Below are 55,668 nucleotides of genomic sequence, written 5' to 3'. Positions count from 1 at the left end.
CAAAACCGCTGAATTCACCGAGCTCGCGACGATCCAACTATTTCAGCTGCGAACTCCTGCGGCGCCATCATGCGTGAGAGGGACTGTGAGCCGGCTTCGAGCGAGATTTTTCTCTTTTCCATCTTGAAAATTAGTGCTTACAGGCTGAACTCGCAAGGGAGGCGTCGATGGGGGCATTCGAGGGCGACCTGCGGGGCGCCCGCATTCTCGTCACCGGACATTCCGGCTTCACCGGAGGGTGGGCGAGCCTCTGGCTGTCGCAGATCGGCGCCGAGGTCCACGGCCTGTCCCTCCCTCCCGAGACCGCCCCGAACCTGTTCGCCGCCGCCGGCGTCGAGGCCGCATGTGTCTCCAGCACGTTCGCGGACATCCGCGACGCCGACGCCGTGCGCGCGGTGTTCGAGCGCGTGCGACCGGACCTGGTGCTGCACCTCGCCGCGCAGCCGCTGGTGCGCCGTTCCTATCGGCTGCCGATCGAGACCTACGCCACCAACCTGATGGGCACGGTGCACGTGCTGGAAGCCGCCCGCCAGCAGGCGCAGGTGAAGGGCGCGGTGTGCATCACCACCGACAAGGTCTACGCCAACCGCGAGACCGACCACGCTTATGGCGAGGGCGACCGGCTCGGCGGGCATGATCCCTACAGCGCCTCCAAGACCTGCGCCGAGATCGCCATCGAGAGCTATCGCAGCTCCCTGCCCTCCTGGGGCCAGGACATGCTCATCGCCAGCGCGCGCGGCGGCAACATCATCGGCGGTGGCGACTGGTCGGAAGACCGGCTGGTGCCCGATTTCGCCCGTGCGGCGGTGCAGAACGAGGCGCTGGTGATCCGCAACCCCAAGGCCGTGCGGCCGTGGCAGCACGTGCTGTGCCTCTGCCATGGCTACCTGACCCTGCTGGCGCAGATCACCCGCGGCAACCGCGCCGTCTCCGACGCCTGGAACTTCGGTCCCGACCGTGCCGACTGCGTCAGTGTCGAGGAGATGCTGAAGCGCATGGCCCAGCACTGGTCATCGCTCAGGGTGGATGTCGTGCCCGCGATCCAGCACGAGGCCAAGCTGCTGATGCTCGACAGCGCCAAGGCCCGCGCCGCGCTCGGCTGGCTGCCGGCCTGGACGCTTGGCGAGACCCTCGCCGCGACCGCCGGATGGTATCGCGGCTACCATGACGATCCCTCCGCGGCCCGTGCCATCACCCTCGGCCAGATCAGCGCCTATCGCGAGCGCATCGGCTCCCCGGCCCTCGGCGCCGGTGCGTCGCATGCCTGAGAGCGTCCTGATCGCGGGCGCGTCCGGCCAGCTCGGACCGGCGGTGGCGCGCGCCTTCGCGGATGCCGGCTGGCGGGTGCTCGCGCTCCAGCGCCGCGCCGGCGCGGCGGTGGGGGCGCAGGCGATCGTGCTGCCGGAAGACTGGAGCAGAGAAGCGCTCGCGGCGGCCACCTCCGGCCTTAAGGTCGATGCGGTGGTCAGTCTCGTGGGCGCCGGCGTCGACCCCGGCACGCGCCAGCCCGAGCGGCTCGATGCGGTGAACATCGGTCTCACCGCACGCCTCGGCGCGCTCGCCAGCCATCTCGGCGCGCACGCCTTCGTCAATCTCGGCAGCGGCTCCGAATACCGGCCCTGCGAGGCGCAGGCCGTCGACGAGAGCGCAGCCGAGAACACGGACGAGCCCTATGCGGTGACCAAGGCGGAAGGCGGGCGCCGCGCGCTCGCCGCCTGCGCGGACGCCGGCGTCGCCGCCGCCCATGTGCGGCTGTTCGGCATGTACGGAGAGAATGAGCGCGGCCACCGCCTGCTGCCGACCATCGTGCACGCGCACGCGGAAGGCCGCCGCGCAAAGCTCTCCGCCGGTTTTCAGGTGCGCGACTGGCTCTACGAGCGGGATATCGGCGAAGCCGTGGCGCGCCTTGCCGGGGCGCTCGCGGCGGGACGCGCGCCCTCCGGGGTGTACAATCTCGGCTCCGGCGTCGGCAACACCGTTCGCGGCTTCGCCCTGCTCGCGGCGGAGCTGCTCGGCGGCGGCCCAGATCTTCTGGAATTCGGCGCGGTGGGGCTCCGGGACGGGGAAGGCAACCGCCTCGTCGCGGACGTCTCCAAGCTGCGCGCGGCCACGGGCTGGACGCCGCGCGACGACCTGCGCTCGGGCCTCGCCCGCGCGATCGCCAAGATGCGCCCCTAACCCTGCGGGACCGGATCCATGACCACGCGCAAGCTGATTACGTTCTGTATCCCCGTCTACAACGAATCCGGGAACATCGAGCGCCTGGTCGACCGCCTTCAGGGCACCGCCGCCGCGCTCGCGGACCGCTACGACTTCGAGTTCCTGTTCACGGACAACAGCTCCGAGGACGACACGGTCGAGAAGCTGAAGACGGCGGCGGCGAGCGAGCCGCGCATCCGCATCATCCGCTTGTCGCGCAATTTCGGCTTCCAGAAATCAATCCTGACCAATTACCTGAACGCCCGCGGCGATGCGCTGATCCAGCTCGACGCCGACCTCCAGGACCCGCCGGAGATGGCGGCCGACTTCATCGCCCTGTGGGAACGCGGCTACAAGGTGGTCTACGGCATCCGGCGCAAGCGCCACGAGAGCCACCTGATGCAGCGCATCCGCAAGGCGGGCTACGCATTCATCAGCAACCTGTCCGACGAGCCCATCCCGCTCGATGCTGGCGATTTCCGGCTCATCGACCGCGTCATCGTCGATGCGCTGCAGGAATACAACGACTATGCCCCCTACCTGCGGGGCGCCATCGCCACGCTCGGCTATCCCCAGGTGGGCATCGAGTACGACCGCGCCCAGCGCGAGGCGGGCAAGAGCAATTTCGGCATCCGCGAGGTCATCAAGCTCGGCATGGACGGGCTGTTCAGCACCTCCATGGTGCCGCTCCGGCTCGCCACCTGGGTCGGCATCATCGCGCTGGTGGTCAGCGTGCTGGCGATCCCGGTCTACGTCATCGCGCGCTACACCAACCCCGCGTTCCCGACCGGCCTCGCCAGCATCTACGTCTTCATCCTTATTTCCATAGGAGTGAACGCGCTGCTGCTCGGCGTGTTCGGCGAGTACATAGGGCGCATCTTCCGCAACACGCGCGGCGGTCCGATCACCATCATCCAGGAGCGCTTCGAGGGCGGCTCCGCCGAGGTCCCTCGGCGCCCGGAGCGGGACCAGGCGCTTACGTCTCAGGAACGGGGGGAACGATGAAGGCAGTCATCCTGGCGGGCGGCTTTGGCACGCGCCTCGCCGAGGAAACCCAGCTGAAGCCCAAGCCGATGATCGAGATCGGCGGCCGTCCGTTGCTGTGGCACATCATGAAGCTCTACAGCTTCCACGGCGTGACCGACTTCGTCATCTGCCTCGGCTACAAGGCGGAGGTCATCAAGGAATACTTCTGCAATTACTACATGCACTCCTCGGATCTCTCCGTCGACCTGTCCGACGGCTCCGTGAAGGTGCTGGAGACAGTGGCCGAGCCCTGGAAGGTCACGCTCGTGGACACGGGCCTGAACTCCATGACCGGCGGGCGCATCCGCCGCGTGAGGAAGCATATCGGCGAGGAGGCCTTCTGCCTGACCTATGGCGACGGGGTCGCCGACGTGGACATCGCCGCCCTCATCGCCCACCACAAGGCCTCGGGCCTCAAGGCGACAGTAACGGCGGTGCAGCCGCCCGGCCGCTTCGGCGTTCTGCAGTTCGACCGCTCCGGCGACAGGATCACCGCCTTCACCGAGAAGCCGCGCGACGAGATAGGCTGGATCAATGGCGGCTTCTTCGTGCTGGAGCCCTCCGTGATCGACCTGATCGACGGCGACGCCAGCGTGTGGGAGCAGGCGCCCATGCAGACCCTCGCCCATACCGGCGAGCTCTCCGCCTTCAAGCATGCCGGCTTCTGGCAGGCCTGCGACACGCTGCGCGACAAGCAGCAGCTGGAATCCCTGTGGGCCGGCGGCGCCGCGCCCTGGTGCGTCTGGAACCGATAGCGCGTTCCGGCGTGGCGCCCAGAGCCGGCCGCGCCATTGGTGCCGCGGGCCCACCTCGCCACGGGGCCGGCTGATCCCATATATGCAAGGCTGGCCCCCGGTCCCGGTTCGAGCTAGCGTTCGTCAAACGGAACCGATCCTTGCCCAAGCGCCCCACCCAGCATCCCGCGAAGACCTCTGCCCGCTCCGATACACCTCGTGCCGGCCGTACCCGCGCCGCGCGAAAGGAGGCGGCCGCTGCCCATGCGCGGGCGGAGGCGCTTGTGGTCGCGCCCCGCGCCACCGGCGAGATGCCCTCGAAGAAGGAGGTGCTGGCCTTCGTCGCCTCCCAGGGCGGCCACGTGGGCAAGCGCGAGATCGCCCGCGCCTTCGGGCTGAACGCCGCCCAGAAGGTGGAGCTGAAGACCCTGCTGCGCGACCTCGCCGACGAGGGCACCGTGGAGCGCCAGCGGCGCCGCCTGCACGTGCCCGGCGCCCTGCCCGGCGTGGTGCTGGCCGACATCGTCGCCCGCGACGCGGATGGCGAGCTGGTCGCCGTGCCGGTCGAATGGGATGCGGAGGCCCATGGCGAGGCGCCGCGCATCATCGTCCAGCCCCAGCGGCACGGCGGCTTCCGCGGCGGCCGGCCCGGCGGCGCGCAGCGAAGCGCCGCCGCCGGCCTCTCGGACCGGGTGCTGCTGCGCATCGCCGATCCCGGCGACGCAGAGACGCCGGCCACCGGCCGCGTCATCAAGGTGCTGGAGAAGGCGCACAAGCAGCATCTCGGCATCTTCCGCGCCGCGCCCCATGGCGGCGGGCGCATCATCCCCATCGACAAGAAGGCGCTCGGCCGTGAGCTGCAGGTGCCGCCCGGCGCCGAGCAGGAAGCGCAGGACGGCGACCTCGTGGCGGTGGAGTTGACGCGCAATCGCGTGTTCGGCCTGCCCACCGCGCGGGTGAAGGAGAAGCTCGGCTCGCTCAACACCGAGAAGGCGGTGAGCCTGATCGCCATCCATGCCCACGGCATCCCCAACGCCTTTCCCGAGGCGGTGCTGAAGGAGGCGGAGGCGGCGCCCAAGGCGAGCCTGCGCGGGCGCGAGGACTGGCGCGACCTGCCCCTCGTCACCATCGACCCGCCCGATGCCAAGGACCATGACGACGCGGTCCATGCCGTGCCGGACGACGATGTGGACAATGAGGGCGGCTTCCTCGTCACCGTGGCCATCGCCGACGTCGCCGCCTATGTGCGCCCCGGGGCGCCGCTCGACCGCGAGGCGCTGCTGCGCGGCAACTCGGTCTATTTCCCCGACCGCGTCGTGCCCATGCTGCCGGAGCGCATCTCCAACGATCTGTGCTCCCTGCGGGTGGGCGAGGACCGGCCCGCGCTCGCCGTGCGCATGGCGATCGGCCGGGACGGGCGCAAGCGCGGCCACACCTTCCACCGCATCATGATGCGCTCGGCGGCCAAGCTCGCTTACGCCCAGGCGCAGGACGCCATCGAGGGGAGGACCGACGAGGTCACGGACCCGCTCCTCGCCGGCGTGCTGCGCCCGCTCTATGCGGCCTATGCCTGCGTGAAGGCGGCGCGCGACGCCCGCCAGCCGCTCGACCTCGATCTGCCGGAACGCAAGATCCTGCTGAAGCCCGACGGCACGGTGGACAAGGTGGTGGTGCCGCAGCGGCTCGATGCGCACCGGCTGATCGAGGAGTTCATGATCCTCGCCAACGTCGCCGCCGCCGAGACGCTGGAGGAGAAGCGCACGCCGCTGATCTACCGCGTCCACGACGCGCCCTCGCTGGAGAAGGTTTCGGCGCTGCGCGACTTCCTGAAGACCATCGACATCGCTTTGCCGAAGACCGAGCAGGTGCGTCCGGTCCAGTTCAACCGCATCCTGGCCCAGGTGGAGGGCTCGGAGGTGGCGCCGCTGGTGAACCAGGTGATCCTGCGAAGCCAGTCGCAGGCGGAATATGCCTCTGAGAATTATGGGCATTTCGGCCTCAACCTGCGCCGCTACGCGCATTTCACCTCGCCGATCCGCCGCTATGCCGACCTGATCGTCCACCGCGCGCTGGTGCGCGCGCTCGGCCTCGGGCGCGACGGGCTGCCGGACGAGGCCACGGCCGAGAGCCTCGGTGAGGTGGCGGCGGCCATCTCGGTCACCGAGCGGCGTGCCATGGCGGCGGAGCGCGAGACCGTGGACCGGCTCATCGCCCATCATCTCGCCGACCAGATCGGCGCCACCTTCACCGGGCGCGTGACGGGTGCCACCCGGGCGGGGCTTTTCGTCGCGCTCGACGACACCGGCGCCGACGGCTTCATTCCGGCGGCGACGCTGGGCGCCGACTATTACCGCTTCGACGAGGCGCGCCAGGCTTTGGTTGGCGAGCGCACCGGCGAGATGCACCGCATCGGCGACCGGGTGGAGGTGAAGCTGGTGGAGGCGGCGCCGGTGGCCGGGGCGCTGCGATTTGAGCTTCTGAGCGAAGGGACCTATGTAGGGCGCTCGAAGAGCCGCGCGCGGGGTCTCAGGTCCCTGCCGGCCAAAGGCGCGTCGCGCGCGGGCTTCGAAGGCGGGACAGGACGTGCGAAGTCGGACGAATTCCCGGGCAAATCCCGCGGCAAGTCCAGGACCAAGTCCCGCGGCAAGGCGCCCGGCAAGGCGCCTGGGAAGAGGGGCAGATGAAAGGATCGCCGCGTCCATGAACATGACCGTCACGAGCCGCCTCGCCGCCCCTGCCTCGTCCAGCGACGCTCCGGGCAAGACCGCGACGCCGCCCGCCCCGCGCTCGGTGCCGCAGGCGCTCCTGCGCGGCGCCATGGGATGCTGCCCGGCCTGCGGGGCGCGCGGCATGTTTCCGCGCTACCTCAAGGTGACGCCGGCCTGCGCCCAATGCGGCGAGGAGCTTTACCACCACCGGGCGGACGACGCCCCGCCTTATGCCACCATCCTGGTGGTGGGCCATGTGGTGGTGCCGCTGATGGTTCTGGTGGAGGAGCTGTTCTCCCCGCCGCTCGGCGTCCACATGGCGCTCTGGCTGCCGCTGACCCTGGTGCTGTGCCTCGCGCTCCTGCCGCTCCTGAAGGGCATGCTGGTGAACCTGCAGTGGGCGCTGCGCATGCACGGCTTCGATCCCGCCAGCGTAGAATATGAGCCGATGGCCGCCGCCGAGTCGGCCCCCCAGAAGGCCGCGGCCCGTCCATGAGCGCAGGCACGAAGACGGCCGGAACGGCCAAGAGCCCAGGAGCGGCCAAGAGCCCAGGAACGGCCAAGAGCCCAGGCGAGCCCGAACCCGACATCCTGGTGAAGCTCAACGCCGCCGAGCGGCGCATGGACTGGCCCAACTGCCGGCCGAAGGACGCGGCGACCATCATCCTGCTCGACCGCAAGGGCAAGGTGCCGCGCATGCTCATGGGCCGGCGCCATGCCGGCCACCGCTTCCTGCCCAACCTCTACGTCTTTCCCGGCGGCCGCCTCGAAGCGGCCGATGCCCGCATGCCGGTGCACGGCGTGGTGGACGCGGAGAGCGAGCGCCGCCTGATGGAGCGGGTGCAGCGCCCGACTTTGTCGCGTTCGCGCGGGCTCGCCGCCGCCGCCATCCGCGAGCTGTTCGAGGAGACCGGCCTCCTGCTCGGCACCCGCGACCTCGGCGCCCCCAAGGCGCCGGCCAAGGATTGGGGCATGTTCGAGAGCGAGGGCGTGTTCCCAAACCTGGAGGCGCTGACCTACGTGGCCCGCGCCATCACCCCGCCGCGCCGGCCGAAGCGCTTCGACACCCGCTTCTTCTGCGCCGACGCGGATGCGGTGTGCGGCCAGGTGGCGGGCGTCGTCGGGCCGGACGCGGAGCTGACCGAGCTGCGCTGGCTCTCCTTCCGCGAGACCGAGGCGATCGAATTGCCCGCCATCACCCGGGCGATCCTGTCCGAGATCGAGGCCCGCATCGAGGCCGGCTTCGCGCCGCGCCTGCCGGTTCCGTTCTTCTTCTGGCGCGGCGGCCGCTTCCAGCGCGAATACCTGCCATAGTTCACCGCCTCAGCTTCCCGCACTGATTCCCGCCTCCCGATGCATGCGCCCGCCGGGCCACAGGCCCCCATGAGCCAGAAGAGCCGCACGGCCTCCATCACCGCCGCCATCTCCGCCATCGCCGTGGTGGGGGTTGGCATCAGCCTGTCCATCCCGCTCCTGGCGCTGGAGCTGGAGTCGCGCGGCATCTCCCGGACCCTCATCGGCATGAACACGGCGGTGGCGGGTATCGCCACCATCTTCACCGCCCCGTTCGTGCCGCTGCTGGTGCGCAAGCTCGGCGTGCGGGTGCTGCTGACGCTCGCCATCGCTGTCACCGCCGCGAGCCTCCTTGCCTTCAAGGCGGTGGGATCGTTCGCGCTCTGGTTCCCGCTGCGCTTCGCCTTCGGCGCGGCGCTGTGCGTGCTGTTCGCGGTCAGCGAGTTCTGGATCAATGCGGTGGCGCCGCCGCACCGGCGCGGGCTCATCATGGGCATCTACGCCACGGCGCTCTCGGTGGGGGCGGCGCTCGGGCCGGCGATCCTGAGCGTGCTCGGCGCGGCGGGGTGGGAACCCTATGTGGCGGGCGCCGCGGTGCTGCTCGCCGGCGCCATCCCGATCCTGCTCGCCAACGGCATGACGCCGCGAATCCATGACGACGACCATCACGGCGTCCTCGCCTTCCTGCGGCGCTCGCCGACCGCGCTGCTGGCCGCTTTGGTGTTCGGGGCCATCGAGACCGCGGTCATGAGCTTCCTGCCGCTCTACGGCCTCAGGCTTGGCCTCGGCGAGGGCCAGGCCTCGCTGCTGCTCACCGTGGCGGTGCTGGGCAACGTCGCGTTCCAGATCCCGCTCGGGCTCGTCAGCGACCGGGTGGACAGGCGCCTGCTGCTGCTCGGCTGCTCGCTGGCGGGCACGGTGGGGGCGCTGCTGCTGCCGCTGATGCAGGTGGACGGCCCCTATTTCCTCGCCACCGTGTTCCTCGCCACCGGCGTCGTCGGCTCGCTCTACACGGTGGGCCTCGCCCATCTGGGCGCGCGCTTCCACGGCGCGAATCTCGCGGCGGCGAACGCCGCCTTCGTCATGCTCTATTCGGTGGGGCTGATCGCGGGGCCGCCGGCGGTGGGGCTCGGGATGGACTTGGCGGACCCCTACGGCTTCGCCTATGTCATCGCCGGCACGCTGGGGGCCTATGCGCTGATGGTGGCAAGCCGTCTCGCGCTGCGCCGGACACCCGCCGGGCCTTGACATTGCCGGCTTCCTGAGCGAGGTTCCGCGCCCACGAGCCGCCTGCCCGGCAGCGCGATCGTCGATTTTTTTCTCGTTCGCGGCATTTTTCGTTCGCGGACAATCGCGCGCTGAAAGCGGCACCCAGGGATCAAGACATGGCCAAGGCTGCAACCATCAAGATCAAGCTCCTGTCCAGCGCGGACACGGGCACCTTCTACGTGACCAAGAAGAACTCGCGCACCAAGACCGACAAGCTCGTGCTCAAGAAGTACGATCCGGCGGTGCGCAAGCACGTGGAATTCCGCGAGACCAAGATCAAGTGATCCGGCCGGCGGCGCGCCTGCGCCGCCGCAGCGTGATCCTTCGCGAGAGATGGGGCGCCGCGCGGCGCCCTTTTCTGTTTGCGGGGCTGGAGAGCTGGCCGGCGCTCTTTTGCATGGCATCCTTTGTGTAATTGGCTCCCGGGTGAACCATCCCATCAGTCGAGGGGGTGGCGGGCCGATGGAACGCCCCCAATCCCAGCAACCGCCGTCATGCTCCGGCTTGACCGGAGCATCCATCCGCTGGCGGCTGGGCACGCCGCCAGCGTCCATGGGCCCTCCGGTCAAGCCGGAGGGCGACGGAGCGAGGGAGACGGCCGCGGAGCGATGGGCAGGGCCATGGAGCGACGGGACGGGCCGTGGAGCGATGGAAGCAGAGCGGCGGATGTGGATGGCCGGCGGGGAGCGCACGGGGAGGCCTCCCGAACACGCTCACCCGCCGGCCAAACCCCACGGACCCAGGAGATGCGGCGGACCTGAGCACTCCGCAGGGTTGTCTCGATCGGGCGCGGAGATGGCGAACGCGACCGCTGCGCAAGGATGCAGTCTTTGCGCGCGCCACTCCGCCCCGGACCTTCAAGATATCTTAACAGTAGCTCAATACGGCCCGCAGGAAAAGCAGGCGATTCGCCCTGTCCCCGGCCGCCGTCGCAGGCCGCCCTAGCCGCCCGCATACTGCCGCACGGTGGAGAGGAACTGCATCACCGAGATCGGCTTCGACAGGTAGGCCTCGCAGCCGCCGGCGCGGATGCGCTCCTCGTCGCCCTTCATGGCGAAGGCGGTCACGGCCACCACCGGGATCGACCGCAATTCAGGGTCCGCCTTCAGCTTGCGGGTCACGTCGAGGCCGGAAATCTCCGGCAGCTGGATGTCCATGATGATGAGGTCCGGCCGGTGGGCACGGGCGAGCTCCACCGCCTCCACTCCCGAGCGGGTCTCCACCGTGCGGTAGCCATGGGCCTCAAGAAGGTCGTGGAAGAGCTTCATGTTGAGCTCGTTGTCCTCGACGATCATCACCGTCTTCGCCATGGCGCCTCGCCCGCTCGTCCCCTGCCCCCGCTTCGCAGCACCGCGCGGACGTGGTGGAATGGCGACAGCTAGACCCCATTCCTTGCGGAAGAGCAAATGGCACTGAAGGACAACCAGACCCCCCAGCCGAAGGGCCTGATCGCCCAGCGCGCCGCCGCCGAGCAGGTGGCCGTCGCCGCCCTCGCCTTCATCGCCGCCGATGGCGAGCGCCTAGTGCGGTTCCTGGGCGAGACCGGGCTCACGCCGGCGAGCCTGCGGCAGGCGGCAGGCCGGCGCGACTTCGGCGCCGGCGTGCTCGCCTTCCTGATCGCCGACGAGGGCCTGCTGCTGGCGTTCGCAGAAGAGCAGAAGCTCGACCCACGCCATGTGGTGGGCGCGCACGACATCCTGGCGCCGCCCTTCGATCCCGATTCGACCGTCCGGCGCTCCTGAGACGGCCGTGAGCGCGGCCCCCGGCTTCTGCCGCGACTGCCTCGCCGAGGCCGGGGCAGGCCCGCGCTGCGTCGCCTGCGGCAGCCCGCGCCTCGTTCGGCACGCCGAGATCCACCGCCTGACGGTGGCGCACGTGGACTGTGACGCCTTCTTCGCCGCGGTGGAGAAGCGGGACGATCCCTCCCTCGCGCACGTGCCGCTCATCATCGGCGGCGGCAAGCGCGGCGTGGTGTCCACCTGCTGCTACATCGCCCGCATCAGCGGCGTGCGCTCGGCCATGCCCATGTTCAAGGCCAGGGCGCTGTGCCCCGAGGCGGTGATCCTGAAGCCGAACATGGAGAAGTACCGCATCGCCGGCCGGCAGGTGCGCGCGCTGATGCAGGCGCTGACCCCGCTGGTGGAGCCGCTCTCCATCGACGAGGCCTTCCTCGACCTCGGCGGCACCCAGGCGCTGCACGGCGCGAGCCCGGCGCTCATCCTCGCCCGCTTCGCGCTGGAGGTGGAGCGGCAGGTGGGCATCACCGTGTCGGTGGGGCTCGCGCCCAACAAGTTCCTGGCCAAGATCGCCTCCGACCTCGACAAGCCGCGCGGCTTCTCGGTGCTGGGGTCGCAGGAGGCGGCGGCGTTCCTGGCGCCGCGCCCGGTCACCTTCATCTGGGGCGTGGGGGCGGCGTTCGGGGCGAAGCTCGCCAAGGACGGTTTTTCCACCATCGCCGACCTGCAGCGCGCCGCGCCCGCCGACCTCGCGCGCCGCTACGGCGCCGAGGGCCTGCGCCTGTCGCGGCTCGCCTTCGGCCAGGACACCCGCAAGGTCGATCCCGGCCGCGAGGCCAGGAGCGTCTCCGCCGAGACCACCTTTGATGCCGATATCGCCGCCCTGCGCCCTCTGGAGCAGGCGCTCTACGGCCTCGCCGAGGAGGTGAGCGCGCGGCTGAAGAAATCGGCGCTTTCGGGTCGCACCGTGACGCTGAAGCTGAAGACCGCCGATTTCCGCATCCGCACCCGCGCGCGCACCCTGGAGAGCCACACCGCGCTCGCCGGCCGCATCTATGCCGCCGCGCACGATCTGCTGGCGAAGGAGGCCGACGGCACGCGCTTCCGCCTCATCGGCGTCGGCGTCTCCGATCTCGGCACGGCGGAGGCGGCCGACCCCTCCGATCTCGTGGACACCGGCGCCAGCCGCATGAAGGCGGCCGAGGGCGCCATGGACCGCCTGAAGGAGAAGTTCGGCCGCGACGCCGTCACCCGCGGCATCCTGCTCGACGCCGACATCCGCGGGCGGCGCAAGGGGCGGTGAACCCCCTGCTTTGTTCGGCGTTTCGCCTCAGGTGGGCGCGGCCTCCCACACCGGGAACGGGTCCGGCAGGTGCTTCAGCTTCTCGGCATCGAAGCGCAGCGGATCGGCGGGGCCGACGAGGCACGCATCGAGCGCGGCGCGCATGGCGCCCTCGTCCAGCCCCATGCCGATGAACACCAGTTCCTGCCGCCGGTCGCCATAGCCGGGCACCCAGTGGGCGCGCAGCCAGGAGCGCCAGTCGGGCTGGGTCGGCCAATTCTCCTGCGGCACGCTCGCCCACCAGCGGCCGATGGTGCCGGTCTGGCAGATGGCGCCGGCAAGGCTCATCTCGCCCACCCGCTGGGGGCGCGTCGCGAGCCAGAACAGGCCCTTGGCCCGCACCAGCCCCGGCCAGGTGCGCGCCAGGAAGGCGTTGAACCGCTCGGGGTGGAACGGCCGGCGTGCCCGGTAGACAAAGCTCCCGACGCCGTATTCCTCGGTTTCCGGCATGTGATCCTTGAAGCCGTTCAGCTCCTTGAACCAGAGCGGATGGGCGCTGGCGCGCACGAAGTCGAAGCGGCCGGTGCCGAGCACCTCCTTCAGCGGCACGGTGGAATAGTCGGTCTCGATCAGGCGGGCATCGGGATTGAGCGACTTCACCACGCCGCGCACCACCGCGCGCTTGTCGGCATCCACCGCCGAGATCTTGTTGAGCACGATCACGTCGGCGAATTCGATCTGGTCGGTGAGCAGGTCCACCAGGGTGCGTGCGTCCTCCTCGCCCGCGGTCTCGCCACGATCGCGCAGGAAGTCGCGGGAGCTGAAATCCTTCAGCAGGTTGGCTGCGTCTACCACGGTCACCATGGTGTCGAGCCGGGCGATGTCGGAGAGGGAATGGCCCGCCTCGTCGCGGAAGTCGAAGGTGGTGGCCACCGGCAGCGGCTCGGCGATGCCGGTGGATTCGATCAGCAGATAGTCGAAGCGCCCATCCTCGGCGAGCCGCCGCACCTCGTTCAGGAGGTCATCGCGCAGGGTGCAGCAGATGCAGCCATTGGTCATCTCCACCAGCTTCTCCTGGGTGTGGGAGAGATTGGCGCCGCCCGCGCGCACCAGTTCGGCGTCGATGTTCACCTCGCTCATGTCGTTGACGATCACCGCCACCTTGAGCCCCTCGCGGTTGGCGAGGATGTGGTTGAGCAGCGTGGTCTTTCCCGAGCCGAGAAAGCCGGACAGGACGGTCACGGGCAGGCGGGCCTGAGGCATGGGTTGCGCTCCTTCGGGTCCCGGCCGAAGCCAAGGCGCAGGCGCCGCGGCGCCCGTGCCCCCGGCACGGCTTCGTCCCATAAATGATATATTATATCATTAAAGGGTGCGAAGGAGGGACGCAAGGGTTCGCGGTCAGGAGATCGCGCCCGGTGGAGCGGGAGACGAGGGGGCGATGGGGGCCGGCGGGCGCGCCGCCGGCGGAGCGCGGCGGCGCCTTTTCGTCAGGAGCGCTGCTTCACATAGCGGCCGGGGGCATCCTCGATCGGCTGGAAGCGGCCGCCACCCACCGCGCGCGCCTCCACCTCGTCGGGGTGGAGCGCCGAGAACCATTGCAGCCAGTCCGGCCACCAGGAGCCCTTGTGCTCCCGCGCGCCGTCGAGCCAGGCCTCGAAGCTCGGCCCCACAGGTCCGTCCGCCCAGTACTGGTACTTCATCTTGGCCGGCGGGTTCACCACCCCGGCGATGTGGCCGGAGCCCGCCAGCACGTAGCGCACCGGGCCCGAGAGCATGTTGGCGCCGATGAACACCGAGTTCGGCGGGGCGATGTGGTCCTCCCGCGTCGCCAGCGAATAGACCGGAACCTGGACCTTGGTCATGTCGATGCGCACGCCGGAGAGGTCGGCGAGGCCGCGGGCGATGTTGTTGGTGAGGTAGCAGTTGCGCAGATAGTAGGAATGGTTCGCCGCCGGCATGCGGGTGGAATCGGCGTTCCAGTAGAGCAGGTCGAACGGGAACGGCGCCTTGCCCTTCATGTAGTTGTTCACCACGTAGGGCCAGATCAGGTCGTTCGAGCGCAGCATGTTGAAGGCGGACGCCATCTTCGAGCCTTCGAGATAGCCCATCTCCTTCATCTTGCGCTCCAGCACCGCGAGCTGGGCCTCGTCCACGAACACCTTCAGGTCGCCCGCATGGGTGAAGTCGATCTGGGTGGTGAGGAAGGTCGCGCTGGCGATGCGGTCGTCGCCGGTGGCGGCCATGTAGGCCAGCGTCACCGCCAGCAGCGTGCCGCCGACGCAATAGCCCACCGTGTGCACCCGGCGCTCGCCCGAGGCGATGGCCACCTGGTCGAGCGCGGCCATGATGCCGTCGCGCATGTAGTCGTCGAAGCCCTTGGCGGCGAGGCGCGCGTCCGGGTTCACCCAGGAGATGGTGAACACGGTGAGGCCCTGCTCCACCAGCCACCTGATCATCGACTTCTCGGGCGTGAGGTCGAGGATGTAGAACTTGTTGATCCAGGGCGGAACGATCAGCACCGGCGTCTTCTTCACCCGCGCGGTGGCGGGCGCGTACTGGATGAGCTGCATCAGCTCGTTCTCGTACACCACCTTGCCCGGCGTCGTGGCGAGGTTCCGCCCGACCTCGAAGGCGCTCATGTCGGTCTGGCGGATCCTGAGCGTGCCCTTGCCTTCGATCAGGTCCTCGGTGAGGTGCTGCATGCCCTTCACGAGGTTCTCGCCGGACGAGGACAGCGTCTCGCGGATGATCTCCGGATTGGTGACGACGAAGTTCGAGGGCGAGATGGCGTTGGAGACCTGGCGCACCAGGAACTCGGCCTTGTGCTTGGTGTGGTCGTCGAGGCCCTCGGCCTCCTCCACCATGTCCTCGGCCCATTTGGAGGTGACGAGATAGGCCTGCCGCAGGGCGTCGAAGATCGGGCTGTCGCTCCAGCCGGCGTCCTTGAACCTCGGGTCCTTGGGGTCGGGCGCGACCACCGGCGTCACCTCCTCGCCGGCGAGGCGCTTCATGGTGTTGGCCCACACCGAGAGATAGCCGCCCATGAGCCGGCTCTGCGCCTCGATGGTGCGCTGGGGGTCGGCCATCCAGTATTCCGCCACATGGCCCACGGTCTTGAGCGCGTCGGCGATGTCGTCGGCCATGTCGTCCTTGCGGCCGGCCTCGCGCGGGCCGAGATAGGCGGCCATGGCCTTGCCGCCCTCCTCGACGAGGCGGGCGAGATTGCGCGAGAAGGCCTCGATATCGAGGCCCGCCGGCCCCTGGCCGGCCTCGCTGCCGCCGGTCCCGGCGCTGCCCCTCCCGTCCTTGGCCTGTGCGGGAGCGGACTGTGGGGGAGCGGCCTGTGGGGGAGCGGCCTGGGTCGGCCTTGGCGGCGCGGGCGCGGCGGCGGGCGCTGCCGCCGACGGCGGGGAAAGGGCGGCCAGCGCCTCCTGGATCGAGGCGAGCTGCTGGGCAGGCTGAGGCGGCGGCACGTCCTCGACAGGTATTTTCTCGGCGGGAGCCTCCTCGGCCGGCGCGGGCGGCAATGGCGGCAGGTCCATGGCCGGACCGGAGAAGGGGGCGAGCACCGCGGCCGCGACCTCCTTCATCATCTCGGCGGGCGTCGCTTCCGGTGGTGCCGCCTCCGGTGGCGCCATGAAGGGATCGCCGGTCAGGAGCGGATCGGCGAGCGCCGATTCGTCCGAAGGCGCGAAGCCGGGGTCCGCGGCCGCCGGCTGCGTCACGACCTCATTGGCTAGCGCCGCGGCCTGCGTGTCGCCGGCAGCGGGCTCGCAATCGGTCTCGGCATGCGCCATGCCGGCGCCGGCGGCATCGCCCCCCTGCCCGGTCCGCATTTCGGCGTGCCCGGAGGTTTCCTCGGCAGCGGACATCCGCTCTCCCCTCGATGCGGGCGATGCCGGATTGCACCCGCTTAGTTCTCGATCAAGCGTTAGGACTCTTGTTTCCAGCTTCCGCCATATTAGCGGGTGAATGTGCCCTTATCGAGCCTCCCGAGCGGAGGCGGGGCCACATGGGGACAATGCCTCAGCCGTGACTTTTCTTTGCCGACGCGAGACTTCATCGCGGCACATCCCGGCGTCGCCGGCCACCACGGCCGGACGCGGGCTCGCTGCCGCGTTGCTGGTTGCGGTCCTCGGCGGCTGCGCCGCCGATGGTCCGCTTGCTTCCATCACCCCGCCCAATCCCGACGTTCCGCAAGTGGAGGCGGACAATTTCCCCTCCATCGGCACCCAGCCCACGGGCCGGCCGCCGCCGCTCTCCGCCGAGGACCGGGCCAAGCTCCAGGCCGACCTCGAAGCCCTGGCCAAGGATCGCGAGGCCAAGCTGAAGAGGTCCATCGGCGCCGACAACTGACGGGCGGCTGCCGCGTTGCGGCACGATCTTTCCCCGCGGAAGCCGCAATCATTGCTTTTTCATTCACCGAACAGTGCTAAAAAGCCCGACTGCCGCGCCGGGAGAAGAGGTTGCGCGGCGACGAACGGCCGCGTGGCGGCCCCTGGAGCTCTGACGATGACCACCGATTTTCACCGCATTCGCCGGCTGCCGCCCTACGTGTTCGAGCAAGTGAACCGTGTGAAGGCCGCCGCCCGCAATGCCGGGGTGGACATCATCGACCTCGGCATGGGCAATCCGGACCTCGAGGCGCCGGCGCACGTGATCGAGAAGCTGAAAGAGACCATCGGCAAGCCGCGCACCGACCGCTATTCAGCCTCCAAGGGCATTCCCGGCTTGCGCAAGGCCCAGGCGGGCTATTACGAGCGCCGCTTCGGCGTGAAGCTCGATCCCGAGCGCCAGGTCGTCGCCACGCTCGGCTCCAAGGAAGGCTTCGCCAACATGGCGCAGGCCATCACCGCGCCCGGCGACGTGATTCTGACGCCGAACCCGTCCTATCCCATCCACGCCTTCGGCTTCCTCATGGCCGGCGGCGTCATCCGCTCGGTGCCGGTGGAGCCTGGGCCGGAATTCTTCCACGCCATGGAACGGGCGGTGAAGCACTCCATCCCCAAGCCGATCGCCGTGGTGCTGTGCTATCCCTCGAACCCCACGGCCTGCGTGGCGGATCTCGAATTCTACCGGGACGTGGTGGCGTTCGCGAAGAAGAACGACCTGATCGTGCTCTCCGACCTCGCTTACGCCGAGCTCTATTACGACGACGTGCCGCCGCCCTCGGTGCTGCAGGTGCCGGGCGCCATGGACGTGACGGTGGAGTTCACCTCCATGTCCAAGACCTATTCCATGCCCGGCTGGCGCATGGGCTTCGCGGTCGGCAACGAACGCCTCATCGCCGCGCTGTCGCGGGTGAAGTCCTATCTCGACTACGGCGCCTACACGCCGATCCAGGTGGCGGCGGCGGCGGCGCTCAACGGCCCGCAGGAGTGCATCGCCGAGATGCGCGAGACCTACAAGAAGCGCCGCGACGCGATGGTGGAGAGCTTCGGCCGCGCCGGCTTCCCGGTGCCCTCGCCGCGCGCCTCCATGTTCGCCTGGGCGCCGATCCCCGAGCCGTTCCGGGCCATGGGCTCGGTGGAGTTCGCCAAGCTGCTGATCGAGAAGGCGGAGGTGGCGGTGGCGCCGGGCGTCGGCTTCGGCGAGCACGGCGACGATTATGTGCGCATCGCCGTGGTCGAGAACGAGCAGCGCATCCGCCAGGCGGCGCGCAACATCCGCCGCTTCTTCGACCAGGCCGGCACCACGCTGCACAACGTGGTGCCGCTCAGCGCCGCGCGCTGACGCGGAGCGCGGTCCGGACGGATCGACCCATCCCGCCCGGAACCCGCGCCCGGACTTTGAGACAGAGCCGTCCGCGCCGCACGCCGGCCGGGTGGTTTCCTGGCTTCCGTCGGAGACGGACGTGTCGCTGGGGCCGTCACGGCCTCGCGGCATCCGGCTCCAGCCCGCCGCGGCCCGCACGGCGCCGCGGCCGCCCGACGAAAAGAGAACCGGTTCGACCATGAGCGACTTGAAAGTGGGCCTCGCGGGCCTCGGCACCGTCGGGGCCGGGGTGCTGCGCATGCTGGCACGGCAGGAGGCGGAGATCGCCGCCCGCACCGGCCGCCGCATCAAGGTGGTGGCGGTGGCGGCGCGCGACCGCGCCAAGGACCGCGGCGTCGACCTCTCCCAGGTGGCCTGGTTCGACGATCCCGTGGCGCTCGCCCGCGAGGGCGAGATCGACGTGTTCGTGGAGCTGATGGGCGGCGAAGGCGACCCGGCCAAGGCCGCGGTCGCCGCCGCCCTCGACGCCGGGCGCTCCGTGGTCACCGCCAACAAGGCCCTGCTCGCCCGCTGCGGCGTCGAGCTGGCGCGCCGCGCCGAGGCGACCGGCGCCGCGCTTCTGTTCGAGGCAGCGGTGGCGGGCGGCATCCCGGTGGTGAAGACCCTGCGCGAGGCCATGGAGGGCAACCGGCTGTTCCGCGTCTCGGGCATCCTCAACGGCACCTGCAACTACATCCTCACCCGCATGGCGGATGAAAAGCTCTCCTTCGCCGTCTGCCTGAGCGAGGCGCAGCGGCTCGGCTATGCGGAGGCGGACCCGACCTTCGACATCGACGGCTACGACACCGCGCACAAGCTGGCGCTCCTTACCTCCCTCGCCTTCGGCACCAAGGTCGATGCCGAGGCGATCTACGTCGAGGGCATCCGCCAGCTCACCCTGGAGGACCTCGAGGCGGCCGACGACCTCGGCTACAAGGTCAAGCTCTTGGGCGTCGCGGTGCGCACCGATGCCGGCATCGAGCAGCGGGTGCATCCCACCATGGTGCCCAAGCACTGGCCGCTGGCGCAGGTGTCCGGCGTCACAAACGCGGTGGCGCTCGACGGCGACGCGGTGGACCTGACCCTCGTCGGCCCCGGCGCCGGGGGCGATGCCACCGCCTCCGCCGTGGTGGCGGACCTCGCCGAGGTGGCGCGGGGCGCCCGCCCGTTCGCCTTCGGCATGCCCGCCGACCTGCTGCTGCCGGCAGAGCGCGCGCCCATGCAGCGCCACGAGGGCGGCTATTACATCCGCCTCGCGGTGCTGAACCGGCCCGGCACGGCGGCGATCATCGCCGGCCGCATGGCGGACCAGCACATCTCGCTGGAATCCATCGTCCAGCGCCGTCCGGTGGGCCTGAAGGCCGAGCCGGAGACAGCCAACGTCATCCTCATCACCTATGCCACCACCGAGGAGGCCGTGCGCCGCGCCATCGCCGCCATCGAGGCGGAGGGCGTCGTCGCCTCCCTGCCCCAGGTGATCCGCATCGAGAAGGATTGAGGCCATGGCATCGAGGCCCGGGGAGTGAAACCATGAGCATGATCAGGATGCCTCAGGCGCTCGACCGGCGCCTGGCCCTGGAGATGGCGCAGATCACCGAGCGTGCCGCCGTCGCCGCCGCCCGGCTGCGCGGCCGGGGGGACGAGCAGGCCGCCGACCTCGCCGCCATGGAGCGCGCCTACCGGGAGCTCTCGCGCATGCCGATCGCCGGCACCGTGGTGATCGGCGAGGGCGACGAGGGCGAGGTGGAGCACTTCTTCGTCGGCGAGACGCTGGGCGCCGGCGGCGAGAAGGTGGACGTGGCGGTGGACGCGCTCGAAGGCTCCACCCTGTGCGCCAAGAACATGGAGGGCTCGATCTCGGTGCTGGCGCTGGCCGAGCCGGGCTCGCTGCTGAAGGTGCCGCCGGCCTACATGGAGAAGCTCGCCATCGGGCCCGGCTATCCGGAAGGCATCGTCTCGCTCACCCAGTCGCCGCAGGACAACATCGCCGCGCTGGCCGAGGCCAAGGGCGTGCCGCCCACCGAGATCACCGCCCTGATCCTCGACCGGCCGCGGCACGCGCCGCTGGTCGAGGCGGTGCGCAAGACGGGCGCCGCCATCAAGCTCATCAGCGACGGCGACGTGGCGGGGGTGATCCACACCACCAACCCGGACGAGAGCGGCATCGACATCTATCTCGGCCTCGGCGGGGCGGCCGAGGGCGTGCTGGCGGCGGCGGCGCTGCGCTGCATCGGCGGCCAGATGCAGGGGCGCCTCGTGCTCGACACCGAGAAGAAGCGCGAGCAGGCGAAGCGCCTCGGCATCCGCGATCCGGCCAAGATCTACCGCCTGGAGGACATGGTGCGCGGCGACTGCCTGGTGGCGGCCACGGGCGTCACCGACGGCGCGCTGCTGAAGGGCGTGCGCTTCTCCCGCGACGTGATCTTCACCGACACCGTGGTGATGCGCGCGGCCACCGGCACGGTGCGCCGCATCGCCGCCGAGCACCGGGACTTCACGAAGTTCGCCTGAAGTTCGGTTCGCCTGAAGTTCGCCGGAAGAGCGGCAGCCCCGGAGCACCGGGGCTGCGCGCGGGACGACCCCGCCCGTGGCTACCGCGCCGACTACCCCGCCAAAGCGGCCTCGATGGCGGCCAGCGCGTCGGCGGCCTTGGCGCCGTCCGGGCCGCCGGCCTGGGCCATGTCGGGACGCCCGCCCCCGCCCTTGCCGCCCAGCGCCTCGGCGCCGCGGCGCACCAGGGCGACCGCGTCGTAGCGGCCCGAGAGGTCGGGGGTGACGCCGACGACGATGCCGGCCTTGCCGTCCTCGGTGACGCCGACGATGGCCACCACGCCCGAGCCGATGCGCTTCTTGCCCTCGTCCACCAGTGCCTTGAGATCCTTGATCTCGATGCCGGAGACCGCGCGCGCCATGAGCTTCACGTCGCCGACGGTGCGCACCTCGTCGCCGCCGCCCGTGCCGCCGCCCATGGCGAGCTTCTTGCGGGCGTCCGCGAGGTCGCGCTCCAGCTTGCGGCGCTCCTCCACCAGCGCGGCGAGGCGCGCCTCCACCTCGGCGACCGGCGCCTTGAGGGTGGCGGCCGCGGCCTGGAGGGCGGCGTTCGCGCCGTTGAGGTGATGGCGCGCGGCATTGCCGGTCATCGCCTCGATGCGGCGCACGCCGGAGGCCACCGCGCCTTCCGAGACCAGCGAGATGAGGCCGATGTCGCCGGTGCGCTTCACGTGCGTGCCGCCGCACAGCTCCACCGAATAGGGCGCGCCGTTGCCCTCGTCCGTGCCCATGGAGACGACGCGCACCTCCTCGCCGTACTTCTCGCCGAACAAGGCGCGGGCGCCGGACTTGATGGCGTCGTCCACCGCCAGGACGCGGGTCTCCACCGGCTCGTTGCGCAGCACGAAGCGGTTGGCGATGTCCTCCACCTCGGCGCGCTCGGCGTCGGACAGCGGCTTGGGATGGGAGAAGTCGAAGCGCAGGCGGTCGGGCGCGACCAGCGAGCCCTTCTGGGCCACGTGGTCGCCGAGCACCCGGCGCAGCGCCTCGTGCAGCAGGTGGGTCGCGGAATGGTTGGCGCGCACGGCGGCGCGGCGCGTGTGGTCCACCTCCAGCGCCACCGGAGCGCCCACGGGCAGCGTGCCCGCCTCGACGCTGACGTCGTGGATGAAGAGGTCGCCGAGCTTCTTCTGGGTGCCGTGGACGATCGCGGTGAGGCCCCCCTCCCCGGTCAGGATGCCGATGTCGCCCACCTGGCCGCCGGATTCGCCGTAGAACGGCGTCTGGTTCAGGATCACGAGGCCGCGCTCGCCGGCGGACAGCCGCTCCACCGGAGCGCCCTCGCGCACGATCGCGCGCACCGCGCCCTCGGCCTTCTCGGTCTCGTAGCCGAGGAACTCGGTGGCCCCCACCTCGTCGCGCAGCGAGAACCAGACCGTGTCGGTCGCCGCCTCGCCCGAGCCGGCCCAGTTGGCGCGCGCCTCCGCCTTCTGGCGCGCCATGGCGGTGTCGAAGGCGGCGAGGTCCACCGAGATGTTGCGGGCGCGCAGGGCGTCCTGCGTCAGGTCGAGCGGGAAGCCGTAGGTGTCGTAGAGCTTGAACGCCACCTCGCCGGAGAAGCTCCCGCCGGACGAAAGGTGCGCCGTCTCCTCCTCCAGGATGGAGAGGCCGCGCTCGAGCGTGCGGCGGAAGCGCGTCTCCTCCAGCAGCAGGGTCTCGCTGGCGAGCGGCTCGGCGCGCACGATCTCCGGATAGGCGCGGCCCATCTCGCGCACCAGGATCGGCACCAGGCGGTGCATCAGCGGATCCTTGGCGCCGAGCAGCTGGGCGTGCCGCATGGCGCGCCGCATGATGCGCCGGAGCACGTAGCCGCGGCCCTCATTGGAGGGCAGCACGCCGTCGGCGGTGAGGAACACCGCCGAGCGCAGGTGGTCGGCGATCACCCGGTGGCTCGCCTTCTGCGGGCCGTCGGGATCGACGTTGGTGAGCTCGGCGACCTCGGCGATGATCGCCCGCATGAGGTCGGTCTCGTAATTGTCGTGCGTGCCCTGCAGCACCGCGGAGATGCGCTCCAGGCCCATGCCGGTGTCGATGGACGGGCGCGGCAGGACCAGCCGCTCGCCGCCGGCGAGCTGCTCGAACTGCATGAAGACGAGATTCCATATCTCGATGAAGCGGTCGCCGTCGGCGTCCGGCGAGCCGGGGGGGCCGCCGGGTATGTGCGGGCCGTGGTCGAAGAAGATCTCCGAGCAGGGACCGCACGGGCCGGTGTCGCCCATGGACCAGAAATTGTCGGAGGTGGGGATGCGGATGATCTTCTCGTCCGGCAGGCCGGCGATGGACTTCCACAGCCGGTGCGCCTCCTCGTCCTCGCTGTAGACGGTGACCAGCAGGCGGTCCTTCGGCAGCTCGAACTCGCGGGTGACGAGGTTCCAGGCAAGCTCGATGGCGCGGTCCTTGAAATAGTCGCCGAAGGAGAAGTTGCCCAGCATCTCGAAGAAGGTGTGGTGCCGCGCGGTGTAGCCCACATTGTCGAGGTCGTTGTGCTTGCCGCCGGCGCGCACGCATTTCTGCGAGGTCACAGCGCGCGCATAGGGCCGCTTCTCGACGCCGGTGAAGACGTTCTTGAACTGCACCATCCCCGCATTGGTGAACATGAGGGTCGGGTCGTTGTGCGGCACCAGCGGCGAGGAGGCCACCGCCTCGTGGCCCTGCTTGACGAAGTAGTCGATGAAGGTCGACCGGATCTCGTTCACGCCGCTCATGTGCCGGCCATCATCCCTCGATGCCGGCGCGGGATGCGTCCGGCGGTGGTGGTCTCCACGCGACCGCGCGCCGGAACGGCCGCATCGCGGCTCCGCCGGACCCCAACGGCGTGCCGGCCGGAACCGGGTTCGTTTAGCGAGGGGGCCTCAACTTGTCCAGAAAGCCGTGTCCCGGCGGCAGGGACGCCGGCCCCTGACCGCACCTCCCGCGGCCGAAGGTTTCACCGGCGGCGTCCCCGAGCCGGCAACGCCGGACGCCCGCGTCCTGGGCCGGAACCCGTCGCATCCGCGCCTGCCGGGCGCGCCGAACCGGACCGGCCACCGGGAGGACGGATCGCCATCCTCCGCAAACCCGGCGCGATCCGCCCCGAGGCAAGCCGCCCCGAGGCACGCCACACCGTCACGCCCGGCGGGCGGATGGCTCAGGCGTCGGCCTCGCTGCCCTCCGCATCGGCCTCCGGGTCTCCGGCCAGAATCTTCTCGGCGATGAGGCCGGCATTCTGGCGGATCGCCGCCTCGATCCGTCCGGCCGCCTCCGGATTCTGCTTCAGGAACGTCTTGGCGTTCTCGCGGCCCTGGCCGAGACGCTGGCTGTCGTAGGAGAACCAGGCGCCGGATTTCTCGACCACGCCGGCCTTGACGCCGAGGTCGAGCAGCTCGCCCGTCTTCGACACCCCCTCCCCGTACATGATGTCGAACTCCACCTGCTTGAAGGGCGGGGCGAGCTTGTTCTTCACCACCTTCACGCGGGTCTGGTTGCCGACCACCTCGTCGCGCTCCTTGATCATGCCGATGCGGCGGATGTCGAGGCGGACGGAGGCGTAGAACTTGAGCGCGTTGCCGCCGGTGGTGGTCTCCGGCGAACCGTACATCACACCGATCTTCATGCGGATCTGATTGATGAAGATCACCATGGTGTTGGACTTGGAGATCGAGCCCGTGAGCTTGCGCAGCGCCTGGCTCATCAGGCGCGCCTGCAGGCCCGGCTGATTGTCGCCCATCTCGCCGTCGAGCTCGGCGCGCGGGGTGAGCGCCGCCACCGAATCGACCACCAGCACGTCGATGGCGCCCGAGCGCACCAGTGTGTCGGCGATCTCCAGCGCCTGCTCGCCGGCGTCTGGCTGGGAGATCAGGAGATCGTCGAGATTGACCCCCAGCTTGCGCGCATAAACCGGGTCGAGCGCGTGCTCGGCGTCGATGAAGGCGCAGGTGCCGCCCTTCTTCTGCGCCTCGGCCACCGCGTGGAGCGCCAGCGTGGTCTTGCCCGACGATTCAGGCCCGAAGATCTCGACGATGCGCCCCTTGGGCAGGCCGCCGATGCCGAGGGCGATGTCGAGGCCGAGCGAGCCGGACGGAATGCTCTCGATCTCGATCGCCTTGCCGCTCTTGCCGAGCCGCATGATCGAGCCCTTGCCGAAATGGCGCTCGATCTGGGAGAGCGCGGCGTCGAGCGCCTTGGTCTTGTCCATGGAGGAACCTTCGACGAGTCGGAGTGTCGCCTGAGTCATTGCCGCGCTCCGGGGCTGGCGCAAGGAAAAACGAGAACGTCGCGTTTGTACCTTGTTTGTTCTCTGTTCGCAATATGTTCTCATGTCCTCATGGTTGGGAATCTGTTGCGCCCATGGGATGCGCGACCGCCGAACGGCGTCCTGGCGAGCCGGCGTGCCCGTCGTCATGCGCCGGCCTTTCCGGCGAAAACCGTTGGGAGCGAAGAAAAAAGAAGGGCTTGCAGTCGCGCAGGTCAGCGGCCATGCCGGCGAAGGTCGGCAAGGAGCGTGTGAGCCCTGCCCCGCTGCCGGGCTTCACGGGCACGGGCGCGCGCCCTAGAGCGCGATCCGATCAAATTGGTTCGATTTGATCGGTGAACCGCCCTCTAACTTAATGATAGAGAACGCGTTGTCCGATCAGCTTGCGTTGCAGGCTGATCGGCGCGCGCCCTAGAGGCGCGCGTTCTCGTAGTCGATGGTCTGGGCGATCAGCGTCCGCCAGAGCGCGCCGGCGATGCCCGGCGGCAGGCCCTTGCCGGCGGCGAGCGCCTCCACCTGGGCCACCACCTCTTCCACCCGGTCGGGCAGCAGAGCGGGAATGCCGTTCGCCTGCTTGATCTTCACCACCTCCTCGACCACCGCGAAGCGCTCCGCCAGCAGGTCGACCATGCGCGCGTCGATGCCGTCGATGGCCCGCCGCGCCTCGGCGAGGGCCGCCGGAACCGGTCCGCCCGAGCCGATGGCACCGCTCACCGGCGCCACCACAGCTTCTCCACCGGGAAGCGGCCCGCAGCCTCCTCGATCACCTCGGCGAGGGAGAACAACGTCTCCTCCTCGAACGGACGGCCGATGAGCTGGAGGCCGAGCGGCAGCCCGTCCGCCGACAGCCCTGCGGGCACCGAGATGCCGGGCAGGCCCGCCATGTTCACGGTCACGGTGAAGACGTCGTTGAGATACATCTCCACCGGGTCGGCCTTCACCTTCTCGCCGATGCCGAAGGCGGGCGACGGGGTGGCCGGGGTGAGCACCGCGTCCACGCCCTGCGAGAACACGTAGTCGAAGTCGCTCTTGATCAGCGAGCGCACCTTCTGGGCGCGCAGGTAGTAGGCATCGTAATAGCCGGCGGAGAGCACGTAGGTGCCGATCATGATGCGCCGGCGCACCTCCGGCCCGAAGCCGGCGGCGCGGGTGTTCTCGTACATCTCCACCACGTCGCGGCCCGGCACGCGCAGGCCGTAGCGCACGCCGTCATAGCGCGCGAGGTTGGAGGAGGCCTCGGCCGGGGCGACGATGTAGTAGGCCGGCAGGGCGTACTGGGTGTGGGGCAGCGAGATGTCGACGATCTCGGCGCCGGCATCCCTGAGCCAGGCCGCGCCGTCGTTCCACAGGGTGTCGATCTCGTCCGCCATGCCGTCCACGCGGTATTCGCGCGGGATGCCGATGCGCTTGCCCTTGATGGAGGCGCCGACCGCCTCCTCGTAGTCCGGCACCGGCCGGTCGACGCTGGTGGAATCCTTGGGATCGTAGCCCGCCATGGAGCGCAGCAGCAGCGCCGCGTCGTTCACCGTGCGGGCGAACGGGCCGGCCTGGTCGAGCGAGGAGGCGAACGCCACGATCCCCCAGCGCGAGCAGCGCCCGTAGGTGGGCTTGATGCCGACCGTGCCGGTGAAGGCCGCCGGCTGGCGGATCGAGCCGCCGGTGTCAGTGCCGGTGGCCCCGGCGCACAGGAACGCCGCCACGGCCGCCGCCGAGCCGCCGGAGGAGCCGCCAGGGACGATGGGCGTGGTATCGCCGTCGCGCCGCCAGGGAGAAACGACGGGGCCGAAGGCGGAGGTCTCGTTGGACGAGCCCATGGCGAACTCGTCATTGTTGAGCTTGCCGAGCATCACCGCGCCGTCGCGCCAGAGATTGGCGGTGACGCTGGATTCGTACTCCGGGACGAAGTTTTCCAGGATCTTCGAGCAGGCCGTGGTGCGCACGCCCTCGGTGGCGAACATGTCCTTGATGCCGAGGGGGATGCCCTCCAGATGCCCGGTGTCGCCCGAGGCGATGCGGGCATCGCTGTCCTTCGCCATGTCGAGGGCGATCTCGGGCGTCTCCAGCACGTAGGCGTTGAGGTCGCGCGCCTCCGCCATGGCCTTGAGATAGGCCTCGGTGAGCTCCACGGAGGTGAACTCGCCCATGGCGAGCCCTTCGCGCGCCTGGGTGAGGGTCAGCTGGGTCAGCTTGGTCATTCCACCACCTTCGGAACGGTGAAGAAGCCGCCCTCGGCCTCCGGGGCGTTGGCGAGCACCTTGTCCGGGCAGTGGCCGTCGCTGACCACGTCCTCGCGCATGGGCAGGTCCACCGGCACGACGCTGGTGAGCGGATCGACGCCGGAGACATCGAGGTCCGCCAGTTGCTCCACGAATTCGAGGATGGCGTTGAGCTCGTGGCTCAGGTGGTCGAGTTCGTCCTCGCGGACCGCGATGCGCGCAAGATGCGCCACGCGGCGGACGGTCGCCTGATCGACGGACATGCTGTGCTCCCGAAAGCCGACCTGCGCTATAGCAAGCGGGCGTTCCCCGGCGCAATGGCGGCGGGCCGATGTTGTCGGACGACGAGCCTTCTGCCCCGTGTCGATCGCGCGAACCCGCCCCCTTTCACCGCCGCCATGCTCCGGCTTGAGCGGAGCATCCATGGCCGGAGCCGCCGAGCCCGAGGGCGACGGACGAACAGCAGTCTCAGCAAACCACGCCCAGACGCCCCCTGCCCTCACCCCACCGGCGCGATGTCACCCCGCGCCCAGCCTTCCTTGGTCTCTGCCACATAATCCGCGTAGCGCCCGGCGGCGATGGCGGCGCGGGCGCCGGCCATGAGCTGCTGGTAGTAATGAATATTTGCCCAGGAGATCAGCATCGCCCCCAGCATCTCCTCGCAGCGCACGAGGTGATGCAGGTAGGCGCGGGAATAGTCGCGCAGCGCCGGGCAATCGCTCGCTTCGTCCAGCGGGCGCGGGTCCTCGGCGTGGCGGGCGTTCTTCAGGTTGATGCGGCCGAAGCGGGTGAAGGCGAGCGCATGGCGGCCGGAGCGGGTCGGCATGACGCAGTCGAACATGTCGATGCCGCGCGCGACCGCCTCCAGAAGGTCGTCCGGCGTGCCCACGCCCATGAGGTAGCGCGGCTTTGCCGCCGGCAGGTGCGGTTCCACGGTCTCGATCATGGCGAGCATGACCTCCTGCGGCTCACCCACCGCAAGGCCGCCGATGGAATGGCCGGGGAAGTCCATGTCGGCGAGCGCGCGGGCCGACTCCACCCGGAGCGCCGGCACCGCCCCGCCCTGGACGATGCCGAACAGCGCCCGCCCCTTCGGCTGCGCCTCGAACGCGCGCTTCGAGCGCTCGGCCCAGCGCAGGGACAGGCGCATGGCGCGCTCGGCCTCCGCATCCTCGCACGGCAGGCGCACGCATTCATCGAGCTGCATCTGGATGTCGGCGCCGAGCAGGCCCTGGATCTCGATGGAGCGCTCCGGGCTCATCTCATGGAGCGCGCCGTCCACGTGCGAGCGGAAGGTGACGCCCTGCTCGCTCATCTTGCGCAGCGACGACAGGCTCATGACCTGGAAGCCGCCGGAATCGGTGAGGATCGGCCCGTCCCAGCCCATGAACGTATGCAGCCCCCCAAGCCGGGCCACCCGCTCGGCGCCGGGGCGCAGCATGAGGTGATAGGTGTTGGCGAGCACGATGTCGGCGCCCGCCTGCCGCACCTGGTCGAAATAGAGCCCCTTCACGGTCGCCACCGTGCCCACCGGCATGAAGGCCGGCGTGCGGATCGCCCCGCGTGGCGTCGAGACGATACCGGTGCGGGCGGCGCCCGAGGTGGCGGAGACGGCGAAAGAGAAGGTGTCGGAGGCAGGCGCGGCGGTCATGCTCCGCCTTCTGGCAGAAGCAGGCACGCATCGCCATAGGAATAGAAGCGGTAGCCCTGCGCGATGGCATGGGCATAGGCACGCTTCTGCGCCTCATGGCCGACCAGCGCCGCCACCAGCATCACCAGCGTCGAGCGCGGCAGATGGAAGTTGGTGAGCATGCCGCCGATGGCCCTGAACCGGTAGCCGGGCGTGATGAAGATGTCGGTCTCGCCCGCGAACGGACGGATGACGCCGTCCTCCCCCGCCGCGCTCTCGATCAGCCGGGTGGAGGTGGAGCCGACGGTGAGGATGCGCCCTCCCTTCGCCTTCACCGCGTTGAGGGCATCGGCGGTCTCGCGCGTCACCTCGCCCCATTCGGCGTGCATGCGGTGGCCGGAGGTGTCGTCCGCCTTCACCGGCAGGAAGGTGCCCGGCCCCACGTGCAGCGTCACCGTGTGCCGCTCCACCCCGGCCGCGGCGATGCGCGCCAAGAGGTCCGGCGTGAAATGCAGGCTGGCGGTGGGCGCCGCCACCGAGCCGGAGACGCGGGCGAACAGGGTCTGGTAGTCCTCCCGGTCGCGGTCGTCCTCGTGGCGGCGGGCGGCGATGTACGGCGGGATCGGCATGTGGCCCACCTGGGCGATGGCCTCGTCCAGCGCCGGGCCGGCAAGGTCGAAGGCGAGCCGCACCGCGCCGTCCTCGTCCTTGCCCTCCACGGTGGCGTCGAGCGTGCCGAGGAGGCAGGCGCTGCCCTCCCCGCCGAAGCGCACACGGTCGCCTTCCTTCAGCCGCTTGCCCGGCTTGGCGAAGGCGCGCCAGCGCGCCGGGCCGAGCCGCTTCACCAGCGTCGCCTCGATGCGCACCTCGCCGCCGGCGCGGGCGCGCACGCCTTCGAGCGCGGCAGGAATGACGCGGGTGTCGTTCACCACCAGCGCGTCGCCGGGTTTCAGAAACGAGGGCAGGTCGCGCACCCCCCGGTCTTCCAGCTCCGGCTCCGCGCCGGGACGCACCACCAGCATGCGCGCCGCATCGCGCGGCTCGGCGGGGCGGAGCGCGATACGCTCCTCGGGAAGCTCGAAATCGAAGGTGTCGACGCGCATGGAACAGGGGTCGCCAGAAGAAAGGGCCGGACAGCCCTTCTAGAATATAGCGATCGCTCCCTGCCAGATGGCCCAGCTCATCAGGCCGGTGACGGCGAGGCCGAGCAGGGTGGCGCCGAAGCCGGCGAGAATCACCAGCCCGTCCCGCTCCACCAGGCCGAGGCCGAACACGCACACGGCAAATCCCGGCGGCAGGTTGCCGAGGAAGGGGATGGGCAGCAGCAGGATGAAGCCCAGAAGCACGACCGTCGCGCCCACCACCCGGCGCGCGGTGGGACCGGCGAACTGCTCGTAGCGCGGGCGCGAGAAGCGCTCGAAGCGCTCGATCCAGGGCTTGGAGTGGGTGACGATGCTCTCCAGCATGGAGCGCGAGAAGGTGCGCTTGGCCACCTTCTCCGGCAGCCACAGCTCCTGGCGTCCGATCATCATCTGCGCGCCGATGAGGCCGAGGATGATGCCGCAGATCACCGGAATACCCGGCGGCATGGGAATGCAGTTGGGGATGCCGAAGATCAGGAACAGGATGCCGAATGCGCGGTTGCGCAGCGCGTTCACGAGATCGCCGATGGCCACCTTGTCCTCGGTGTGGGCAGCGAGCACCGCGGCAAGCAGTTCGGACGTTCTGGGCGTGCGATGGTCCAAGGCGACCTTTCCTCCTGGTCGCCCATCCATAGCATCGAGAAAGCGGCAGTGTCAGGGCATGACCGCGGCGGCCCGACCGTCCAGCCTCGAACTTTCGCACGCGAGCGCCATGCAGGGCGCTGAAACCAAGGCCCTGAAGACATGGCGCCGAAAACGGGCAAAGCGGCATGCGCGTGAACCCCCGCAAACGCGCATGCCCGCCTGCCGCCCCCGCTCAAGCTAGCGCATCTGCGGCCCCAAGGGGAGAGCAAATGACGTATGAGGCAACCTGGCTCCTCAATGGAGCAGGAACATGCCGTTCACCGGTGTCAGCTCCGCCGGCTTGATCAGGCCGCAATGGCTGACGCGAACGGAATGCAAGGCGCCCTCGATCTCCTTGCGCCAGAAGGCGAGGAACCGGTTGAGCTCCGGGAAGTCGGGGCAGAGGTCATATTCCTGCCAGACGAAGCTCTGGAGCAGCTTGGGATGATCTGGCAGCCGATAGAGAATCTCGGCCGTGGCCAGGCCGTAGCCCTCGATCTGACGAACGAAGTCGCGCGACACCGAAGAGACCATGTTCTGAACCTCCTCCGCCTGATCCGGCGCGAGGCCGGAGAACCATTGTCGGCTCACGAGCTTCCGCCCGCCAAGGCTAAAGAATGGTTTATTCAAGCAAAAACAATGGACTAGCAGCGATTGGACATGACTGCTGACAGAACGCTCCCATTGCCGCCGCAATGCCGGCGCATAAGCCACGCGTCCCCGCTCCTTGCCTTAACGCCTTGAGCCGCAATGCTTCGCCGGCCATGGAAGGGCGTCTGGCACTCCCCTGGATCGAGTGCCAATTTTTTCCCGACTCCCCCTTGAAGGTCGCGCGGGCGCCCCTTAGATCGCCAGCGGAGCCGGGAGCGCACGCGCCCGGTGCCCCGAAAAATGGCATTCCAACCGGAGGTTTCCCCGATGGGTTTCCGTCCCCTGCACGACCGCGTGGTGGTCAAGCGTATCGACGCCGAAGAGAAGACCGCCGGCGGCATCATCATTCCCGACACCGCCAAGGAGAAGCCCATGCAGGGCGAGGTGGTGGCTGTCGGCCCCGGCGCCCGCAACGAGAAGGGCGAACTGGTGGCGCTCGACGTGAAGGCCGGCGACCGCGTGCTGTTCGGCAAGTGGTCCGGCACCGAGGTCAAGATCGACGGCCAGGACCTGCTCATCATGAAGGAGAGCGACATCCTTGGCGTGATCGAGGGCACCGCCTCGGCCAAGAAGGCTGCGTGAGCAGCCTTCAAGCGCAAGAGCTAACGGCCGCCTGAGCGGCCTGCGCTTTTTTCCAAGTTCAATCGTCCCAAGCTGAAGGAGCAAGGCACATGGCTGCCAAGGACGTGAAATTCTCCGTGGACGCGCGCGACAAGGTTCTGCGCGGCGTCGACATCCTCGCCAACGCGGTGAAGGTGACGCTCGGCCCCAAGGGCCGCAACGTCGTCATCGAGAAGAGCTTCGGCGCCCCCCGCATCACCAAGGACGGTGTGACGGTGGCGAAGGAGATCGAGCTCGAGGACAAGTTCGAGAACCTCGGCGCCCAGCTGGTGCGCGAGGTCGCCTCCAAGACCAACGACCTCGCCGGCGACGGCACCACCACCGCCACCGTGCTCGCCCAGGCGATCGTCAAGGAAGGCGCCAAGGCGGTGGCCGCCGGCATGAACCCCATGGACCTGAAGCGCGGCGTCGACCTCGCCGTCGAGGCCATCGTCAAGGATCTGGCCGCCAACTCCAAGAAGGTGACCTCCAACGAGGAGATCGCCCAGGTCGGCACCATCTCCGCCAACGGCGACGCCGAGGTCGGCAAGTTCCTCGCCGAGGCCATGAAGAAGGTCGGCAACGAGGGCGTCATCACGGTGGAGGAGGCGAAGTCCTTCGAGACCGAGCTCGACGTGGTCGAGGGCATGCAGTTCGACCGCGGCTACCTCTCGCCCTACTTCGTCACCAACGCCGAGAAGATGCGCGTTGAGTTCGAGGATCCCTACATCCTCATCCACGAGAAGAAGCTCTCTGGCCTCCAGGAGCTGCTCCCGGTGCTCGAGGCGGTGGTCCAGTCGGCGAAGCCGCTCGTGATCATCGCCGAGGACGTGGAGGGCGAGGCCCTCGCCACCCTCGTGGTGAACAAGCTGCGTGGTGGCCTGAAGGTCGCGGCGGTGAAGGCCCCCGGCTTCGGCGACCGTCGCAAGGCCATGCTGCAGGACATCGCCATCCTGACCGGCGGCCAGGCGATCTCCGAGGACCTCGGCATCAAGCTCGAGAACGTGAACCTCTCCATGCTCGGCCGCGCCAAGAAGGTGGTGATCGAGAAGGAGAACACCACGATCGTCGACGGCGCCGGCTCCAAGGAGGAGATCACCGCCCGCATCCAGCAGATCAAGGCGCAGATCGAGGAGACCACCTCGGACTATGACCGCGAGAAGCTGCAGGAGCGCCTCGCCAAGCTTGCCGGCGGCGTGGCCGTCGTGCGCGTCGGCGGCGCCACCGAGGTCGAGGTGAAGGAGAAGAAGGACCGCGTTGACGACGCGCTCCACGCCACCCGCGCCGCGGTCGAGGAAGGCGTGCTGCCTGGCGGCGGCGTCGCCCTGCTGCGCTCCGTGAAGGTGCTCGAGGGCATCAAGGTCGAGAATGCCGACCAGAAGACCGGCATCGAGATCGTCCGCAAGGCGGTCCAGGCCCCGGCGCGCCAGATCGCCAGCAATGCCGGCGACGACGGCTCCGTGGTGGTGGGCAAGATCCTGGAGTCCAACGACTACGCCTTCGGCTACAACGCCCAGACGGGCCAGTATGTCGACATGGTGAAGGCCGGCATCATCGACCCCACCAAGGTGGTGCGCACGGCGCTCCAGGACGCGGCCTCCGTGTCCGGCCTGCTGATCACCACCGAGGCGCTCATCGCCGAGCTGCCGAAGAAGGCCGGCCCCGCGATGCCGGCCATGCCGGGCGGCGGCATGGACTTCTGAGGTAGAGGACGTTCTGACGCCGCCCGGCTCTCTTGAGCAACGCAAGCCGGCAGCAGCCGGCTTGCTCGGGCGGCGGCATGGACTTCTGAGGTAGAGGACGTTCTGACGCCGCCCGGCTCTTTCGGGCAACGCGAGCCGGCGACAGCCAGCTTGCTCGGGCGGAAAAAGGAAAGAGGCGGCCGGTCGCTCCGGCCGCCTTTTCTTTTGCCCCCGCGGCCTCGATCCAAAGCAAGACCTCTCAAGCCCGGGACGACTCCCCTCCCAAGGGATGGGAACGATCCCGTTCCCTCACACCGGCTTCAGCAGCACGTGCTTCTTCTTGCCGAGCGAGAGCTTGACGACGCCCTCGGGGGTCAGGTCGGCCATGGAGAGCGCGGCCTTCTCATCCGTCACCGCCGCATCGTTCACGCGCAGGCCGCCGCCCTTGATCTGGCGCCGCGCCTCGCTGGTGGAGGCGACGAGGCCGGCCTCCACGAACGCGTTCGCCACCGGCAGGCCGGCCTCCAGCTTCGCCGCCGGCACATCGACTGTCGGCAGGTCCACCGCCAGAGCCCCCTCGGCGAAGGTGGTGCGGGCGGTCTCCTTGGCCTTCTCGGCGGCCTCGCGGCCATGCAGGAGCGCCGTCGCCTCGGTGGCGAGCACCTCCTTGGCGATGTTGATCTCCTGGCCCTGAAGCGCGGCCAGCCGCGCGATCTCGTCCAGCGGCAGCTCGGTGAAGAGCTTCAGGAAGCGCTCCACGTCCGCGTCCCCGGCATTGCGCCAGTACTGCCAGTACTCGTAAGGGCTCAGCAGGGTCTCATCGAGCCAAACGGCGCCGCCGGCGGTCTTGCCCATCTTGGCGCCCGAGGAGGTGGTGAGCAGCGGCGTGGTCAGCGCGAACAGCTCCGCGCCGCGCATGCGGCGGCCCAGCTCCATGCCGTTGACGATGTTGCCCCACTGGTCCGAGCCGCCCATCTGCAGGATGCAGCCGTGGCGCTTGTTGAGCTCCACGAAGTCGTAGGCCTGCAGGATCATGTAGTTGAATTCGAGGAAGGTGAGCGGCTGCTCGCGCTCCAGGCGCAGCTTCACCGAATCGAAGGTGAGCATGCGGTTGATGGTGAAGTGCGGCCCCACCTCGCGCAGGAGCGGGATGTATTTCAGCTCGTCCAGCCAGGCCGCGTTGTTCTCCATGATGGCGCGATTGTTTGGCGTTTCCCCACGCTCGCGAGGATTGGTGCGCTCTTGAAGGGCGGCAAAACCTCGCGTGGGCTGGTCGAAGTCGAGAAACCGCGCGAACACCTTGCGAATCGAGGCGATGTTGTCCTCGATCTGCTGGTCGGTCAGCATCTTGCGCGCCTCGTCCTTGCCGGACGGATCGCCGATCTTGGTGGTGCCGCCGCCCATGAGCGCGATCGGCCGGTGGCCGGTGCGCTGGAGGGTGCGCAGCATCATGATGGAGAGCAGATGCCCCGCATGCAGGCTCGATGCGGTGGCGTCGAAGCCGATATAAGCGGTGATGGGGCCTTCCGCCGCCTTGGCGTCGAGGCGCTCCAGGTCCGAGCACTGGTGGATGTAGCCGCGCTCGGAGAGCGTGTTGAGGAAGTCGGAGCGGAAGGCGGGGCTGGTCATCGCAATTCTGTCGGTCTGCCGGAGGACGGGCGGAAGGAGCGGTGGTGTATCAGGTCCGCGCCCGCTTTGCGACCTTGGGCGGGAAACGGGAGGCGGAGGAAGGCATGCGCGCGATCGGGCTCATGAGCGGCACCTCCATGGACGGGGTGGACGTGGCGCTGATCGAGACCGACGGCGAGGCGGTCTTCTGGCGCGGGCCTGCCCTCACCTTCCCGTTCGACGGCGCCACCCGCGCGCTGCTGGCCGGCGCAGTGGAGGATGCGCGCGGCGTCAATGCCCGCACCGACCGGCCGGGCCGACTTGCGGCCGCCGAGGCGCGCATCACCGATCTGAACGCCCAGGCTGTGGAGGCGCTCGTCGCCAGCCTGCGCCTCGCGCCCTCCGACATCGCCGTGGTGGGCTTCCACGGCCAGACCGTGATCCACCGGCCGGACGCCCGCCTCACCGTGCAGCTCGGCCTCGGCGCGGCCTTGGCGCGGCGCCTCGGCATCGCGGTGGTCGCCGACATGCGGGCGGCGGACGTGGCGGCGGGCGGCCAAGGCGCGCCGCTAGTCCCCGCCTATCACCGGGCGCTGGCGCGCGGCCTCGACGGCCCGCGCCCGCTGGCGGTGCTGAACGTGGGCGGCGTCTCCAACGTCACTTACCTCGATGGCGAGGACGACCCCGTCGCCTGCGACACCGGCCCGGGCAATGCCCTTCTGGACGACTTCCTCCTCGCCCGCGCGGGCCTTGCCTATGACGACGGCGGCGCCATAGCCGCCCGCGGGTCCGTCGACACGGGTGCCGTGGCGCGGGTGATCGCCGATCCCTTCTTCGCCGCGCCGCCACCCAAGTCGCTCGACCGCAACGAATTCCGCGAGATCGCCAAGACGCGCCTCGGGCTCGATGCCCTGTCTCTGGAGGACGGCGCGGCCACCCTCACCGCGCTCACCGCCGCGAGCGTCGCCGCAATTGTTCCCCTGCTCCCGGCCCCGCCCCGGCGCTGGATCGTCGCCGGCGGCGGCGCCCGCAACGCCACGCTGCGGGCGATGCTGGCCGCGCGACTGGGGGCCGAGGTCCTGATGGCGGACGAGGTGGGCTGGTCGTCGGATGCGCTGGAGGCGGAGGCCTTCGCCTTTCTCGCCGTGCGGGCGCTCAAGGGGCTGGCGCTGACATTTCCAGCCACCACGGGCGCACCCAGGCCGCTCACCGGGGGCGCGGTTTTCCGGCCTTGATCCGGAGCCGGCGGCAAACCCGGGCAAGAGGCTACGAACCTGGGGCAACGCAGCCGCGATGCTGCGATCCGGTCGGCAGGGCGCCAGCGGCGGCGGAAAGTACCCGAGATCAGATGCTTTCGAATTGAGGTCGATCGCGGTTACTGGAGCGCGACCGGTTCGAAGCCGGCTGCCCAGCCGGAGCGATCAGGCGCACCCTTAACGGCCCGCTGCCCCGATTGCGTTGGGCGGGTGATTGATGGAAAGTGCCGAATTGTAAACCACTCGTATCCGGCGACATCCTACCCCCATGCCATATGAGGCCGCAAATATGCTTAGCCGATACAAGTACGAACCCAATCGCCCATACATTGCAATGACGCCGGAGATGGTGTCCGCTAAGAATGCTTTTTTGCAGAAATGGGACGAACGCCTGTCCCTTACTCCTCTCAACTGTTTCATTTGTGAGCGGTCTGATTTTGAGCCCGTAGCTGAAATTGATAGATACGGATTTTATTATCCAACGGGATTATGCAAATTCTGTGGAAATGTACAGCAATCAAAATATTATTCACCCGAATGTGTTGCAGATTTTTATACAAATTACTATCGTTTTCTTTATGGAAACAAAAGTCCAGAGGAATTATTTTCTGAGCAAATTTCGAGGGGCGAAAGAATACTTCTATTCGCAAAGGGCCATATCCCGCCAGGGGGCCGTGTGCTGGAGATCGGCACGGGTGCGGGCGGCATTCTGAGCGTCTTTAACGATCAAGGATACTCTACTGTCGGCCTTGATTTCGACGACCGCATGCTGGCGTATGGCCGCAGTCGGGGATTGACCCTGCTTCGCGGAAGCACCGAGGCCCTGGCCGCGGATGACAAATTCGATCTGATCATCGTTTGTCATGTTCTCGAACATGTAACGGATCCTGTTGATTTTCTTGAAAAGACGTCTCAATTTTTGAGCCCTACGGGCAAGATTTATATCGAAGTGCCATCGCTTGAAAGTATAAATTATGGCGGTTATGAGTTTGATATTCTACTCTACCTTCAGAATGCCCATGTGACACAGTTCACCAGGCCGACTATGGAAAATCTTCTTCGGAAGACGGGCTACCGAATGGTCAAATTCGACCCGTTTATCAAATGCCTGATCGAGAAGGACCCATCCGCGGTCGGCGCTTGGACCAACAGCGCCGCTTATGCGCGCGACCTGCTAGAGCAGATTGAGTACAACCGCACCAGCATCACGCTCAGCAAGGTCAAGCATTGGCTTAAGCGCAGCCTTCGCAAGGCTGTCGTGGCGGTTGCCACTCCTCTTGGATTGAAGAAGAACCTGAAAGCGCTCGCGGCCAGGATGAAGTAACAACGGCCGACCTTCCTCTTGGATGTGCCCTCACGCCGCGCTCGGGGCGTCCTCGCGCAGGTCCGGGTCCGCGTCGCGCGTCAGAGCGTGCTCGCGGCCGACGAGTTCCTCCTCGGCGGCGCGCACCTTCTCCTGGGCGCTCTCGGCCTCGCGCTGGCGGTTCCAGAGCGCCGCATAGAGACCGCCCTTGGCGAGCAGCGCGGCATGGCTGCCGCGCTCCGCCACTCGGCCTTCGGCCAGCACCAGGATCTCGTCCGCCCCCACTACGGTGGACAGGCGATGGGCGATGACGAGGGTGGTGCGTCCTTCCGAGACCCTGTCGAGCGCGCTCTGTATCTCCCGCTCGGTGTGGCTGTCGAGGGCGCTCGTCGCCTCGTCCAGCACCAGGATCGGCGGCGCCTTGAGGATGGTGCGGGCGATGGCCACACGCTGCTTCTCGCCGCCGGAGAGCTTCAGGCCGCGCTCGCCCACCTCGGTCCTGAAGCCGTGCGGGGTCGCGCGGATGAAGCCGTCGATCTGGGCGAGGCGCGCCGCCTCCTCCACCTCGGCGTCGGAGGCGCCGGGCCGGCCGTAGCGGATGTTGTAGGCGATGGTGTCGTTGAACAGCACCGTGTCCTGCGGGACCATGCCGATGGCGGCGCGCAGGCTGTCCTGCGTCACTTGGCGGATGTCCTGCCCGTCAATGGTGATGCGGCCCTCCGAGACGTCATAGAAGCGGAACAGAAGGCGCGAGAGCGTCGACTTGCCGGCCCCGGACGGCCCGACGATGGCAACCGTGCGCCCCGCCGGCACCTCGAAGGTGACGCCCTTCAGGATCTCCCGCTCCGGATCGTAGGCGAAGCGCACATCCTCGAACCGCACCGTGCCGCCGGAAACCACGAGGCCCGGCGCGCCCGGCGCGTCCTTGATCTCGGGATCGCGCGCGAGCACCGTGAACATGGCCTCGATGTCCACCATGGCCTGCTTGATCTCGCGGTAGATCATGCCGAGGAAGTTCAGCGGCACGTAGAACTGGATCATCATGGCGTTGACCATGACGAACGAGCCGACGCTCTGGCGCCCGGCGCGGATGTCCGTCACGCACAGCACCATCAGCGCCGTGAGGCCGGCGGTGAAGATCAGCGCCTGGCCGGCATTCAGCCAGGCGAGCGAGGTGTAGGTCTTGACGGTCGCCTTCTCGTAGCGCGCCACCGAGCGGTCGTAGCGGGCCGCCTCCCACGTCTCGGCGCCGAAATACTTCACCGTCTCGTAGTTCAAGAGGCTGTCCACGGCCTTGGAGGCAGCGTCGGTGTCGCTGTCGTTCATCTCGCGGCGGATGGCGATCCGCCACTCGCTGGCCTGGTAGGTGAAGGCGGTGTAGAGCGCGACCGTCACCGCCACCACCGCCGCATAGCGCCAGTCGAAGGCGAAATAGAGCACGCCCAGCACCATCGCCAGCTCGACCATGGTGGGCGCGAGCTGGAGCATCAGCATGCGCACGATGGTCTCGATGCCGTCGCGCGCCCGCTCCAGGATGCGGGTGAGCCCGCCGGTGCGCCGCTCCAGGTGGAAGCGCAGCGAGAGCTGGTGCATGTGGCGGAAGGTGACCATGGCGAGCTTGCGCACCGCATGCAGCGCCACCTGCGCGAACAGGCCGTCGCGCAACTGGGTGACGCCGGCCATGGTGACGCGGGCAAGGCCGTAGGCGAGCGTCAGCAGGATCGGCGCGCCGAGGATGTAGGCGATGGTTGCCCCGTCCCCCTGCCCGTCCGCCTCGGCGGCAAGCGCGTCGGTCGCCCACTTGAACACGAACGGCACCACCATGGTGGCGCCCTTGGCGGCGAACAGCAGCAGGAAGGTGAGGACCACGCGGCGCTTCAGGTCCGGCCGGTCGACAGGCCACAGATAGGGCCACAGCGCCCGCACGGTGGCGGCGAGGCGCGCGCCGGGCGCGGAACGGGGAGCCGGAGTGTTCGGTGTCGGGGACATGATATTCCTAGTCGTGCTCCGCGCCGCTTGCGGGCGTGGGGAGCAGCCGGCCGAGGAAGGCGTCGAGCTCGCCTCTGAGGCGGCGCACCTCCGCGGCATCGATCTGGTAGTGGGTGCGCTGGCCGTCCGGGCGGGCGCTGACGAGCCCTGCGGCGACCAGCACCTTGAGGTGCTCGGAAACGGTGGACTGGGCGAGCGGCAGCTCGCGCACGATGTCGCCGCAGGGGCAGCAGTCGCGCCGCGCCAGCATGCGCAGCGCCGCAAGCCGGGCCGGATGGCCGAGCGCGCGCATCCGCGTTGCGAGGCTCTCGGCCTCCGCGTCGCTCATCGGCGCCGGGCACACGGAGCGAGGTTGAGTGACATCATCCATCGTTCATCGCCGATAGCCGATGAACGTCGCTTTTTGAAGGCGGCGGGTGCGATTTTCCGATGCGTCACGATTTCGTCGCGCCGCACGCCGATGGTGGCGGCGCCGAAGCTTCATCCTTAAATCAAGGCCATGGCTCATATTCAAAGCGTCTGCGTCTATTGCGGCTCCTCTCCCGGCTCCGATCCCCTGTTCGCCGCCGAGGCGCGCCGATTCGGGCGCATCCTGGCGGATCACGGCGTCCGCCTCATCTATGGCGGCGGCGGCATCGGGCTGATGGGCGAGGTGGCGAGCGCCGCCGCGCTCGGCGGCGGCAAGGTCACCGGCATCATCCCTGGCTTCCTGGTGCGCCGCGAGCGCGCCTTCGCCCACGAGGCCGAGATGCTGGTGGTCAACGACATGCACGAGCGCAAGCGGCTGATGTTCGAGCAGGCGGACGCCTTCGTCGCTTTGCCCGGCGGCGTCGGCACGCTGGAGGAACTGGTGGAGCAGCTCACCTGGGCCCAGCTCGGCCAGCACAGGAAGCCCATCCTCCTCGCCAATATCGCCGGCTTCTGGGACCCGCTCCTGAAGCTGCTCGACCACATGCGCGCCACCGCCTTCATCCGGCAGGAATATTCCGTGGAGGTGCTGGTGGCGGAGAGCGTGGACGAGATCCTGCCCATGCTCCAGGCCGCGGCGGCGCGGGTGCCGGACGACACGCTGCGGGGCGATGCGGAAGCCGTGACCGAGAAGATGTGATGGTGCGCGGCGCCGCTTTTCCCGCGCTGCGGCGGCCATGCTCCTCGCGGCCGGCGCGGTCTATCCCGTCCCCCGGCGCTGGCGGGCCGCGGCTGGGAGAGCCCCCCGGGAAAGCTTCGTGACGGCAGGACATCGGCCCGGCGTGGATGGCCGGGACATGCCCGGCGATGACCGTCTCGGCAGCGGCGGCGGCCGCCGCGCCCTCAGGGCCGCGCGCCTTCCTTCAGCAGCTTCCAGGTGATGGAATCGATCAGCGCCTGGAACGAGGCGTCGATGATGTTCGGCGAGACGCCCACCGTGGTCCAGCGGTCGCCGGTCTCGTCCGCGCTCTCGATCAGCACGCGGGTGATGGCCTCGGTGCCGCCGTCGAGGATGCGCACCCGGTAGTCGGTGAGCTTGAGGCCGGAGATGAAGGGCTGGTACTTGCCGAGGTCCTTGCGCAGGGCGACGTCCAGCGCGTTCACCGGCCCGTTGCCCTCGGCGGCGGAGATCAGCACCTCGCCGTCCACCTCCACCTTCACGATCGCCTCGGCGACCGTCACCATCTCGCCCTTGGCGTTGAAGCGCCGCTCCACCTTCACGCTGAAGCGCTCGACGGCGAAGAAGTCCGGCACCGAGCCCAGCATGCGCTTCGCCAGCAGCGCGAACGAGGCATCCGCCGCCTCGTAGGAATAGCCCAGCGCCTCGCGGCTCTTCACCTCGTCCAACAGCCGGGCGACGCGCGGGTCGCCCTTGTCCACCGCGACTCCGAGCCGCTCCAGCTCGGACAGGACGTTGGACTTGCCCGCCTGGTCCGAGACCAGCACCTTGCGGCGGTTGCCCACCGTCTCCGGCGGCACATGCTCATAGGTGGCGGGGTCCTTCAGGATTGCCGAGGCGTGGATGCCGGCCTTGGTGGCGAAGGCGCTGTCGCCCACATAGGGCGCATGGCGGTTCGGCGCCCGGTTCAGCATCTCGTCGAGGGTGCGCGAGACCTGGGAGAGGTGGGCGAGGCGCGCGCGGTCGACGCCGATCTCGAAGCGGTCGGCGAAGTCGCCCTTCAGCAGCAGCGTCGGGATCAGGGAGACGAGGTTGGCATTGCCGCAGCGCTCGCCGAGGCCGTTGAGCGTGCCCTGGATCTGGCGCGCGCCGGCGCGCACCGCGGCGAGCGAGTTCGCCACCGCCTGCTCTGTGTCATTGTGGGCATGGATGCCCACATGGTCGCCCGGCACCACCTCGACCACCTTGTGGACGATCTCCTCCACCTCGTGCGGCAAGGTCCCGCCATTGGTGTCGCAGAGCACCACCCAGCGCGCGCCGGCCTCGAAAGCGGTGCGGGCGCAGGCGAGCGCGAAATCGGAATCTTCCTTGTAGCCGTCGAAGAAGTGCTCGCAGTCCACCAGCGCCTCGCGTCCGGCGGCGACCGCCGCCTTCACGCTGTCGCGGATCGAATCGAGGTTGTCCTCCTTGGAGCATTCGAGCGCCACCCGCACCTGGTAGGCCGAGGCCTTGGCGACGAAGCAGATGGCATCCGCCTTGGCATCGAGCAGCGCGGCGACGCCCGGATCGTTGGCGGCCGAGCGTCCGGGCCGCTTGGTCATGCCGAAGGCGGTGACGCGCGCCTTGGCCGGGTGGCTCTCGGCGAACAGCTGGGTGTCGGTGGGATTGGCGCCGGGATAGCCGGCCTCGATGTAGTCGACGCCGAGGCTGTCCAGGAGCCCCATCACCTTCAGCTTGTCGGCGACGGTGAAGTCCACCCCATTGGTCTGCGCGCCGTCGCGCAGAGTGGTGTCGAAGAGATAGAGGCGTTCCTTGGCCATGGGGGCTTGCTCTTTCTGACCCTGATCGCCGGCGGCAATGCCAGCCGGGAGGTCGTGGCGTTCAACCAGCATCATCTCCCCTCCCCCAGGGCCTTCTTCATGCTGGTGTTGCCGAGCCAGGTGTCGGCGCGGGGCACCATGTTGCGGCGCTGGGCCTCGTAGCCGCGGTGCTGGAAGAAGCCGAGCGCCGTGTCGCTGGCGTCCACCGTGAGCGCGGTCTTGCCGCGCGCCTTGGCGAGCGCTTCCACGGCGCCGGCGAGCGCGGCGCCGACGCCGGTGCCGGCGGCGTCCGGGCGCACGTAGAGAAGCTCGATATGCTCGTTGTCCTTCAGGGCGACGAAGCCCACCGGCTCGCTGCCCCGGAGCGCCACCACGGTGAGCAGGCCGGAAAGCCGGTTGGCGAAGGCCGCCTGGTCGTCGGCGGCGGCCATCCAGGCCTCCTGCTGCTCCTCGTCATAGTCCTCGCCCGTCAGCTCGGCGACCGAGGCACGGAACAGCGCCGCCAGCACCGGCGCGTCGGCGGGCAGATAGGGCCGCAGGGCGATCTTCGCGGGCGTGCTCATCGCGCGATCTCCCAGCTGGTGGTGCCGTCCTTGTTGTCCATGAGCACGATGCCGCCCGCCGCCAGCTCCTCGCGGATCTGGTCTGCGCGCTTGAAGTCCTTGGCCTTGCGGGCGGCGAGGCGCTCGGCGATGAGGCCCTCGATGAGCTTCTCGTCGATGGCGATGGCCTCTTTCGCCCGCGCGCGCCACCCGCTTTCGGTGTCGGCGAGCAGGCCGAGCAGGTTGGCGGCGCCCTTGAAGCGGCGGCGCAGGTCAGGCGAGGCGTCCACGTCCTCGGCGACGTCCGCGAGATGGTGCAGGTGGGCGATGGCGGAAGGCGTGTTGAGGTCGTCGCCCAGGCGCTCGGCAAGCTCGGCCTCGAACGGGTTCTCGTCGCCGGTGACCGACACCACGTCGCCGACGACGCGATACCAGCGGTCCAGCGTCTTGGCGGCGAAGCCGAGACCCTGGCGCGTCCAGTTGATGGGCTGGCGATAGTGGGTGGAGAGCATGGCGAGGCGCAGCACCTCGCCCGGCCATTCGCCGAGCAGCTCGCGGATGGTGACGAAGTTGCCGAGCGACTTCGACATCTTCTCGCCTTCCAGCATCAGGAAGCCGTTGTGCATCCACACCTGCGCCATCACGCCGGTGTGGAAGGCGCAGCGCGACTGGGCGATCTCGTTCTCGTGGTGCGGGAACACGAGGTCGATGCCGCCGCCGTGGATGTCGAAGGTCTCGCCCAGGTGCCGCCACGACATGGCCGAGCACTCGATGTGCCAGCCGGGCCGGCCGGGGGTGGCGATGCCGCACGGCGAGGGCCAGCCGGGGGCACCATCGAAGCTCGGCTTCCACAGCACGAAGTCCATGGCGTCGCGCTTGTAGGGCGCGACGTCGACACGGGCGCCGGCGATCATCTCGTCGAGCGGGCGGCGCGACAGCTGCCCGTAGTCGGGCATGGAGGGCACGTTGAACAGCACGTGCTCCTCGGCGACATAAGCGTGCCCGGAGGCGACGAGGCGCTCGATGAGGGCGTGCATCTCGGCGATGTGCTCGGTGGCGCGCGGCTCGACGCTCGGCGGCAGGCAGCCGAGGGCCGCCACGTCCTCGCGGAACCAGGCGTAGGTCTCCTCCGTCAGGTCGCGGATGGAGATGCCCCGCTCGGCGGCGCGGGCGTTGATCTTGTCGTCCACGTCCGTGATGTTGCGCACATAGGTCACCGCCTTCGGGCCGTAGAGCCGGCGCAGGAGGCGGAACAGCACGTCGAACACGATGACCGGACGCGCATTGCCGATATGCGCGTGGTCGTAGACGGTCGGTCCGCACACATACATGCGCACCCGCGCCGGATCGAGCGGGCGGAAGGGGTCCTTCGACCGCGTCAGGGTGTTGTAGAGCCTAAGCTCCATGGATCGCTCCGCTCCGCGTGTTCGGCGCGCGCTCGCGCCCGCACCAGCCGGGCGTCCAGATCCTCAAGGCATCAGCAAGATGAGCAAGGGACGGCCACGGCCAGCGTGAGGGCTAGCCGCAAATAATCGGCAGAGTGGCGCCGACGATGGTGAAAGAACCTTGCATGGCGCGGGACAATGGTTCCGCGCGCGCCGCCCGTCAAGGGATTTCACAGGCCATCCGCGGCAGCAGGCATGGCGCCCTCGGCCGCCGCGACGCGTTGACCTGCGGCGCAACCCTGCATATTGGCTTGGCCCGTGTGGCGCGTACGCTGGCTGACCGCGACCGACGCCTCTTGCGGGAGAGGCGCCGCGCGCGATGCCACACAATGGATGCCACACAATGGCTGGAATCGGCGCGCCAGCGTGGCGTGACGCGCCCGCCGCCGCTTCGCTCTAGGCCGGAGGCTCCCGGCCATCCGTCCTCGCCGATCACGACGGACGACACGTCCGAAAGGTCATGAATCCGCTCATGCCGATGCCGCTCTTGCCGAAATCGCCCGCCGCGCCGTCCCGCCTCCTCGCAGCCGCCCTGCTCGCCATGGTCGCCTTCGCCGGCGAGGCCCGCGCGGAGACGCGGATCTTCCTCATCGACAGCTCGGACGGCTACGGCGTGGACGCATGCCTCGCCACCGGCGCGCCCTGCGGCGAGCGCATCGCCACCGCCTGGTGCCGCGCCCACGATTATGATCGCGCCATCGATTTCGGCCGGGTGGCGAACGACGCCATGACGCCGATCTCCTCCGGGGCCGTCGCCAGCCCCGCCTGCCACGGCCCCCTGTGCCCGCCGGTGGTGGCGATCACCTGCTCGCGATAGTAAGGGGCAACCCCCCCGCCGGCCGCACCGGTCGAAATCCCTGCAATAGCGCATGAATCTTCGGATTTGTGATCGGCTCCGACCAAGCCTCTCTCCCGAAGTCGGCTATGTTCGCCCGCGACTCGCCCGCCGCATCCCTGCGGATGAGGCCTGTCCAATTGGCGGCGAAGACGTCGCTCACCCCCTGTCGGGAGAGGAACGCCCATGTGCGAGAAGTGTTCACCACGGACCATTGGCCGCCGCGGCCTGCTGGCGGGGGGCCTGGCGCTTGCCGCTGCGCCGCTGCTCGCCTCTTCCGCCTTCGCGCAAACCAGCCCGGCCGCGCCCGTTTCCCCCGATGAGGCATTGAAGCGCCTGGTCGAGGGCAACGCCCGCTACGTGGCCAACAAGCCCCTCAACGTCGATCATTCCGCCGATCGCGTGATGCGCTCGCGCGGGCAGCGGCCTTTCGCGGCCATCGTCGCCTGCTCCGACTCGCGCGTTGTGCCCGAGCTGGTCTTCGACCAGGGGCCGGGCGAGTTGTTCATCGTGCGGGTGGCAGGCAATTTCATCAACGAGGACGGGCTGGCGAGCCTGGAGTTCGGGGCCGCCGTTCTCGGCGTCAAGCTGGTCGTGGTTCTCGGCCACACCTCCTGCGGCGCTGTGGAGGCCACGATCACGTCGATCCGGGACAAGACCCTGCCTCCCGGCCATCTGCCGAGCCTCGTCAACGCCCTGCGGCCTGCCGTCTACGATGCCATGCGAAGCAATCCAAGCGATCTTCTGGCCGCGGCCACGGCGCAGAACGCCAAGCTGAACGCGAAGCTGGCGGAGAGCACCACGCCCATCCTGTCCGCGCAGGCCGCGACCGGAAACCTCAAGTCGGCCGCCGCCGTCTATGACATCGGCACCGGCAAGGTGAGCTTTCTCTAGGGCACGCGCCGGCCACCTCGCGGCACGGATGGGAATCGGCTAGCCTTGGCCTCAATGCAGGGTCCATGCCTCCCCCCTCCGACCGGGACAGCGCCAGCGCGCAGGGCCATCGTGTTTGAACCGGCCGTTCGGGCAGCAGGCATGCGGAGGGATTGCGGCGCTTTGCTCGCGAGCGGAGGTTCCGCATGTCGCCGTCCCGCCTTCCGTCCCGCCCCCTTCACGAACTGCGTCGCGAGGCGCGCCTGCGCGCGCGCCGCAGCGGCATTCCCCTTCATCGCGCTCTGAACGACGTCGCCGCCGCCGAGCGCTTCCGGAGCTGGAGCCACATGGTTGCGGCGACGCCGGCACCGGCGGTGGCTCTGGCGATCACCCTGCGCGCCCGGGCCACCGACCTCCTCGGCCGGCTCGCGCCCGGGAGCATGGTCCTGCTCGGCGCGCGGCCGGGCGAAGGCAAGACCCTGCTCGGCATCGCTCTGGCCGCCCGGGCGCTGGCGACGGGCCGGCACGCCGCCGTCTTCAGCTTGGAGGAGACGCCGGCCAGCGTGGCGCGGCGCCTCGGCGCGGTCGGCTGCGAGGGCGGCCTTGCGTCCCGCCTGACCGTCGACTGCGCGGCGACGATCGACGCCGATCATATTGCCCGCAGCCTCAATGACCGCGCCGGCGGCACGCTGGCGGTGATCGACTATCTCCAGCTGCTCGACCATCGGCGGGACACGCCGCCGCTCGAGGTCCAGATTGCGGGCCTCAAGGCATTCGCGCGGGAGCGGAGGCAGACCCTCGTCCTCCTGTCGCAGATCGACCGCAGCTACGACGCCGCGTCACGGCCCTGCCCCGGCTTCGGCGACGTGCGCCTGCCCAATCCGCTCGATCTGTCGGCGTTCGACACCGGCCTGTTCCTGCGCCGGGGCGAGGTGCGCGTTCACGCGCCGCCGACCTGATTCCGGCGCCGCCGCGCGGGGATGGCCCGCCCGCCCCTCACCATCCCTTCTTCAGGAAGTCCGCGCATTTGGGCACCTCCCCCTGCCCGCCCCACGGCATGATGGGGACGGTGGAGGTGGAGTTCTTCGGGCTGCCGTCGATCAGCTTGTCGGAATAGACGAGATAGACCAGCACGTTGCGCTTGGTGTCGCAGCCGCGGACGATCTGCATCTTCTTGAAGAAGAAGGAGCGGCTCTCGCGGAACACCACGTCGCCCTGCTCGAACTTGCCCTTGAACGCGATCGGCCCGATCTGCCGGCAGGCGAGCGAGATGTCGGAGGTCTCCTCGGCCACCCCGAACATGCCGGAGACGCCGCCCTTCTCGGGCGTCGTGTAGTGGCAGGCGACACCGTCCACCACCGGATCGTCGATGCCGTAGACCGCGAGCTTGTCGTCGGGGGTAAGGAACTTCCACACCGTGGACTTCTTGAGGATGAGGTCCGGCTCCTGGGCCTGCGCCGGCGCCCCGGCGCAGGCCAGAAGGAGCCCGGCGGCGACCATGGCACGGCAGGCCCCGCTTGAAATCCGCGTCATCGTCTCGCCTTCGCTCCCGTGGCCATCGGCCCGCCGCCATGCGCGCCCGATCGGCGCCAGATATGGGGTTGCAGCGGCCAAAGGGGAAGACGTCCGGCCCTCCTCGCCCGCCGGGTCGCGGCCGGCGCGGAGGGGCCCTGCGTTGCGCGGCGATTGACTGCGCCCGCGCGCCGTGACACCGGTCGCGGCTCAAGCGCCGCCGGCCGAACGGCGGCGGAACAAGGTCGCTCAGGAGAGACGCCATGGTCCCCTCGCGCCGCGCCTTCGTGGGCGCCTCCGCCGCCACACTCGCCTCCGGCGGCCTCGCCGCGCCGGCGATCGCCCAGTCGCAGCCGCAGGTGAAGTGGCGCCTCACCTCCTCCTTCCCGCGCTCGCTCGACACCATCTACGGCACGGCGCAGATGTTCGCCCGCTTCGTCGCCGAGGCGACCGACGGCGCGTTCCAGATCCAGACCTTCCCGGCGGGCGAGATCGTGCCCGGCCTCCAGGCGCTGGATTCGGTCTCAACCGGCGCCGTCGACTGCGCCCAGACCGCGACCTACTTCTATTCCGGCAAGGACCCGACGCTGGCCTTCGGCACCGGCGTGCCGTTCGGCTTCAACTCGCGCCAGCAGCATTCCTGGTGGTTCTTCGGCGGCGGCGCTGAGATCATCAACGGCGTGCTCGCCAAGTACAACGTCACCTCCATCCCCATGGGCAATTCGGGCTGCCAGATGGGCGGCTTCTTCCGCAAGGAGCTGAACGATGTCGCCGACCTCAAGGGCCTGAAGTTCCGCATCGGCGGCATCGGCGGGCAGGTGCTGGCGAAGCTCGGCGTGGTGCCGCAGCAGATCGCCCCCGGCGACGTGTTCCCGGCGCTGGAGCGCGGCTCCATCGACGCCGCCGAGTTCGTCGGCCCCTATGACGACGAGAAGCTCGGCCTCGTGAAGGTGGCGAAATACTACTATTATCCCGGCTGGTGGGAGGGCGGCGCCATGCTGCACCTGGTGGTGAACGCCCAGAAGTGGGCGGCGCTGCCCAAGCACTACCAGGCGATCGTGCGCAACGCCGCCGAGGCCGCCAACAACTGGATGCTGGCGAAGTACGATTCGGTGAACCCGCCCGCCTTGCGCCGCCTGGTGCAGCAGGGCGTGGAGCTGCGCCCCTTCCCCGCCCCGATCATGGAGGCGGGCTACAAGGCGGCGCAGGACCTCTACGCGGAGCTCGCCGCCAGCAACGCCGCGTTCAAGCAGGCGCTCGATTCCATGAACGCCATCCGGGCCGACCAGCTGGTGTGGTGGCAGATCGCGGAATACGCCTTCGACGGCTTCAACATCCGTACCCGCGGCAAGAGCTGAGGCGCTCGGCTTTCGGCGCGCCCGCCCGTTCGGGCGCGCAATTCCTTAGTTTGGTCACCATTGGGCAAGCCCACCGCGCTATAAAAATGAGATTGCGCGCCGGCGCGTTCGGCGTGCACGCGGGGGCGGTACGGAAGAGAGTTTGCGCATGGGCTCTGCGGGGAAGGTTGTGGAACGGCTCGGGGCGCTGGCGCGCGGCGCCGGGTTCGCGGCGTTGCTGATGGCGGGAGCCGCCGGACCGGCGCTGGCCCAGAACGCGATCTGCCCGCAGCTCGAAGCCCAGCTGGTCGCGCTCGACCGTGGCGTCGGCGCCCGCGCCCAGCAGCAGAACCAGGCGGCGCGCATCCGCTCCGACCTCGACCAGCTCACCCGCCAGGCCAACGGCATGGGCTGTGATGCGCCGCGCGGCTTCCTGATCTTCCAGGGCCCGCCCCGGCCGCCCCAGTGCGACCAGATCTCCGACCAGATCTCGCGCCTGCGCTCGCAGCTCGCCGCCACCGAGCGCTCTGGCGGCGACGACCAGGGCCAGCGCCGCGCCCTCATCATCGCCCTCGCGCAGAACAATTGCGGCCCGCAATACGCCGCCGCGGTGCGCCAGGTTCCGCAGCAGCAGCGGCCGCGCAACTTCTTCGAGGCGCTGTTCGGCGGCCCGATCCAGTCCGGTGAAAGCTCGCCGGACCTGGAGGTCCTGCCCCTCGAGACGCCGAGGCCGTCCAGCTACAAGACCGTGTGCGTGCGCACGTGCGACGGCTACTTCTTCCCCATGGCGAACTATTCCTCGCCCGGCCGCTTCGCGCAGGACGAGTCGCTGTGCAAGCGCTTGTGCCCGGCAGCGGAGACGCAGCTCTTCACCATTCCCGGCGACGACATCCGCAACGCCACCAACGTCGCCGGCCAGTCCTACATGTCGCTGCCGAACGCGCTGCGCTACCGCAAGGAGCTGGTCTCCTCCTGCACCTGCAAGCCGGCCGGCCAGTCGTGGGCGCAGGCGCTCGCCGGGCTGGAGGACAAAACCACCCTGCGCAAGGGCGACATCATCGTCACCGAGGAGCAGGCGCGCGAGATGTCGCTGCCGAAGTTCGGCGACGCCAAGGGCCGGGCGGGCGCGCCCCAGGCGCCGGCCGAGGCCGGCCTGCCCAACGCCCCCTCTCTCGCCGCCACCGCCTCGGCGCCGCTCGCCCCCGCCTCCGAGCAGCCCGGCAGGCGCCAGGTGCGGGTGATTCCGCTGCCGCCCTCGCAGCCGGTGCAGCCGAAGCCCACCGCGGCGGAATCCGCCGATATCGGCGCCAAGTCGGTTCCGGTCCAGCAATAGGGCACGGGCCGCCTTCAGGCGGCCGTCTGCCACATCGCCCTTGCGCCACCGTCCACCGGTGCGCGCCACCGCGGCCTTGCTCCGGCGGCGCCATGGGGCTATGGCTCCGGCCTGCCATGACGTCCGCTCCGTTCGCCTCCGCCTTCACCCTCTCGGGCCGCGACCTGCTCGGCATCGAGGGCCTGTCCGCCCCGGAGATCGTCGGCCTGCTCGACCTCGCCGAGGAGTTCATCGTTCTCAACCGGCAGATCGAGAAGAAGTGCACGACGCTGCGCGGGCGCACGCAGATCAACATCTTCTTCGAGGCCTCCACCCGCACCCAGTCCTCGTTCGAGATCGCCGGCAAGCGGCTCGGCGCGGACGTGATGAACATGTCGGTCTCCTCCTCCTCGCTGAAGAAGGGCGAGACGCTGATCGACACCGCCATCACGCTCAACGCCATGAACCCGGACATCCTGGTGGTGCGGCACCACGCCTCCGGCGCCGTGGCGCTGCTGGCGCGAAAGGTGGACTGCTGCGTGGTGAACGCCGGCGACGGCGCCCATGAGCACCCGACCCAGGCGCTGCTCGACGCGCTCACCATCCGCCGCAACAAGGGCCGCATCGCGGGCCTCACGGTGGCGATCTGCGGCGACGTGCTGCATTCGCGCGTCGCCCGCTCCAACATCCTGCTGCTGGGCGCGCTCGGCGCCAACGTCCGGGTGGTGGCGCCGTCGACGCTTCTGCCGGCGGGGATCGAGAATTTCGGCGTCGAGGTGCACCGCTCCATGGCGAGCGGCCTCGACGGGGCGGACATCGTCATGATGCTGCGCCTGCAGCGCGAGCGCATGGCGGGCTCCTTCATCCCCTCGGTGAAGGAATATTTCCACTTCTACGGCCTCGACGAGGACAAGCTGAGATACGCGCGCCCCGATGCGCTGGTGATGCATCCCGGCCCCATGAACCGGGGCGTCGAGATCGATTCCGGCGTCGCCGACGGTCCGCAATCCCTGATCCGCGAGCAGGTGGAGATGGGCGTCGCCGTGCGCATGGCGGTGCTCGACGCCCTCGCCCGGAAGCTGCCCAATGCGTGACCCCGTGCGCCATTCCAACGGCGATCCCCGCCCGCTGCTGCTCGCCAACGCCCGCGTGGTGGACCCCTCGCGCGGCGCCGACTTCCATGGCGACGTCTTCCTCGCGGAAGGCGTGGTGAAGGATGCCGCCTTCGGCATCGCCAATGCCGGCGCGCCGGACGGCGCCGAGGTCGTGGACTGCAAGGGCGCGGTCGTCGCCCCGGGCCTCGTCGACATGCGCGCGTTCGCCGGCGAGCCCGGCGCCGAGCCGCGCGAGACGCTGGCGAGCGCCTCGCTCGCCGCCGCCGGCGGCGGCGTGACCACCCTCATCTGCCAGCCCGACACCGACCCGGTGGTGGACGAGCCGGCCATCGTCGACTTCATCCTGCGCCGCGCCCGTGACACCGCCGTGGTGCGCGTCCACCCCATGGCCGCCATCACCAAGGGCCTTGCCGGCGAGGAGATGACCGAGATCGGCCTCCTGACGGCGGCCGGCGCGGTCGCCTTCACCGACGGCCACACGTCGGTGGCGAGCGCGCAGGTGCTGCGCCGGGCGCTGACCTATGCGCGCGACTTCGACGCCCTCATCGTGCACCACACCGAGGACGCCACCATGTCCGGCGGCGCCATGAACCAGGGCGAGTTCGCCGCGCGCCTCGGCCTCGGCGGTGTGCCGAAGTCGGCTGAGACCATCGTGCTGGAGCGCGACGTGCGTCTGGTGGGCGACGCGCGCGGGCGCTACCACGCGGCGGCCGTGACCTGCGCCGAATCCCTCGCCGTGCTGGAGCGCGCCAAGGAGGCCGGGCTGCCCGTGACCGCCTCCGCCTCCATCAACCATTTGACCTTCAACGAGCTGGACATCGGCTCCTACCGCACCTACTTCAAGCTGCGCCCGCCGCTGCGCGCCGAGGAGGACCGCAAGGCGTTGATCCGGGCGCTCGCGGGCGGCCTCATCGACGTGGTGGTCTCCGACCACCTGCCCCAGGACGTGGAAGGCAAGCGCCTGCCCTTCTCCGAGGCTGAGCCCGGCGCCATCGGCCTCGAGACCCTGCTCGCCGCAGCCCTGCGCCTCGTCCATGCGGACGAGATCGACCTCGTGAGCCTGCTGTTCGCGCTCTCCACCCGGCCGGCGCAGATCCTCGGCCTCAAGGGCGGGACGCTGAAGAGCGGCGCGCCGGCGGACGTGATCGTGTTCGATCCGCACCAGGCCTACGTGCTCGACAAGCGGGACCTCAAGTCGCGCTCGCGCAACACGCCGTTCGACGAGGCGCGGCTCGACGGGCGGGTGCTGCGGACCATCGTTGCCGGGCGGACCGTCTACGAATACGTTTGAGCGCCCTTCCACCACCGGACGCCCATGCTTTCCCCATTGACCTGGTCCTTGCCTGCGGCGCCGACGCTGCTTGCCCTTGCCATCGGCTACCTGCTCGGCTCGATTCCGTTCGGGCTGGTGCTGACGCGGCTCGGCCGCACGCGCGATATCCGCACCATCGGCTCCGGCAATATCGGCGCCACCAACGTGCTGCGGACGGGCCGCAAGGACCTCGCCGCCCTCACCTTGCTGGGGGATGCGCTGAAGGGAACGGCCGCGGTGCTGATCGCCCGCCACCTGTTCGGCGCCGACGGCGGCCTTGCGGCGGGTCTTGCCGCCTTTCTCGGCCACGTCTTCCCGGTCTGGCTGGGATTCAGGGGCGGCAAGGGAGTGGCGACCTTCCTCGGCGTCGCTCTCGCCCTCGCTTGGCCGGCGGCGCTGGCGTTCGCGGCGGCCTGGCTGCTGGTGGCCTTCGTGACGCGCTATTCCTCACTCTCGGCCCTGGTGGCGGCCATCGCCACGCCGCTGGCTGCACTGGCGATGGGCGAGACGCGGGCGGCGCTGCTGCTCATGCTGCTCGCGGCGATCCTGTGGGCCAAGCACCATGAGAACATCGCCCGGCTCCTCGCCGGGACCGAGGGCAAGATCGGCGCGAAGGGCTGAGGCATGGCTCGCGGCGCGCCCCCCTCCCCGCCGCCCCCTGAACCGGGAAGAGACCTTCTGACCCCCGAGCAGCGGCTCGACTGGCTGCGCCTGATCCGCACCGAGAATGTGGGACCGCGCACCTTCCGCGTGCTCATCAACCAGTATGGTGGCGCGGCGGCGGCGCTGGAGGCGTTGCCGAGCCTCGCCCGCCGCGGCGGCAGGCTGGTGCCGCCCCGGATGCCGAGCAAGGCCGAGGCGGAAGCCGAGATGGCGGGGCTTGCGCGCATCGGCGCCCGCCTCGTGGCGCTGGGCGAGGCCGACTATCCGGCGACGCTCAGGGCGCTCGACGACGCGCCGCCGCTGCTCGCCGTGCGGGGGCGGACGCAGCTTCTGCGCCTGCCGAAGGTGGCCATGGTCGGCGCGCGCAACGCCTCCGCCGCCGGCCGCAGCTTCGCGGCGCGCCTTGCCCGCGACCTCGGGGCGGCGGGCTGGGTGGTGGTGTCTGGCCTCGCGCGCGGCATCGATGCGGCCGCCCACGAGGCGAGCCTCGATCAAGGCACCATCGGCGTGTTCGCCGGCGGCCTCACCCGCCCCTACCCGCCCGAGAACCTGACGCTGATCGAGGCCGTCGCCGAGCGCGGTGTCCTGGTCTCCGAGATGCCGCTCGCCTGGGAGCCGCGAGCGCGCGACTTTCCGCGCCGCAACCGCCTGGTGTCGGGGCTCGCGCTCGGCGTCGTGGTGGTGGAGGCGGCGGAACGCTCGGGCTCGCTCATCACCGCGCGCCTTGCCGGCGAGCAGGGCCGCGAGGTGTTCGCCGTGCCCGGTTCCCCGCTCGATCCGCGCGCGGGCGGCACCAACCGCCTGCTGAAGCAGGGCGCCACCCTGGTCACCGAGGTCGCGGACGTGACGAGCGTGCTCGCGCCGATGATCGGCCGGGAGCCCGACGGTGGGCATGACCTTGCCGCCCCGGCCCAGCCGACGCCGCCCCCCGCGCCGGGAGATGACGTGCGGGCGCGAATCCTGGAGCTGCTGTCGCCAGTCCCCACCGCCATTGACGAGCTGATCCGCCTGTCGGGCGCGAGCGCCGCCGAGGTGCAGATCGTGCTTCTCGAGCTGGAGCTTGCCGGCCGGCTCGACCGGCCAGGCACCGGACGGGTGGCGCTGCGATAGCTGCCGGACCGATGCGGGGCCGCCGGCGGCGCCTCAGGGCCGGCGGTCGACGGCTCTCTCGTCGGGCGATTGCGAGAGCACCACGTTGCGGGCCTCCATGCGCGCCATGTCCAGCAGATAGGCCAGGGTGGTCAGATTGTGGCTGCGCGCGAGGCGGGCCAGCTCGGCGGCGAGTGATTCCACGTACGCCGCGACCTCCTGCGCGGCAGGCCCACCCTGAGAGGACGGTAAGTCCACCATGAATCGATCCTGGAATTCGCGCGGTAAGGGAGCGCCGATCACTCTCATAAAGGGAAAATGAAACAAATAAACTTACCTCAGGTTGTATCATGGCGATCCCCACTTGCGACCGCCCATACACGGCGGCGATTTGACACGAGGCCATCGGCTGCCCATGTTGCGGCCACCTCCGCTCGCGGTCATCGCTCGGGGCGGCCGTTACGGCGGCCCGCCCGTGGCCGGTCGCGGCGGGGCACGGCGGGGGCGGGAGAGGATGCCGGCGCGGGTCCGAAAGGACTGTCGCGGCGTGTCGTTCTTGGCTCCCGGGCTCATGGAAAGACACGGGACACCCATGCAGGTCGTCATCGTCGAATCGCCCGCAAAGGCGAAGACGATCAACAAATATCTCGGCCCCGGCTACGAGGTCATCGCGTCCTACGGCCACGTGCGCGACCTTCCCTCCAAGGACGGCTCGGTCGATCCGGAGCAGGACTTCCGCATGCTCTGGGAGGTCGATCCCAAGGCGCAGAAGCGGCTCAACGAGATCGCCAGCGCGGTGAAGGGCGCCTCCGCCCTCATCCTCGCCACCGACCCGGACCGCGAGGGCGAGGCCATCTCCTGGCACGTGCTGGAGGTGCTGCGGCACAAGAAGGCGCTCAAGGACCAGAAGGTCGAGCGGGTGGTGTTCAACGCCATCACCAAGCAGGCGGTGCTGGAGGCCATGAAGGCGCCGCGCGCCATCGACGTGGCGCTGGTGGACGCCTATCTCGCCCGGCGCGCGCTCGACTATCTGGTCGGCTTCACGCTCTCCCCGGTGCTGTGGCGCAAGCTGCCCGGCGCCCGCTCCGCGGGCCGCGTGCAGTCGGTGGCGCTGCGCCTCGTCTGCGACCGCGAGCGCGAGATCGAGACCTTCGTCCAGCGCGAATACTGGTCCATCGTCGCCCGCCTCGCCACCCCCCGGAAGGAGGAGTTCGAGGCCCGGCTCGTGGGCGCCGACGGCAAG

At 69.4% G+C, this 55,668-nt stretch carries 50 protein-coding genes (1 of these 50 only partly in view); 30 read left to right on the top strand and 20 right to left on the bottom strand.

Annotation, left to right across the window (positions count from 1 at the left end):
- Positions 1 to 167 precede the first annotated feature (167 nt).
- The 9 genes from rfbG to rpmG all read left to right on the top strand — a co-directional run bounded on the left by rfbG (position 168) and on the right by rpmG (position 9,513).
- Entirely contained in the window at positions 168 to 1,268 is a 1,101-nt protein-coding gene (rfbG, locus tag V5F67_RS13535) for a CDP-glucose 4,6-dehydratase (RefSeq protein ID WP_394017319.1), read from the top strand.
- Complete coding sequence (locus V5F67_RS13530; RefSeq protein WP_394017320.1) at positions 1,261 to 2,178, top strand: NAD-dependent epimerase/dehydratase family protein; 918 nt, start codon at positions 1,261 to 1,263, stop codon at positions 2,176 to 2,178. Before rfbG ends, V5F67_RS13530 begins: the two co-directional genes overlap by 8 nt.
- An 18-nt stretch (positions 2,179 to 2,196) precedes the next feature.
- On the top strand, positions 2,197 to 3,204 hold the full coding sequence (locus tag V5F67_RS13525) for a glycosyltransferase family 2 protein (RefSeq protein WP_394017322.1): 1,008 nt from the start codon (positions 2,197 to 2,199) through the stop codon (positions 3,202 to 3,204).
- Positions 3,201 to 3,980 carry a glucose-1-phosphate cytidylyltransferase gene (gene rfbF / locus V5F67_RS13520; RefSeq protein ID WP_394017323.1) on the top strand — a complete coding sequence of 260 codons (780 nt, stop codon included), beginning with the start codon at positions 3,201 to 3,203 and terminating at the stop codon, positions 3,978 to 3,980. The genes V5F67_RS13525 and rfbF overlap by 4 nt, the downstream gene beginning before the upstream one ends.
- A 290-nt stretch (positions 3,981 to 4,270) precedes the next feature.
- Positions 4,271 to 6,643, top strand: a complete 2,373-nt coding sequence (rnr, locus tag V5F67_RS13515; RefSeq protein WP_394017809.1) for a ribonuclease R — start codon at positions 4,271 to 4,273, stop codon at positions 6,641 to 6,643.
- Positions 6,644 to 6,659: 16 nt separating this feature from the next.
- Positions 6,660 to 7,163: a DUF983 domain-containing protein gene (locus V5F67_RS13510; RefSeq protein WP_394017325.1), complete on the top strand. Its 504-nt coding sequence runs from the start codon at positions 6,660 to 6,662 to the stop codon at positions 7,161 to 7,163.
- Positions 7,160 to 7,981 carry an NUDIX hydrolase gene (locus tag V5F67_RS13505; protein ID WP_394017326.1) on the top strand — a complete coding sequence of 274 codons (822 nt, stop codon included), beginning with the start codon at positions 7,160 to 7,162 and terminating at the stop codon, positions 7,979 to 7,981. The genes V5F67_RS13510 and V5F67_RS13505 overlap by 4 nt, the downstream gene beginning before the upstream one ends.
- Before the next feature lie 69 nt (positions 7,982 to 8,050).
- The gene (locus V5F67_RS13500) at positions 8,051 to 9,208 is read left to right on the top strand and encodes an MFS transporter (protein ID WP_394017328.1); all 1,158 of its coding nucleotides are present in this window, start codon (positions 8,051 to 8,053) and stop codon (positions 9,206 to 9,208) included.
- A gap of 137 nt (positions 9,209 to 9,345) precedes the next feature.
- Complete coding sequence (gene rpmG / locus V5F67_RS13495; protein ID WP_121622253.1) at positions 9,346 to 9,513, top strand: 50S ribosomal protein L33; 168 nt, start codon at positions 9,346 to 9,348, stop codon at positions 9,511 to 9,513.
- Positions 9,514 to 10,170: 657 nt separating this feature from the next.
- Here rpmG and V5F67_RS13490 read toward each other — a convergent pair.
- Complete coding sequence (locus V5F67_RS13490) at positions 10,171 to 10,539, bottom strand: response regulator (protein ID WP_394017330.1); 369 nt, start codon at positions 10,537 to 10,539, stop codon at positions 10,171 to 10,173.
- 96 nt (positions 10,540 to 10,635) lie between these two features.
- Here V5F67_RS13490 and V5F67_RS13485 point away from each other — a divergent pair, with 96 nt between their 5' ends.
- Both V5F67_RS13485 and V5F67_RS13480 read left to right on the top strand, forming a co-directional pair.
- Positions 10,636 to 10,971 (top strand): DUF3572 domain-containing protein, encoded by a 336-nt coding sequence (locus V5F67_RS13485; protein WP_394017331.1) that lies wholly within the window; start codon positions 10,636 to 10,638, stop codon positions 10,969 to 10,971.
- 7 nt (positions 10,972 to 10,978) lie between these two features.
- Positions 10,979 to 12,268 carry a DNA polymerase IV gene (locus tag V5F67_RS13480; RefSeq protein WP_394017333.1) on the top strand — a complete coding sequence of 430 codons (1,290 nt, stop codon included), beginning with the start codon at positions 10,979 to 10,981 and terminating at the stop codon, positions 12,266 to 12,268.
- A 27-nt stretch (positions 12,269 to 12,295) separates the two neighbouring features.
- On the opposite strand, the gene zigA is transcribed toward V5F67_RS13480, so the two are convergent.
- Complete coding sequence (zigA, locus tag V5F67_RS13475) at positions 12,296 to 13,510, bottom strand: zinc metallochaperone GTPase ZigA (RefSeq protein ID WP_394017335.1); 1,215 nt, start codon at positions 13,508 to 13,510, stop codon at positions 12,296 to 12,298.
- A 224-nt stretch (positions 13,511 to 13,734) separates the two neighbouring features.
- Positions 13,735 to 15,489, bottom strand: coding sequence for a class I poly(R)-hydroxyalkanoic acid synthase (gene phaC / locus V5F67_RS13470; RefSeq protein WP_394017810.1), 1,755 nt, complete (start codon positions 15,487 to 15,489; stop codon positions 13,735 to 13,737).
- 877 nt (positions 15,490 to 16,366) lie between these two features.
- Here phaC and V5F67_RS13465 point away from each other — a divergent pair.
- The 4 genes from V5F67_RS13465 to glpX all read left to right on the top strand — a co-directional run bounded on the left by V5F67_RS13465 (position 16,367) and on the right by glpX (position 20,512).
- The gene (locus V5F67_RS13465) at positions 16,367 to 16,603 is read left to right on the top strand and encodes a hypothetical protein (RefSeq protein WP_394017336.1); all 237 of its coding nucleotides are present in this window, start codon (positions 16,367 to 16,369) and stop codon (positions 16,601 to 16,603) included.
- 156 nt (positions 16,604 to 16,759) lie between these two features.
- Entirely contained in the window at positions 16,760 to 17,980 is a 1,221-nt protein-coding gene (locus V5F67_RS13460; RefSeq protein WP_394017338.1) for an LL-diaminopimelate aminotransferase, read from the top strand.
- A gap of 220 nt (positions 17,981 to 18,200) precedes the next feature.
- Entirely contained in the window at positions 18,201 to 19,499 is a 1,299-nt protein-coding gene (locus tag V5F67_RS13455; RefSeq protein WP_394017339.1) for a homoserine dehydrogenase, read from the top strand.
- Positions 19,500 to 19,531: 32 nt separating this feature from the next.
- Positions 19,532 to 20,512, top strand: coding sequence for a class II fructose-bisphosphatase (gene glpX / locus V5F67_RS13450; RefSeq protein ID WP_394017341.1), 981 nt, complete (start codon positions 19,532 to 19,534; stop codon positions 20,510 to 20,512).
- Positions 20,513 to 20,604: 92 nt separating this feature from the next.
- Here the strand turns inward: glpX and alaS are convergent, their stop codons facing one another.
- From alaS to V5F67_RS13405, 9 genes are all read right to left on the bottom strand, one after another.
- Entirely contained in the window at positions 20,605 to 23,256 is a 2,652-nt protein-coding gene (alaS, locus tag V5F67_RS13445; RefSeq protein WP_394017343.1) for an alanine--tRNA ligase, read from the bottom strand.
- 422 nt (positions 23,257 to 23,678) lie between these two features.
- Positions 23,679 to 24,764, bottom strand: coding sequence for a recombinase RecA (recA, locus tag V5F67_RS13440; protein ID WP_394017344.1), 1,086 nt, complete (start codon positions 24,762 to 24,764; stop codon positions 23,679 to 23,681).
- Between the two features lie 429 nt (positions 24,765 to 25,193).
- Positions 25,194 to 25,505 (bottom strand): chorismate mutase, encoded by a 312-nt coding sequence (locus V5F67_RS13435; protein WP_394017346.1) that lies wholly within the window; start codon positions 25,503 to 25,505, stop codon positions 25,194 to 25,196.
- Positions 25,493 to 26,977, bottom strand: a complete 1,485-nt coding sequence (gatA, locus tag V5F67_RS13430; protein WP_394017347.1) for an Asp-tRNA(Asn)/Glu-tRNA(Gln) amidotransferase subunit GatA — start codon at positions 26,975 to 26,977, stop codon at positions 25,493 to 25,495. Before gatA ends, V5F67_RS13435 begins: the two co-directional genes overlap by 13 nt.
- The gene (gene gatC, locus V5F67_RS13425; protein ID WP_394017348.1) at positions 26,974 to 27,261 is read right to left on the bottom strand and encodes an Asp-tRNA(Asn)/Glu-tRNA(Gln) amidotransferase subunit GatC; all 288 of its coding nucleotides are present in this window, start codon (positions 27,259 to 27,261) and stop codon (positions 26,974 to 26,976) included. Before gatC ends, gatA begins: the two co-directional genes overlap by 4 nt.
- Positions 27,262 to 27,497: 236 nt before the next feature.
- Positions 27,498 to 28,649, bottom strand: coding sequence for a tRNA guanosine(34) transglycosylase Tgt (gene tgt / locus V5F67_RS13420; RefSeq protein ID WP_394017350.1), 1,152 nt, complete (start codon positions 28,647 to 28,649; stop codon positions 27,498 to 27,500).
- Positions 28,646 to 29,731, bottom strand: a complete 1,086-nt coding sequence (gene queA / locus V5F67_RS13415) for a tRNA preQ1(34) S-adenosylmethionine ribosyltransferase-isomerase QueA (protein ID WP_394017352.1) — start codon at positions 29,729 to 29,731, stop codon at positions 28,646 to 28,648. The genes tgt and queA overlap by 4 nt, the downstream gene beginning before the upstream one ends.
- A 39-nt stretch (positions 29,732 to 29,770) precedes the next feature.
- On the bottom strand, positions 29,771 to 30,373 hold the full coding sequence (locus tag V5F67_RS13410; RefSeq protein ID WP_394017354.1) for an exopolysaccharide biosynthesis protein: 603 nt from the start codon (positions 30,371 to 30,373) through the stop codon (positions 29,771 to 29,773).
- 276 nt (positions 30,374 to 30,649) lie between these two features.
- Positions 30,650 to 30,928 carry an usg protein gene (locus tag V5F67_RS13405; protein ID WP_394017355.1) on the bottom strand — a complete coding sequence of 93 codons (279 nt, stop codon included), beginning with the start codon at positions 30,926 to 30,928 and terminating at the stop codon, positions 30,650 to 30,652.
- Positions 30,929 to 31,312: 384 nt separating this feature from the next.
- Here V5F67_RS13405 and groES point away from each other — a divergent pair, with 384 nt between their 5' ends.
- Together groES and groL are read left to right on the top strand one after the other, a co-directional pair.
- The gene (groES, locus tag V5F67_RS13400) at positions 31,313 to 31,627 is read left to right on the top strand and encodes a co-chaperone GroES (RefSeq protein WP_394017357.1); all 315 of its coding nucleotides are present in this window, start codon (positions 31,313 to 31,315) and stop codon (positions 31,625 to 31,627) included.
- Positions 31,628 to 31,716: 89 nt separating this feature from the next.
- On the top strand, positions 31,717 to 33,348 hold the full coding sequence (gene groL, locus V5F67_RS13395) for a chaperonin GroEL (RefSeq protein ID WP_394017359.1): 1,632 nt from the start codon (positions 31,717 to 31,719) through the stop codon (positions 33,346 to 33,348).
- Positions 33,349 to 33,636: 288 nt separating this feature from the next.
- Here groL and tyrS read toward each other — a convergent pair whose 3' ends face one another.
- Positions 33,637 to 34,956: a tyrosine--tRNA ligase gene (gene tyrS / locus V5F67_RS13390; RefSeq protein ID WP_394017361.1), complete on the bottom strand. Its 1,320-nt coding sequence runs from the start codon at positions 34,954 to 34,956 to the stop codon at positions 33,637 to 33,639.
- Between the two features lie 104 nt (positions 34,957 to 35,060).
- Between tyrS and V5F67_RS13385 the strand changes: the two genes are divergently transcribed.
- Together V5F67_RS13385 and V5F67_RS13380 are read left to right on the top strand one after the other, a co-directional pair.
- Positions 35,061 to 36,170 carry an anhydro-N-acetylmuramic acid kinase gene (locus V5F67_RS13385; RefSeq protein WP_394017363.1) on the top strand — a complete coding sequence of 370 codons (1,110 nt, stop codon included), beginning with the start codon at positions 35,061 to 35,063 and terminating at the stop codon, positions 36,168 to 36,170.
- 310 nt (positions 36,171 to 36,480) lie between these two features.
- Positions 36,481 to 37,515, top strand: a complete 1,035-nt coding sequence (locus V5F67_RS13380; protein WP_394017364.1) for a class I SAM-dependent methyltransferase — start codon at positions 36,481 to 36,483, stop codon at positions 37,513 to 37,515.
- A gap of 30 nt (positions 37,516 to 37,545) precedes the next feature.
- Here V5F67_RS13380 and V5F67_RS13375 read toward each other — a convergent pair whose 3' ends face one another.
- Together V5F67_RS13375 and V5F67_RS13370 are read right to left on the bottom strand one after the other, a co-directional pair.
- On the bottom strand, positions 37,546 to 39,483 hold the full coding sequence (locus V5F67_RS13375; RefSeq protein WP_394017366.1) for an ABCB family ABC transporter ATP-binding protein/permease: 1,938 nt from the start codon (positions 39,481 to 39,483) through the stop codon (positions 37,546 to 37,548).
- Between the two features lie 7 nt (positions 39,484 to 39,490).
- On the bottom strand, positions 39,491 to 39,811 hold the full coding sequence (locus V5F67_RS13370; RefSeq protein ID WP_394017368.1) for an ArsR/SmtB family transcription factor: 321 nt from the start codon (positions 39,809 to 39,811) through the stop codon (positions 39,491 to 39,493).
- 171 nt (positions 39,812 to 39,982) lie between these two features.
- Here V5F67_RS13370 and V5F67_RS13365 point away from each other — a divergent pair, with 171 nt between their 5' ends.
- Positions 39,983 to 40,591: an LOG family protein gene (locus V5F67_RS13365; protein WP_394017370.1), complete on the top strand. Its 609-nt coding sequence runs from the start codon at positions 39,983 to 39,985 to the stop codon at positions 40,589 to 40,591.
- 203 nt (positions 40,592 to 40,794) lie between these two features.
- Here the strand turns inward: V5F67_RS13365 and cimA are convergent, their stop codons facing one another.
- The 3 genes from cimA to cysS all read right to left on the bottom strand — a co-directional run bounded on the left by cimA (position 40,795) and on the right by cysS (position 44,338).
- A complete protein-coding gene (cimA, locus tag V5F67_RS13360; RefSeq protein ID WP_394017372.1) occupies positions 40,795 to 42,390 on the bottom strand; it encodes a citramalate synthase in 1,596 nt (531 codons plus the stop codon).
- A gap of 71 nt (positions 42,391 to 42,461) precedes the next feature.
- Complete coding sequence (locus tag V5F67_RS13355) at positions 42,462 to 42,953, bottom strand: GNAT family N-acetyltransferase (RefSeq protein WP_394017374.1); 492 nt, start codon at positions 42,951 to 42,953, stop codon at positions 42,462 to 42,464.
- Entirely contained in the window at positions 42,950 to 44,338 is a 1,389-nt protein-coding gene (cysS, locus tag V5F67_RS13350; RefSeq protein WP_394017376.1) for a cysteine--tRNA ligase, read from the bottom strand. Before cysS ends, V5F67_RS13355 begins: the two co-directional genes overlap by 4 nt.
- A gap of 511 nt (positions 44,339 to 44,849) precedes the next feature.
- Here cysS and V5F67_RS13345 point away from each other — a divergent pair.
- The 3 genes from V5F67_RS13345 (at position 44,850) to V5F67_RS13335 (ending at position 47,044) form a co-directional block, all read left to right on the top strand.
- Positions 44,850 to 45,194 (top strand): hypothetical protein, encoded by a 345-nt coding sequence (locus V5F67_RS13345; RefSeq protein ID WP_394017378.1) that lies wholly within the window; start codon positions 44,850 to 44,852, stop codon positions 45,192 to 45,194.
- A gap of 204 nt (positions 45,195 to 45,398) precedes the next feature.
- Positions 45,399 to 46,106 carry a carbonic anhydrase gene (locus tag V5F67_RS13340; protein WP_394017379.1) on the top strand — a complete coding sequence of 236 codons (708 nt, stop codon included), beginning with the start codon at positions 45,399 to 45,401 and terminating at the stop codon, positions 46,104 to 46,106.
- Positions 46,107 to 46,291: 185 nt separating this feature from the next.
- Complete coding sequence (locus V5F67_RS13335) at positions 46,292 to 47,044, top strand: DNA helicase (protein WP_394017380.1); 753 nt, start codon at positions 46,292 to 46,294, stop codon at positions 47,042 to 47,044.
- 37 nt (positions 47,045 to 47,081) lie between these two features.
- Here the strand turns inward: V5F67_RS13335 and V5F67_RS13330 are convergent, their stop codons facing one another.
- Positions 47,082 to 47,618: a CreA family protein gene (locus tag V5F67_RS13330; protein ID WP_394017381.1), complete on the bottom strand. Its 537-nt coding sequence runs from the start codon at positions 47,616 to 47,618 to the stop codon at positions 47,082 to 47,084.
- Positions 47,619 to 47,860: 242 nt separating this feature from the next.
- On the opposite strand from V5F67_RS13330, the gene V5F67_RS13325 reads away from it, so the two are divergent.
- The 6 genes from V5F67_RS13325 to dprA all read left to right on the top strand — a co-directional run bounded on the left by V5F67_RS13325 (position 47,861) and on the right by dprA (position 54,446).
- Positions 47,861 to 48,955, top strand: a complete 1,095-nt coding sequence (locus V5F67_RS13325) for a TRAP transporter substrate-binding protein (protein WP_394017382.1) — start codon at positions 47,861 to 47,863, stop codon at positions 48,953 to 48,955.
- Positions 48,956 to 49,103: 148 nt separating this feature from the next.
- Positions 49,104 to 50,267, top strand: coding sequence for a DUF2865 domain-containing protein (locus V5F67_RS13320; RefSeq protein ID WP_394017383.1), 1,164 nt, complete (start codon positions 49,104 to 49,106; stop codon positions 50,265 to 50,267).
- A gap of 116 nt (positions 50,268 to 50,383) precedes the next feature.
- Complete coding sequence (locus V5F67_RS13315; RefSeq protein WP_394017384.1) at positions 50,384 to 51,340, top strand: aspartate carbamoyltransferase catalytic subunit; 957 nt, start codon at positions 50,384 to 50,386, stop codon at positions 51,338 to 51,340.
- Positions 51,333 to 52,652, top strand: coding sequence for a dihydroorotase (locus tag V5F67_RS13310; protein ID WP_394017385.1), 1,320 nt, complete (start codon positions 51,333 to 51,335; stop codon positions 52,650 to 52,652). Before V5F67_RS13315 ends, V5F67_RS13310 begins: the two co-directional genes overlap by 8 nt.
- Before the next feature lie 24 nt (positions 52,653 to 52,676).
- Positions 52,677 to 53,294, top strand: a complete 618-nt coding sequence (plsY, locus tag V5F67_RS13305) for a glycerol-3-phosphate 1-O-acyltransferase PlsY (protein ID WP_394017386.1) — start codon at positions 52,677 to 52,679, stop codon at positions 53,292 to 53,294.
- A 3-nt stretch (positions 53,295 to 53,297) separates the two neighbouring features.
- Positions 53,298 to 54,446 (top strand): DNA-processing protein DprA, encoded by a 1,149-nt coding sequence (gene dprA, locus V5F67_RS13300; protein WP_394017387.1) that lies wholly within the window; start codon positions 53,298 to 53,300, stop codon positions 54,444 to 54,446.
- A gap of 33 nt (positions 54,447 to 54,479) precedes the next feature.
- Here the strand turns inward: dprA and V5F67_RS13295 are convergent, their stop codons facing one another.
- On the bottom strand, positions 54,480 to 54,629 hold the full coding sequence (locus V5F67_RS13295; RefSeq protein WP_394017388.1) for a hypothetical protein: 150 nt from the start codon (positions 54,627 to 54,629) through the stop codon (positions 54,480 to 54,482).
- Positions 54,630 to 55,017: 388 nt separating this feature from the next.
- Between V5F67_RS13295 and topA the strand changes: the two genes are divergently transcribed.
- A protein-coding gene (topA, locus tag V5F67_RS13290) for a type I DNA topoisomerase (RefSeq protein WP_394017389.1) crosses the window boundary here: on the top strand, positions 55,018 to 55,668 show its beginning. 2,016 nt of this gene lie beyond the right edge of the window; the window shows 651 of its 2,667 coding nt (coding positions 1-651); the start codon lies at positions 55,018 to 55,020; its stop codon lies beyond the right edge, outside the window.

The organism is Xanthobacter pseudotagetidis (assembly GCF_043194795.2).
GTDB classification, from domain to species: Bacteria; Pseudomonadota; Alphaproteobacteria; order Rhizobiales; family Xanthobacteraceae; genus Xanthobacter; species Xanthobacter tagetidis_A.
This window is presented reverse-complemented; position numbering and strand designations above follow the sequence as displayed.

What these genes read in the sequence shown, in the direction of transcription:
- V5F67_RS13460 (WP_394017338.1), top strand. Translation starts at nt 16,760, where the DNA reads ATGACCACCGATTTTCACCGCATTCGCCGGCTGCCGCCCTACGTGTTC.
- V5F67_RS13310 (WP_394017385.1), top strand. Translation starts at nt 51,333, where the DNA reads ATGCGTGACCCCGTGCGCCATTCCAACGGCGATCCCCGCCCGCTGCTG.
- rpmG (WP_121622253.1), top strand. Translation starts at nt 9,346, where the DNA reads ATGGCCAAGGCTGCAACCATCAAGATCAAGCTCCTGTCCAGCGCGGAC.
- rfbF (WP_394017323.1), top strand. Translation starts at nt 3,201, where the DNA reads ATGAAGGCAGTCATCCTGGCGGGCGGCTTTGGCACGCGCCTCGCCGAG.
- recA (WP_394017344.1), bottom strand. Translation starts at nt 24,764, where the DNA reads ATGACTCAGGCGACACTCCGACTCGTCGAAGGTTCCTCCATGGACAAG.
- groL (WP_394017359.1), top strand. Translation starts at nt 31,717, where the DNA reads ATGGCTGCCAAGGACGTGAAATTCTCCGTGGACGCGCGCGACAAGGTT.
- V5F67_RS13365 (WP_394017370.1), top strand. Translation starts at nt 39,983, where the DNA reads ATGGCTCATATTCAAAGCGTCTGCGTCTATTGCGGCTCCTCTCCCGGC.
- cimA (WP_394017372.1), bottom strand. Translation starts at nt 42,390, where the DNA reads ATGGCCAAGGAACGCCTCTATCTCTTCGACACCACTCTGCGCGACGGC.
- V5F67_RS13315 (WP_394017384.1), top strand. Translation starts at nt 50,384, where the DNA reads ATGACGTCCGCTCCGTTCGCCTCCGCCTTCACCCTCTCGGGCCGCGAC.
- V5F67_RS13385 (WP_394017363.1), top strand. Translation starts at nt 35,061, where the DNA reads ATGCGCGCGATCGGGCTCATGAGCGGCACCTCCATGGACGGGGTGGAC.
- V5F67_RS13455 (WP_394017339.1), top strand. Translation starts at nt 18,201, where the DNA reads ATGAGCGACTTGAAAGTGGGCCTCGCGGGCCTCGGCACCGTCGGGGCC.
- tgt (WP_394017350.1), bottom strand. Translation starts at nt 28,649, where the DNA reads ATGACCGCCGCGCCTGCCTCCGACACCTTCTCTTTCGCCGTCTCCGCC.
- V5F67_RS13485 (WP_394017331.1), top strand. Translation starts at nt 10,636, where the DNA reads ATGGCACTGAAGGACAACCAGACCCCCCAGCCGAAGGGCCTGATCGCC.
- glpX (WP_394017341.1), top strand. Translation starts at nt 19,532, where the DNA reads ATGAGCATGATCAGGATGCCTCAGGCGCTCGACCGGCGCCTGGCCCTG.
- tyrS (WP_394017361.1), bottom strand. Translation starts at nt 34,956, where the DNA reads ATGACCAGCCCCGCCTTCCGCTCCGACTTCCTCAACACGCTCTCCGAG.
- V5F67_RS13380 (WP_394017364.1), top strand. Translation starts at nt 36,481, where the DNA reads ATGCTTAGCCGATACAAGTACGAACCCAATCGCCCATACATTGCAATG.
- groES (WP_394017357.1), top strand. Translation starts at nt 31,313, where the DNA reads ATGGGTTTCCGTCCCCTGCACGACCGCGTGGTGGTCAAGCGTATCGAC.
- rfbG (WP_394017319.1), top strand. Translation starts at nt 168, where the DNA reads ATGGGGGCATTCGAGGGCGACCTGCGGGGCGCCCGCATTCTCGTCACC.
- plsY (WP_394017386.1), top strand. Translation starts at nt 52,677, where the DNA reads ATGCTTTCCCCATTGACCTGGTCCTTGCCTGCGGCGCCGACGCTGCTT.
- V5F67_RS13405 (WP_394017355.1), bottom strand. Translation starts at nt 30,928, where the DNA reads ATGGTCTCTTCGGTGTCGCGCGACTTCGTTCGTCAGATCGAGGGCTAC.
- V5F67_RS13320 (WP_394017383.1), top strand. Translation starts at nt 49,104, where the DNA reads ATGGGCTCTGCGGGGAAGGTTGTGGAACGGCTCGGGGCGCTGGCGCGC.
- V5F67_RS13510 (WP_394017325.1), top strand. Translation starts at nt 6,660, where the DNA reads ATGAACATGACCGTCACGAGCCGCCTCGCCGCCCCTGCCTCGTCCAGC.
- alaS (WP_394017343.1), bottom strand. Translation starts at nt 23,256, where the DNA reads ATGAGCGGCGTGAACGAGATCCGGTCGACCTTCATCGACTACTTCGTC.
- gatA (WP_394017347.1), bottom strand. Translation starts at nt 26,977, where the DNA reads ATGACCAAGCTGACCCAGCTGACCCTCACCCAGGCGCGCGAAGGGCTC.
- V5F67_RS13490 (WP_394017330.1), bottom strand. Translation starts at nt 10,539, where the DNA reads ATGGCGAAGACGGTGATGATCGTCGAGGACAACGAGCTCAACATGAAG.
- V5F67_RS13330 (WP_394017381.1), bottom strand. Translation starts at nt 47,618, where the DNA reads ATGACGCGGATTTCAAGCGGGGCCTGCCGTGCCATGGTCGCCGCCGGG.
- queA (WP_394017352.1), bottom strand. Translation starts at nt 29,731, where the DNA reads ATGCGCGTCGACACCTTCGATTTCGAGCTTCCCGAGGAGCGTATCGCG.
- V5F67_RS13340 (WP_394017379.1), top strand. Translation starts at nt 45,399, where the DNA reads ATGTGCGAGAAGTGTTCACCACGGACCATTGGCCGCCGCGGCCTGCTG.
- rnr (WP_394017809.1), top strand. Translation starts at nt 4,271, where the DNA reads ATGCCCTCGAAGAAGGAGGTGCTGGCCTTCGTCGCCTCCCAGGGCGGC.
- gatC (WP_394017348.1), bottom strand. Translation starts at nt 27,261, where the DNA reads ATGTCCGTCGATCAGGCGACCGTCCGCCGCGTGGCGCATCTTGCGCGC.
- V5F67_RS13500 (WP_394017328.1), top strand. Translation starts at nt 8,051, where the DNA reads ATGAGCCAGAAGAGCCGCACGGCCTCCATCACCGCCGCCATCTCCGCC.
- V5F67_RS13375 (WP_394017366.1), bottom strand. Translation starts at nt 39,483, where the DNA reads ATGTCCCCGACACCGAACACTCCGGCTCCCCGTTCCGCGCCCGGCGCG.
- zigA (WP_394017335.1), bottom strand. Translation starts at nt 13,510, where the DNA reads ATGCCTCAGGCCCGCCTGCCCGTGACCGTCCTGTCCGGCTTTCTCGGC.
- cysS (WP_394017376.1), bottom strand. Translation starts at nt 44,338, where the DNA reads ATGGAGCTTAGGCTCTACAACACCCTGACGCGGTCGAAGGACCCCTTC.
- V5F67_RS13525 (WP_394017322.1), top strand. Translation starts at nt 2,197, where the DNA reads ATGACCACGCGCAAGCTGATTACGTTCTGTATCCCCGTCTACAACGAA.
- V5F67_RS13370 (WP_394017368.1), bottom strand. Translation starts at nt 39,811, where the DNA reads ATGAGCGACGCGGAGGCCGAGAGCCTCGCAACGCGGATGCGCGCGCTC.
- V5F67_RS13325 (WP_394017382.1), top strand. Translation starts at nt 47,861, where the DNA reads ATGGTCCCCTCGCGCCGCGCCTTCGTGGGCGCCTCCGCCGCCACACTC.
- V5F67_RS13345 (WP_394017378.1), top strand. Translation starts at nt 44,850, where the DNA reads ATGCCGATGCCGCTCTTGCCGAAATCGCCCGCCGCGCCGTCCCGCCTC.
- V5F67_RS13530 (WP_394017320.1), top strand. Translation starts at nt 1,261, where the DNA reads ATGCCTGAGAGCGTCCTGATCGCGGGCGCGTCCGGCCAGCTCGGACCG.
- V5F67_RS13335 (WP_394017380.1), top strand. Translation starts at nt 46,292, where the DNA reads ATGTCGCCGTCCCGCCTTCCGTCCCGCCCCCTTCACGAACTGCGTCGC.
- dprA (WP_394017387.1), top strand. Translation starts at nt 53,298, where the DNA reads ATGGCTCGCGGCGCGCCCCCCTCCCCGCCGCCCCCTGAACCGGGAAGA.
- V5F67_RS13355 (WP_394017374.1), bottom strand. Translation starts at nt 42,953, where the DNA reads ATGAGCACGCCCGCGAAGATCGCCCTGCGGCCCTATCTGCCCGCCGAC.
- V5F67_RS13505 (WP_394017326.1), top strand. Translation starts at nt 7,160, where the DNA reads ATGAGCGCAGGCACGAAGACGGCCGGAACGGCCAAGAGCCCAGGAGCG.